Below are 57,671 nucleotides of genomic sequence, written 5' to 3' on the forward strand. Positions count from 1 at the left end.
GTTGCTTGAACTGGTTGAAATGGAAGTTCGTGAACTTCTTTCTACTTATGACTTCCCTGGTGATGACACTCCTGTTATCCGTGGTTCAGCTTTGGCTGCGCTTAACGGTGACGCTGGTCAATATGGCGAATCTTCAGTTCTTGCTCTTGTTGAAGCGCTTGACACTTATATCCCAGAACCAGAACGTGCAATCGACAAAGCATTCTTGATGCCAATCGAAGACGTATTCTCAATTTCTGGTCGTGGTACAGTAGTAACTGGCCGTGTTGAATCAGGTATCGTGAAAGTAGGCGAAGAAGTTGAAATCGTAGGTATCAAAGATACAGTTAAGACAACTGTAACTGGCGTAGAAATGTTCCGTAAATTGCTTGACGAAGGTCGTGCAGGCGAGAACTGTGGTGTTCTTCTACGTGGTACTAAACGTGAAGACGTTCAACGTGGTCAAGTACTTGCTAAACCAGGTACAATCAAGCCGCACACTAAATTCGATGCAGAAGTATACGTACTTTCTAAAGAAGAAGGTGGTCGTCACACTCCATTCCTTAACGGTTACCGTCCACAGTTCTATTTCCGTACAACTGACGTAACTGGCGCGATTTCTTTGAAAGAAGGCGTTGAAATGGTTATGCCTGGTGACAACGTAGAAATGTCAGTAGAATTGATCCACCCAATCGCAATGGACCCAGGTCTACGTTTTGCGATCCGTGAAGGTGGTCGTACAGTTGGTGCTGGTGTTGTTGCTAAAGTAACTGCATAATAGCAACCATAAGTTGAAATTACAGATCGGGGACTTTAGTTCCCGATTTGTACTGTAGGTCAGTAGTTCAATTGGTAGAGCGTCGGTCTCCAAAACCGAATGTTGGGGGTTCGAGTCCCTCCTGGCCTGCCATTTTTTTAAAAAAAAGCTTGATGCTGGTTAAATTGTCATATAATAAGTCGCGAAGCCTACGACGAGTACAAAAATGTCGAATGATAAATCGCGTGACGCATTAAGCGAAGCGCCAATTCCACAAAGAAATAATTCTGCTGAAGTTGTTAATTCTGGTTCCCCTTTAGATATTGTTCTATGGGTTATCGCATTGATTTTGTTAATCGGTGCAGCCATAGGGGGGCAGTATTTGCCAGCGTATTGGGCACCAGCCAATAGTGTTTGGGTGCGCGTTGGAATAATTTTGGCTTGTATCGTAGTGGCTTTAGGTTTATTATACGCCACCCATCAAGGCAAAGGCTTTGTTCGTTTGTTGAAAGACGCTCGAATTGAGCTGCGTCGTGTGACTTGGCCGACTAAGCAGGAAACGGTATCCACATCTTGGCATGTTCTTGCTGTTGTTGTAATCGCTGCCATTGTTTTATGGTGTTTTGATTACATCTTGGGCTGGTTAATGAAGTTTTTTATCGGGTAAAAGAGCTATGAAACGTTGGTACATTATTCATGCCTATTCAGGTTATGAAAAACAAGTGATGCGTTCACTTAATGATCGAATCCAGCGTAGCGCTGTAGCCGATAGCTTTGGTGAAGTCCTGGTTCCTACCGAAGAAGTGGTAGAGATGAAGGATGGTAAGAAGCGTAAATCAGAGCGTAAATTCTTTCCTGGCTACGTATTAGTCGAAATGGAAATGAATGATGATACCTGGCACATCGTTAAAGAATGTCCAAAAGTATTGGGTTTCATTGGTGGTACAGCAGAGAAACCTGCACCAATTACGCAAAAAGAAGCTGATGCGATTCTTGCGCGTGTACGCAATACTGGTGAAGCACCTCGTCCTAAGACGATGTTTGAGCCAGGCGAAGAATTACTCGTTATTGATGGTCCATTTACCGACTTTAAAGGTGTGGTGGAAGAAGTTCTTTACGAGAAGTCACGTTTGACGTTGACAATCAATGTATTCAATCGTCCAACTCAGGTTGAGCTCGAATTTCGTCAAGTCGAAAAAGCGAACTGATTTAAGTTGGATTGAAAACGCCCGATTTGTTATGGATCGGGCATTGTTGTTGTAACAGTATTGTTACATAAATAGCGTTGGGGAGCCTAGCGGCGTTTGTACCCAGAGGTAATTTGAAATGGCTAAGAAGATTGACGGCTATATCAAGCTGCAAGTTCCAGCTGGTAAAGCGAATCCATCTCCACCGATTGGTCCTGCACTAGGTCAACGTGGTGTTAACATCATGGCATTCTGTAAAGAATTCAATGCTGCTACACAAAAAGTTGAACCAGGTCTTCCAATTCCTGTAGTGATTACTGTGTACAACGACAAGTCGTTCACATTTATCATGAAAACTCCACCTGCTGCTATTCTTCTTAAGAAAGCTGCTGGTATTCAAAAGGGTTCAGCTGTACCTAACAAAACTAAAGTTGGTAAGTTGACTCGTGCTCAGTTAGAAGAAATTGCGACTACTAAAGAACCAGATTTAACTGGTGCTGATTTAGACGCACGTGTACGTACCATTGCTGGTTCTGCGCGTTCTATGGGCTTGGAAGTGGAGCTATAAGACATGGCTAAATTAACTAAACGTCAAAAAGCCATTGCTGCTGCTGTAGAAGCAAACAAAGTTTACACTTTGGAAGAAGCAGTACAAGTTTTAACTAGCCTTCCTGCTGCTAAATTCAAAGAATCTTTGGATGTATCAGTAAATCTAGGTGTTGACCCACGTAAATCTGACCAGGTTGTTCGTGGCGCGACTACACTTCCTGCAGGTACTGGTAAAACTGTACGTGTTGCTGTGTTTGCTCAAGGTGCTGCTGCTGAAGCTGCTAAAGCTGAAGGCGCAGACATCGTTGGTTTTGATGATCTTGCTGAAAGCATTCAAGCGGGTAACCTTGATTTCGACGTAGTAATTGCTGCTCCAGATGCAATGCGCGTTGTAGGTAAACTTGGTACGATTCTTGGTCCACGTGGCTTAATGCCAAACCCTAAAGTGGGTACAGTAACTCCTGACGTAGCTGGCGCTGTTAAAAACGCTAAAGCTGGTCAAGCACGTTACCGTGTAGACAAAGCGGGTATCATCCACGCTGCGATCGGTCAAGTTGGCTTTGAAGCTGCTGCTGTTCGTCAAAACGTTGAAGCTCTTGTAGCTGACCTTAAGAAAGCAAAACCTGCGACTTCTAAAGGTGTTTACATCAAAAAGATCACTTTAAGCTCAACTATGGGTCCTGGTCTTACTATTGATGTAGCAAACGTATCTAACTAAGTTTGACTTAGAAAAGAATTTTAAAGCCCTGAAGATGTCTCCTTCTCCCTCTGGGAGAAGGTCGGGAAGAGGGTTAAACCTCTCCCTAGCCCTCCCCTATAAGGAGAGGGGATAATTTAGGCAAACTTTGAATTGATAAATGTAAATTTGTCAGCGTCAAAGACCTCGGGCGAGGGGAGTTCTTTGGAACTCACTTCTTAAAAGTCCAGTCCGAGTAGACGCGGTGGTGTGATTTGTTCATCCTCCGCGTGTAAGTCCAGTGATGGCCTTACGAATTGGGAGTGTACTTCTTTGTAAGTGCATAAATCACCGTTAGGAGGTTTTACAATGGCTCTTCTTATCGAAGGCAAAAAACAGATCGTAGCTGAAGTAGCTGAAGTTGCTTCTACTGCATTTGCTGCTGTTGTTGCTGACTACCAAGGTTTAACTGTTGAGCAATTAACTGCTCTTCGTGTTGAAGCTCGTAAACTAGGTGTTGCTACACGTGTTGTGCGTAATACTTTAGCTAAACGTGCTCTTCAAGATACTCAATTCAATATCTTGAATGACAACCTTGTTGGCCCAACAATCTTAGCTTTCTCAACTTCTGAAGACGACATGGGCGCAGCTGCTCGCTTGTTTGAAGAATTTGCTAAAACTAACAAAGCATTTGAACTTAAAGCTGCTGCATTTGACGGCAAGGTTTATCAAGGTGCTGAAGTTAGCGTTATCGCAAACCTTCCAAACCAAGAAAAAGCGCTTACTATGCTTGCAAACGTTCTTCAAGCTCCTATTTCGAAATTGGGTCGCCTTATTACTGCGCTCAAAGAGAAAAACGAGTCAGAAGCTGCATAAGCTTAAATTTACTTTCACACCATTCAATCCCCATTTGGAGTTATTCTCATGGCTTTAACTAACGAAGAAATCTTAAACGCAGTTGCTGAAAAAACTGTTCTTGAACTTGTTGAACTTATCTCTGCTTTTGAAGAAAAATTCAACGTATCTGCTGCTGCTGTAGCTGTTGCTGCTGGTCCTGCTGCTGGTGCTGCTGTTGAAGAACAAACTGAATTCAACGTTGAGTTGACTTCTTTCGGTGCTAACAAAGTAGCTGTAATTAAAGCAGTTCGTGAAATCACTGGTCTTGGCTTGAAAGAAGCTAAAGACATGGTTGAAGGTGCTCCTTCAGTTCTTAAAGAAGGCGTTTCTAAAGAAGAAGCTGAAGAACTTAAGAAAAAACTTGAAGAAACTGGTGCTACAGTTACTGTTAAGTAATTTCGATCGGGGTCTAATTTTAAATTGACCCCAAAAATTGGCTGATGGCTCTTGGGTCATCAGCCTTTTTGCGTTACAATTATCGGCTCGATTTTTGTTTGATTGGTGTAAAAAAGCATCAATTATTATAATAATCAATAATATCAAACGTTTACCAATATTTTTTATATTTGAAAATATTGCTAAGCGTTTTAATACCACTAAAAATTGCAGCATTTGTAAAAAGTGGTGGCCATATCGGCCTGTGTAATTCCTTCTAGGTCCGTTCTGCAGGCGGACTTAGTTTACTTTCCGAGGACTCCAGATGGCATACTCATATACCGAAAAGAAACGGATCCGTAAGAATTTTGGTAAATTGCCTAGCGTCATGGATGCTCCGTACTTGCTCGCGATTCAGGTCGACTCGTACCGAACATTCTTACAAGATGGCAAAACACCAAAAAACCGCGAAGATATCGGTCTCCAAGCCGCATTTCGTTCAGTTTTTCCTATTGAAAGTTATTCTGGCAATGCTGCTTTAGAATTTGTTGAGTATAGTCTTGGTAAGCCTGAGTTTGACGTGCGTGAATGTATTTTACGTGGTTCAACTTATGCAGCACCAATGCGTGTAAAAATTCGTTTGATCTTAAAAGATCGCGAAACCAAATCAATTAAAGACGTACGTGAACAAGAAGTGTACATGGGTGAAATGCCACTCATGACAGAAAACGGTACTTTTGTCATCAATGGTACTGAGCGTGTAATCGTATCTCAATTACACCGTTCACCAGGCGTGTTCTTTGACCACGATAAAGGCAAAACACATTCTAGCGGTAAAGTTCTTTATTCTGCACGTATCATTCCTTACCGTGGTTCATGGCTGGATTTCGAATTCGATGCTAAAGACCTTGTATATGTTCGTATTGACCGTCGTCGTAAATTGCTTGCGACTGTGGTTCTTCGTGCTTTGGGTTATAGCAACGAACAAATCCTGGATATGTTCTACGAAAAAGTACCTGTGTATCTTGACATGGGTAGCTACCAGATTGACCTGGTTCCAGAACGTCTTCGTGGCGAAATGGCGCAATTCGACATTGCTGACAATGACGGTAAAGTGATTGTAGAGCAAGGTAAACGTATCAATGCGCGTCACGTACGTCAGATGGAAGCTGCTGGTTTAGAAAAACTTTCTGTTCCGGATGAATACTTGTACGAACGTATTGTTGCTGAAGATGTTGCTTTACGTGACGGTGAAGTGATTGCAGCCAATACGGTATTGAGCCATGAGATCATGGTGAAATTGGCTGAAGGTGGCGTAAAACAATTTAACGTATTGTTCACGAATGATATCGATCGCGGTTCATTCATTGCTGACTCTTTACGTGCTGATACAACTACTGGTCGTGAAGAAGCACTGGTAGAAATCTACAAAGTGATGCGTCCAGGCGAGCCACCAACAAAAGAAGCTGCTGAGAACCTGTTCAACAACCTGTTCTTCTCTTCTGAACGTTATGACTTGTCTCCGGTCGGTCGTATGAAGTTCAACCGTCGTTTGGGTCGTCCTTACGAAGTCGGTACTGATCAGAAGTCTCGTGAAGTTGAAGGTATTCTTTCAAACGAAGACATCACTGATGTATTAAAAACATTGGTTGAAATTCGTAACGGTAAAGGTGAAGTCGACGATATTGACCATTTAGGTAACCGTCGTGTTCGTTCTGTTGGTGAAATGACAGAAAACCAGTTCCGTGTTGGTCTTGTTCGTGTTGAACGTGCTGTTAAAGAACGTTTAAGCCAAGCTGAAACTGACAACTTGTCTCCGCAAGATTTAATCAATGCGAAACCAGTTGCTGCTGCAATCAAAGAATTCTTTGGTTCAAGTCAGTTGTCTCAGTTCATGGACCAAAACAACCCGTTGTCTGAAATTACACACAAACGTCGTGTATCAGCGCTTGGGCCTGGTGGTTTGACACGTGAACGTGCGGGCTTCGAAGTACGTGACGTACATCAAACTCACTATGGTCGTGTGTGTCCAATTGAGACTCCTGAGGGTCCAAACATTGGTTTGATTAACTCACTTTCTGTTTATGCGAAATGTAATAACTTCGGTTTCCTGGAAACTCCATACCGTAAAGTTGTAGATGGTCGTGTAACAGATGACGTTGAATATCTTTCTGCAATTGAAGAAGTAGGTACTGTCATTGCACAGGCCGATTCTGCAATTGATAAAGAAGGTAACCTGACTGAAGAATTCGTTTCTGTACGTCACCAAGGTGATTTCGTACGTATGCCTCCTGAAAAAGTGACGCATATGGATGTATCTGCTCAACAGGTTGTATCTGTTGCTGCATCACTTATTCCATTCCTTGAACACGATGATGCGAACCGTGCATTGATGGGTTCAAACATGCAACGTCAGGCAGTACCTACGTTGATCGCCGACAAGCCGCTTGTTGGTACTGGTATGGAAGCAAACGTAGCGCACGACTCAGGTGTATGTGTACTTGCGAAACGTGGTGGTCGTATTGAATTTGTAGACGCGTCTCGTGTGGTAATTCGTGTCAACGAAGAAGAGATGATCGCAGGTGAAGCAGGTGTAGATATTTACAACCTGATCAAATATACACGTTCGAACCAGAACACTTGTATCAACCAGAAAGTTCTTGTGAAACTTGGTGATAAAGTTGGTCGTGGTGACGTTCTTGCGGATGGTCCATCTACGGATGGCGGTGAATTGGCGCTTGGTCAAAACATGCGCGTAGCGTTCATGACCTGGAACGGTTACAACTACGAAGACTCGATCTTGTTATCTGAGCGTGTTCTTCAAGAAGACCGTTTAACGTCGATTCATATTCAAGAATTGTCATGTGTTGCACGTGATACCAAGTTAGGTGCAGAAGAAATTACTGCTGATATTCCTAACGTTGGCGAAGCTGCACTGTCTAAACTGGACGAGTCAGGTATTGTTTACATCGGTGCTGAAGTAACAGCGGGTGACATCCTGGTTGGTAAAGTAACACCGAAAGGTGAAACGCAGTTGACGCCTGAAGAAAAATTGCTTCGTGCAATCTTCGGTGAAAAAGCAGCTGACGTTAAAGACTCTTCTTTACGTGTGTCTTCAGGTGTGAAAGGTACAGTGATTGACGTTCAAGTGTTTACACGTGACGGTCTTGAAAAAGACGAACGTGCTCAAGCCATTGAAAAAGCTCAATTGGATGCTTACCGTAAAGACTTGAAAGAAGAATTCAAAATCTTCGAAGAAGCAGCACGTGAACGTATTGTTCGCCTGTTGAAAGGTCAAGAATCGAATGGTGGTGGTACCACTAAACGCGGTGACAAGCTTACTGAAGAATTGTTATCTGGTTTAGAGCTTGTTGACTTACTGGATATCCAGCCAAGTGATGAAGCAATTGCTGAGCGTTTAACTCAAATCCAAGTGTTCTTGAAAGAGAAGAGCCAAGAGATTGACGAGAAATTTGCAGAGAAAAAACGCAAACTTTCTACGGGTGATGAACTGACTACTGGCGTATTGAAAGTGGTTAAGGTTTACCTCGCAGTTAAACGTCGCATCCAGCCGGGTGATAAGATGGCTGGTCGTCACGGTAACAAGGGTGTTGTATCGAACATCTTGCCTGTAGAAGACATGCCGCACGATGCCAACGGTGTTCCTGTGGATGTGGTACTTAACCCGCTGGGTGTACCATCACGTATGAACGTGGGGCAGATTCTGGAAACTCACTTGGGTATGGCAGCGAAAGGTCTTGGTGATCAAATCGACAAGATGTTGAAAGAGCAACGCACTGTACTTGAGCTTCGTGACTTCTTAGACAAGATTTACAATAAAGTTGGCGGTCAGCAAGAAGATCTTGACAGCTTGACTGATGATGAAATCTTGGCATTATCTGGTAATTTGCGTGCTGGTGTTCCTTTAGCAACACCTGTATTCGATGGTGCTGAAGAATCGCAAATCAAAGAATTGCTTGAACTTGGTGGCATTTCACGTACGGGTCAAACGGTATTGTATGATGGCCGTACCGGTGAACGTTTTGACCGTCCAGTAACTGTAGGTTACATGTACATGCTGAAACTGAACCACTTGGTTGATGACAAGATGCATGCGCGTTCTACAGGTTCTTACTCTCTAGTAACGCAACAACCATTGGGTGGTAAAGCCCAGTTCGGTGGTCAGCGTTTCGGTGAGATGGAAGTCTGGGCACTGGAAGCATACGGTGCAGCTTATACGCTCCAAGAAATGCTTACTGTGAAATCGGATGACGTTGAAGGTCGTACTCGTATCTATAAGAACATTGTAGATGGTAACCATTACATGGACCCAGGTATGCCTGAATCGTTCAACGTATTGACCAAAGAGATCCGTTCTTTAGGTATCAACATTGAACTGAAAAATGGTGACTAATTAAATCTCCCTGACCCCCTTTTTCAAAGGGGGAAAGTTCCCCTCTTTATCAAAGAGGGGCTAGGGGAGATTCCAAATTTCAGTTAAAAAACAATATTTGTGACCCAGTTGTGAAGTGAAAATCTCCACAACACACGGAGAAAAAAATTGAAAGACTTGCTCGATATCATGCGCAAAAAGACGGATTCTGATGGTCATGCTCCAGTAGAGTTTGATCGCATCCGTATTGGTCTTGCGTCACCAGAAATGATTAAGTCATGGTCTCATGGTGAAGTTAAAAAGCCAGAGACAATTAACTACCGTACCTTCAAACCTGAACGTGACGGTTTGTTCTGTGCCAAAATCTTTGGTCCGGTAAAAGATTACGAATGCTTGTGTGGTAAATACAAGCGTATGAAATACAAAGGCGTCATTTGTGAAAAATGTGGCGTTGAAGTAACAACTGCGAAAGTTCGTCGTGAGCGTATGGGTCACATCGAATTGGCTTCTCCAGTTGCGCACATCTGGTTCTTGAAATCATTACCGTCTCGTATCGGTCTTCTTCTAGACATGACTTTACGTGACATCGAACGCGTATTGTATTTCGAATCTTACGTGGTCACTGACCCAGGTATGACTCCAATGGAGAAATACCAACTTCTGAACGATGAAGAATACTTCACGGCGTTAGAAGAGCACGGTGATGAATTCACTGCAAAAATGGGTGCAGAAGCTGTTCAGGACCTGTTGAAAGACATCGATCTTGAAGCTGAAATTTCACGTCTTCGCGAAGAAATTCCTAACACAACTTCAGAAACCAAGCTGAAAAAAGCGTCTAAACGCTTGAAGTTGATGGAAGCGTTCAAAGAGTCAAACAACAAGCCAGAATGGATGGTATTAACTGTATTGCCAGTTCTTCCACCAGACCTTCGTCCGTTGGTTCCGCTTGAAGGTGGACGTTTCGCGACTTCTGATTTGAACGATCTTTACCGTCGTGTGATTAACCGTAACAACCGTTTAAAACGTCTTCTTGACCTTGCTGCTCCAGACATTATCGTACGTAACGAAAAACGTATGCTGCAAGAGTCTGTAGATGCATTGCTTGATAACGGTCGTCGTGGTCGTGCAATTACCGGTTCGAACAAACGTCCGCTTAAATCTTTGGCTGATATGATCAAAGGTAAGCAAGGTCGTTTCCGTCAAAACTTACTTGGTAAGCGTGTCGATTACTCTGGTCGTTCGGTTATTACTGTAGGTCCAACTTTACGTTTGCACCAATGTGGTCTTCCGAAGAAAATGGCACTTGAATTATTCAAGCCATTCATTTTCGCAAAACTGCAAGCTTCTGGCCAAGCAACAACCATTAAAGCTGCGAAGAAAATGGTTGAGCGCGAAACTCCAGAAGTTTGGGACGTTCTTGCTCACGTGATCCGTCAACATCCAGTGATGTTGAACCGTGCGCCTACACTTCACCGTTTGGGTCTTCAAGCATTTGAACCAACCCTGATTGAAGGTAAAGCGATCCGTCTACACCCACTCGTATGTGCTGCGTTCAACGCCGACTTCGACGGTGACCAAATGGCGGTACACGTACCATTAACACTTGAAGCTCAGTTAGAAGCTCGTGCGTTAATGATGTCGACCAACAACATCTTGTCACCAGCCAACGGTGAGCCAATCATCGTACCTTCTCAGGACGTGGTCTTGGGCTTGTATTACATCACGCGTGATGCGATCAATGCCAAAGGTGAAGGTATGGTGTTCGCGGATACTGACGAAGTAAACCGTGCACTTGCAACAGGTCAGGTAGATTTACACGCTCGCGTTAAAGCACGTGTACACCAGACTGTGATTGACGAAGATGGAAACCGTGAACAGCAAACCATTATTGTTGACACGACTCCAGGCCGCTGTCTGCTTTGGGAAGTTGTTCCTGAAGGTATGGACTTCCAGCAAATCAACGTTGAGATGACGAAAAAGAACATCTCCAAGTTAATTAACTCTTGCTACCGTAAATTGGGTCTGAAAGATACCGTTATCTTTGCTGACCAATTGATGTACCTGGGCTTCCGTCAAGCGACTCGTTCTGGTGTATCTGTTGGTATGGAAGACATGCTCATTCCACCAGCGAAATACTCGATCATCGAAAAAGCAGAAGTTGAAGTTCGTGAAATCGAACAACAATTCGAACAAGGTTTCGTAACTGCCGGTGAACGTTATAACAAGGTAGTCGATATCTGGGCACGTACCAATGACCAGGTAGCGAAAGCGATGATGGATAACTTGTCTTTCACGACTGTTAAGAACAAACAGGGTGAAGATGAGAAACAGAAATCATTCAACAGTATCTACATGATGTCTGACTCGGGTGCCCGTGGTTCGGCAGCTCAGATTCGTCAGTTGGCGGGTATGCGTGGTTTGATGGCGAAACCAGATGGTTCGATCATTGAAACCCCGATTAAAGCAAACTTCCGTGAAGGTTTGACAGTACTTCAGTACTTCATTTCAACACATGGTGCGCGTAAAGGTTTGGCCGATACAGCACTTAAAACAGCAAACTCTGGTTACTTGACTCGTCGTCTGGTAGACGTAGCGCAGGATTTGGTTATTACCGAGCCGGATTGTGGTACTTATGGCGGTCTGGTCATGACGCCATTCATTCAAGGTGGCGATGTCATTGAGAATCTGGGTGCTCGAGTATTGGGTCGTGTTGTTGCTGAAGATGTGAAACGTGCTGGTTCTGACGAAGTCATTCTTCCACGTAACACGTTGATTGACGAAAAAATTGCTGCCTTCCTTGAAGAAGCAGGTGTCGATGAAGTTAAAGTACGTTCAGTTGTAAACTGTGAATCTACATTTGGCGTATGTGCGAAGTGTTATGGTCGTGACCTTGCTCGCGGTCACTTGGTGAATCCAGGTGAATCTGTGGGTGTAATGGCTGCTCAATCAATTGGTGAGCCAGGTACACAGTTAACCATGCGTACGTTCCACGTGGGTGGTGCTGCGAGCCGAACTTCTGCTGCAAACAGCGTACAAGTTCGTAACAAAGGTACAGTACGTTTCCACAACGTGAAAACAGTACAACATGCCAAAGGTCATTTGGTATCGACTTCACGTTCAGGTGAGATCGGTATTGCGGATGATTTAGGTCGTGAACGCGAACGCTATAAACTTCCTTACGGTGCATCTATCTTGTTGAAAGATGGTGAAGCTGTAGAAGCAGGCGGTATCGTAGCGACTTGGGATCCACATACACATCCATTGGTTACAGAAGTTGCCGGTAAAGTACGTTTCAGCCAAATTGCTGATGGCGTAACTGTGACATCGAAAACTGATGATGCAACAGGTATGACTACAATCGAAATCTTGCCAGTGACTTCACGTCCTGCGTCAGGTAAAGATTTGCGTCCAGCGGTTGTATTGGATACCACTGATGGTGGCGAACAGTTCTACTTCTTGCCACAAAATACCATTCTTTCTGTCCGTGATGGCGAAACGATTGGTGTCGGTGATGTTATTGGTCGTGTACCACAAGAAACTTCACGTACCCGTGATATTACCGGTGGTCTTCCACGCGTAGCTGACTTGTTCGAAGCACGTAAACCGAAAGAGCATGCAATTCTTGCTGAAATTTCTGGTGTTGTAAGCTTCGGTAAAGAGACTAAAGGCAAGAACCGTCTTGTGATTACTCCGGATGATGGCTCTGAGATTTACGAAGAGCTTATTCCGAAGTGGCGTACGATTAACGTGTTCGAAGGCGAGCATGTGAACCGTGGTGAAACCATTTCTGATGGTCCGCAAAATCCACACGACATCTTGCGCTTGAAAGGCGAAGTGGCATTGACCAACTACATCGTGAACGAAGTTCAGGACGTATACCGTCTGCAAGGTGTAAAAATCAACGATAAACACATCGAAGTGATCGTGCGTCAAATGTTGCGTAAAGTCGACATTACTGACGGTGGCGATACAAGCTTCATCAAAGGCGAACAAGTGGATTACATCCGTGTTATGAGTGAGAACCAAGCTGTTCTTGCACAGAACAAGTTCCCGGCGAAGTTTGAACGTCAATTGATGGGTATTACCAAAGCATCGCTTTCTACTGACTCGTTCATCTCTGCTGCATCGTTCCAGGAAACAACACGCGTGTTAACTGAAGCGGCTGTAACAGGTAAAGAAGATGACCTACGTGGCTTGAAAGAAAACGTTGTTGTGGGTCGCTTGATTCCAGCGGGTACTGGTCTTGCGTACCACTTGGAACGTCGTCGTCAAGAAGCAGAAGCTGCAGAACATGCGCTGGTTAATGACTTCTCTGATGTAGACCAAGCATTAAGCCAAGCATTTAACCAAGAATTCTAATTCGACGTTAAATGACTCAAAAAAGACGCCTTCGGGCGTCTTTTTTTATGCCTCTGTTTTTGAGAGCATATTGGGGATTTTAGAGAGGGAATAAGTTTTTTAAAAATAAGATCTTGTATGCTCAAATCATTTTTAGGTTAAATAAGATTGAAATAAGCTCATTTCTCCGTAGCGGAATGGCTTTGTATAAATAAATTCACCGCTTGGGTATATGTATTATTTTGCCCAAGTGACTGGTTGATTTCTCTGTGTGAAAGTGGAATAGGCAATAGCTGGGTTTTGGTTCCTGATTTTTGTGCTTGCTGAATAAATTGCTGTGCCTGTATACATGGTTGGTCTGGCCGAATTGTGGAACAAACAGCGAGAAATGCCGGTAAAGTTTGGTGTACTTGAGATATAGGAGAAAGTGCTTTCCAGTTTGATGGCTGATTACCAAAGGCTTGATCATAAAACCGTGCATGTCGAGTTTGCATAATAATTTCGACATTATAGGCAGCACTGTCTAAAGCCACTGTAGCACGCCAGGGCTGAGGCTGCGATGTCAGCCAGAGGGGGCGTGTAGTGAGTAGGCTGACTAAGTGTGCACCTGCTGAATGTCCCATCAGAACCAAACGTTTAGGATCAGCATGCCAATTTGCAGCCTGTTTCTGGATATAAATAAGTGCTTCTGCAATATCTTGGGTTTGTTGTTGTACGCTGACCTCAGGAACCAATCGATAATTGAGGGAAATAAATACCCAGTTTTGTTTGGTCCAATATGCCACTTTGTTTTTGACTACAGCCGCATTATTTTTATCTCCAGTGGTCCAGGCTCCTCCATGTACCATCACAATTAACGGTGTCAGCGTTTTATCTGGGAAAGCTTTGGTGGGGAAATAGATATCCATGACCTGTTGAGCATGAGGCCCATAAGCAATATTTTTCAGGACTTTGGTTTTATTCATTAAGCTTGTATCAGAAGAATCCGGATAGGCCGATGAATTGTAACAGAACAATGTAAATATCAAGCAAAGGCGTTTTTTCATTCTCGTGATCCTTCCCATTTAAATAATATTAAATAAAGCCGCTGTGTTATTTAAAATTTTTCTTATAAAGTTATGTATCGATGGGAATACTTTAACTGATTTCTGATTTCTGATTTCTGATTTCTGATTTCTGATTTCTGATTTCTGATTTCTGATTTCTGATTTCTGATTTCGAACAATCGATCTTCCACATGCCGAATCGATTTTTTGGTATTTTAATTAAAATTAAATTACAACATTCAACATTAAAACTTGGAAAAGTAACATTACGCGGATATTAACTTCACACTCATGACGTATGCTGTAACAAATAGCCAAAAGGACATATCTCATGAAAAAGTTAATGAGCGTGATGGCAATGGCAACCCTGTCGACTTTTATGCTGGCAGGGTGTGATTCTATGTCTCCAAGAGAGCAACGTATTGGCGCAGCTGCACTTGGTGGTGCGGTTGGTGGTGGTGTGGGGAATCAGGTTGGTGGCGGTATCGGTGCAGCTGTCGGTGGTGGTGCCGGTGCAGCAGTAGGCAGTAAAACCCAGGGTGGTTCTAACCGTAATGCGACCTATAGTGGTGTCGGTGGTGCTATTGGTTCTGCGGTGGGTAAAAGTATCTTTGGAGGTAATGCCGGAGCTGCCATTGGCGGTGCCATTGGTGGTGGAGCAGGTGCAGCTATTGAAGAGAAAAAACGTTAATTGAAATCTGGATAAAAGCGCTTGTTGATCAGGCGCTTTTTTGTCAATTATGGCTGGCCTGTGATTTTTTTCGGCGGATATAGATGGTTTTTTCTACCTCGGCAATCCGTACGCCCGATTCATCAAAAATATTTACATGATAGTTTCGGTATACCGGGGCGTGATTTTCAGCAAGTCGCTTAATCTGGTCAATTTCTGTTGGATCGAGACGAATATCGGCATACACCGTACCACGACCGGGTGAGAGAAATTGTATGGATGCAGATTTATCCCACACAATGTATTTTGAACCCAGATGATGCATCAAAATCAGCATATAAAAAGGATCGACCATTGCATATAAACTGCCGCCAAAATGTACATCGACGACATTTTGATTTTTACGGGTTAGTGGCATTTTGATGCGAATATGGTAATTCGCCAGATCAACTTTATCGATTTCAATCCCTGCGCCGCGGTAAGGTGCGTAGCGATTTAACAAAAATTTAGAAATGGCAGGAATTGTCTGTAGTTTTTTGAAAAGGCTCATTTGGGTCAATTATTTTTTTTTCGGCTTCAGAACATACTAAAACACAATGATCAGGCTGGCATTGATCGGATTGCCCAGATTCTGCAATAAATAGGCAATAAAAAAATAGGATAAAAATATATGCAAGCTCAAACACAATGGGTGGCTACCTCAGATCAGCAGCGTCTCTATGTCAAAACCTGGGGCAATGAGGCAAACCCTGCTTTAGTCCTGGTTCATGGTTATCCGGATAATCAGGAAGTTTGGGAGCTGGTCATTCAGCAGCTGATTCAAGATTTTTATGTGTTGAGCTATGACGTACGCGGTGCGGGGAAATCCTCTATTCCGAAACGGATTCGCGACTATCGGCTGGAACAGTTATCTTTAGATCTGGAAAGTGTGGTCAATACCGTATTGGAAAACCGTCCTTTTCATTTGGCAGCACATGACTGGGGTTCAATCCAGTCTTGGGAATCGGTAACCGAGCCGAAGTTTCGGGATCGAATTTTATCCTATAGTACTATTTCCGGACCCTGTTTGGATCATGCTGCTTTCTGGATGCGTCAGCAATTTAAACAAAATAAGCCCAAGTTTTTTAAACAGCTGACTAAATCCTGGTATATCGCGGTGTTTCAATTGCCCTTGTTGGCGCCAGTCATCTGGACTTTATTTACGCCTGAAAAATGGGACAAAGTTTTGCAACAGTTAGAGCAGCAAAAAGATTTACCTTTAAACAGCCATATTGCTGCAGATGGAAAACATGGTATTGGACTGTATCGTGCCAACTTCATCCCACGTTTAACCCAACGACGTCAGCGTTTTGCTGTTTGTCCGGTGCAGGCGATTGTGCTGAAAAGAGACAATTTTGTCAGTCCGGAACTGATTGATGAAATGCCGAAATGGGCAGAAAATTTTCAGCGTGTAGAGATAGATGCTAACCACTGGGCAATATTGAGCCAAGCAGAGTTGGTCGCAGAATATATTAAAACATTTGCTCTAAAAAATAATTGAACAATTCTTTTGGATATAAATTTTAATTAAAATCAATTTTTTATCGTTTTTTGACTGAGCCGATTTATTTACAGTTTCAAAAGGGTGCATCTGTTAAAATAACGGCTTTTTATCTTCCTTAAAATTTTCATGAATGCAGTAGTAATTGCGATTGCCGTGATGTTTATACTCTCACTGGCACGAGTTTCTGTTGTCTTGACTTTGGTCATTTCAGCGATTATTGGTGGCTTGGTTGCAGGTCTAAGTTTGTCGGATACTGTAACTGCATTTAATGCGGGTCTGGGTGATGGGGCAGAAGTTGCCCTGGCTTATGCGGTATTGGGTGCTTTTGCTTTGGCCTTGTCAAAATCAGGCTTGCCTGATCTTTTGGCACATAAATTAATTGGTTTGCTGGGTGCGGAAGCCACGCATCAAAAAACCAGAAAAGTAAAATATTTACTGTTAAGCATTTTACTGGTTGCAGCCATTTTTTCTCAAAACCTGATTCCTGTGCATATCGCCTTTATTCCGGTCTTGGTTCCTCCTTTACTTAAGGTTATGAATCACATGAATTTAGACCGTCGTGCGGCAGCATGTGTACTGACCATGGGGTTGGTCGGAACCTACATTTTCCTGCCAGTCGGTTTTGGTTCCATTTTCCTTGAACAAATTTTGATGGGCAACATCAATAAAATTGGTGCAGCCTATAGCTTGCATGTAGAGCGCTGGATGATGCCGATGGGGATGGCTATTCCGGTCATTGGCATGCTGATAGGTACGTTGACTGCTGTATTTTTCAGCTATCGCAAACCACGTCATTATATTGATCGTGCGGTTGCTCGTGTGACCACCATCGATCTGGACAAGCCAATTCGTGCGGGCGAAGTGAGTCTGCAAACGGATGCCGAAGAACTCAAACACGAAGCAGAACAAGCGCCAGTCATCGCGAAAAAAACCATCTTTATGGCACTACTCGCGATTTCCTTGACTTTGGTTGCCCAGCTGTATTCAGGCTCGATGATCTTGGGTGGGCTGGTCGGTTTTGCGGTACTGTCTGCTGCGGGTATCTTCAAATGGCAAGAGGCCGATGATGTCTTCGTTCAAGGCATGCGCATGATGGCATTGGTCGGCTTCATTATGATTTCTGCGGCTGGTTTTGCTTCGGTGATGACGCATACTGGTGACATCAATAGTCTGGTGAATGGGGTAGTGCATCTGATTGGTGACAACAAAGCCTTGGCTGCATTCCTGATGCTGTTTATTGGTTTGTTCGTAACCATCGGGATTGGTTCATCATTCTCCAGTGTACCGGTATTGGCAGTGATTTATGTACCGCTGTGCATACAATTTGGCTTTTCTCCATTGGCTACTGTGGCCTTGATTGGTACCGCAGCAGCATTGGGTGATGCCGGCTCTCCAGCTTCAGACTCAACTTTAGGTCCAACTGCAGGTCTGGGTGTAGATGGTCAGCATGATCATATTTGGGATACGGTTGTTCCAACATTTATCCATTTTAATATTCCATTATTGGTATTTGGCTGGATTGCTGCAATGGTACTTTAATGAATTTTTAATTCATTTTATTGCTTATTTTAAAACATGTATTTAAAATAAATGTTATTAAATAATTAATATAATAAAACCAAGCAATATACTTGGAATATAATCATTAATCTGATTAACATGGTTGGTATTAAAAACCAACTATGTTGATCTGATTAAAATAAATAACTAATATTTTCAATAGTTTAAAAATAAATAAATTTAAAATAATTAATGGCTATTGCATATTAATAATAGGCATGTTTATTATTAATTAATGTTTAAATTTTGTAGTAATTATCCTTCTAGAGGTGATTTAAAATGTTAAAACAAGTTGCTCTTATCGCGTTAATGGGGATGTCTGCTTCTGCAATGGCAGGTCAATGGCAGGTTAAAGTGGGTGGTTCTGTAGTTGCTCCAACTGGAGACACAAGTATTTTAGGTGGCGCAGCTAAAGTAGAAGCTGATGATGAATATGCATTCACGCCTTCCGTGGAATATTTCTTCAATGACAATATTTCAACTGAATTACTTCTTGCAACACCAATTAGTCATGATGTGTTGTTGAATGGAGATAACGCTGTAAAAATTAAACAGTTACCACCTACCTTGACAGTGAAATATAATTTTAAAAACTCAACTGGCTTCACACCATACATTGGTGTGGGTGGTACAGCATTCATTGCTTGGGATGAAAGCGAACGTGGTCCTTTAACTGGTACTGATGTTAAAGTTAAAGAAGACTTTGGTTTTGCAGGTCAAGTTGGATTGAACTTTAAACCAGCAGATGCGAAAAACTGGGGTGTATTTGCTGACGTACGTTATGCGAAAATTAGCCCTGAAGTAACAGTTAAAGCAGGCGGTACTACTCTTACTAAATTTGATTTGGATATTGATCCACTTGTGTACACTATTGGCTATAGCTACAAATTCTAAAATAAAAATAGATATAAAATAAAAACAATAAATCAGCGCCAAAATCCCCATCTCTGATGGGGATTTTTTATTTCATCATTCAGTCACAATAAAGTACATAAATTGAGCACTTTTATCCTGTTTAATCATTAAAAATGCGTTTAAGTTGAGAGTCTACAATAAGCTAAAAAAGCAGGAAGAATCATGAAATTATTCACTCTGTATGGTGTGGTCTTTTTTAGTTTTTTAAGTGGCTCGGTTTATGCAGCCAGTTTTAATTGTGACAAAGCAGAAACGTCAACTGAACATGCCATTTGCGAGCACCGTGCCATTAATGATGCCGATGTCAAAATGGCCACCACCTACAATATTATTAAGCGTCTGGTACCGATGGGAACACGTGGTGTCATTCAGGATGAGCAGGTCAAATGGTTACAGTTGCGTGACCAATGTGGCAATTCAAGCCGCTGTTTAACTGAAGTGTATAAAATGCGCCAGCAAAAGCTGAATTTGTATATGGAGCGTGTGTATCAACAAGGGCCTTTTTAAGAAAAATTTATTTGACCCTATTGAAAATTCTTTAACTTACTCCATTCATTAAGCATCCAATAAAAACCATGTAATGAATTTAAGGAGTGATTTATGAGCGAACAAAGTGCACAAAAACATAGTTTCCAGGCTGAAGTAGCACAGCTATTACATTTGGTGACGCATTCTCTCTATTCAAACCCTGAAATTTTTCTGCGAGAACTGATCTCGAACGCTTCAGATGCCTGTGACAAGTTGCGTTTTGAAGGGATTAACCATCCTGAATATTATGAAAATGACCCTGACTTGCATGTACGTGTCAGTCTGGATAAAGAAAATAAAACCATCACTATTTCCGACAACGGTATTGGTCTGACTCAACAGGAAGCGATTGATAATCTGGGCACCATTGCCAAATCGGGCACCAAAGATTTTATGTCTAAATTGTCCGGAGATCAAAAAGCCGATGCGCAGCTGATTGGCCAGTTTGGTGTCGGTTTCTATTCAGGTTTTATTGTGGCTGAAAAGATTACCGTGGAATCGCGCCATGCCGCTGCTGATGTCGCTGACGGTGTACGCTGGATTAGCACTGGCACAGGTGATTTTGAAGTTGAACAGATTAACAAGGCTTCACGTGGAACAGACATTATTTTGCATTTGCGTGACAATGCACTGGAGTATTTAGAATCTTATAAAGTTAAGCAAATCATCAATAAATATTCTGACCATATTAGCCTGCCAATTGAAATGCAAAAAGAAATCTGGCAGCAAGAAGAAGCGGCTGAGGGGGAAGAAGCTAAGCCAGGTCAGATGGTAAAAACAGATGAATGGGAAGCGATTAACTCTGCTAGCGCACTTTGGACCCGCAATAAAAACGAGATCACTGACGAGCAATATACCGAATTCTACAAGAATCTCAGTCATGACTTTGATGCACCTTTGGCCTGGGCCCATAACCGTGTAGAAGGCAGCACGGAATACACACAATTGCTTTATATTCCAAGCAAGGCTGCCAGCAATCTCTTTACCCGTGAAGCCAAAGCTGGCATTAAACTGTATGTCAAACGCATATTTATTATGGATGAAGCGGATAACCTGATTCCAAACTACTTGCGTTTTGTACAGGGGGTGGTAGACAGTGCCGATTTGCCGTTAAACGTGAGCCGTGAATTGCTACAAGAAAGCCGTGATGTGAGAACCATTCGCGAAGGGAATGCCCGCCGTGTGTTGACCATGCTGGATACTTTGGCGAAGTCTGAAGATGAAAAAGACCAGGAAAAATTCAAAACGTTCTATGCTGAATTTGGTTCGGTAATTAAAGAAGGTTTGGGCGAAGACTTCGGTAATCGTGAGCGTATCCTAAAATTATTACGTTTCTCGACTTCCAGCAATGATGAAATTTCAACTTCATTGGCAGATTACAAAGCACGCATGAAAGAAGGGCAGAAAGCCATTTATTTCGTGACTGCGGAAAGCCTCAGTGCTGCGAAGAATTCACCACAACTGGAGCTGTTCAAGAAAAAAGGCATTGAAGTGCTGTTAATGGCAGATCGTGTGGATGAGTGGGCGATGGAGTTCATTCATGAATTCGACGGAACGCCAATGCAAAACGTGTCCAAGGGTGCAGTAGACTTGGGTGATTTGCAGGATGCTGAAGAGAAGAAAGCACTGGAAGTAGCAGCTGAACAGTTTAAGCCTGTGGTGGACAAGCTTTCGGATTCTCTCAAAGCCAAAGCCCAACAAGTGCGTGTGACGACCCGTTTGGTCGATTCACCTGCCTGTTTGGTAACAGGCGAGGGTGAGCTGTCTCCACAATTGATTCGCATGTTGAAACAGGCTGGTCAGGCGGTTCCTGAATCAAAACCGATTTTAGAAATTAACCCTGAACATCCGCTGGTGAAAAAGCTGGAAGGATCGAACCAGTTTGATGACCTGGCCAATGTAATTTTTGACCAGGCAGTGATTGCAGAAGGCGGTTTGCCTGATGACCCTGCAGCCTATGTAAAACGTATTAACAGTTTATTGCTGAAATAAGTCCTTTTCGCATTAAGCAAAAAACCTCCCTCGGGAGGTTTTTTATTGCAGAAAATAGGCGCATGGATGGCTCAACTTGTTATATTGCCCAACATTAGAACAATGCTTCCATACGCACTAATACACCGAGGAAATGGCTGCGATCTTCACGATGGTCATTCAGATAGTTTAAATCGCCCTGTAGAAAAAACCATTCACGTACAAAAGGTTGCCGCCATGAAATATAGGGTCCCCAACTGTTCAGGCGAAGGTCGTTATTATTATAAAAACCGCCGGTATATAAGCCATAAGCAAAACGGTTATTCTGGAAAAATTGATGTTGTCTGAATAAATAATTATCCCAGCTTACATCGTCATCTTGCTTGTCGGCATAGGTCAGGCTGAGCTGATTGGATAAAAAGGCCTGATTCGGCCGTGCATGGGTAAGTTCCAGATTGGTTCGCAAGTAGTTTTCACTATCTATGCCATAGCGGTAAATCTGTTCGGCATGAAATCTGAAATCATTTTCTAGTTGCCAGTCTCTGGATGCTTTAAGTCGTACATAAATATCATCCCCTGAACGAATCCCCAAATCCAGATCGGTTTCAAAAGGCAGCCGTTTGGAAAAATCCGACCAACGCAGGGCCAAGGAACTGTTACTTTCTTGTGTTCGTTCACGGTCTAAAGCTTTACTACTGGTGCTACCTGGATTTTCATCGGTAATAGCAACATTATTGTTCAGTTCGTTATCTAAAGAGTCATCACCGAATACCAAACTGATCTTACGTTCCAAGGTTGGAAGTTTAATTTTTCCGCGCAGACGTGGGCTAACTTCATAACCATCATGTTTATTCCAGCTGTTATCGATAATCAGGCGTAGGGTTGCTGAAGCTGGATCATTTGGATCGGGTTGCCCAAACCATTTATCTATTTTATGGGAGCTACGGTCTGTCCAGTTGCGGATTTCATGTTGTTTACGGTCTAGCCAGCTTTGTTTTTCAGTGGCCTGGATCGGAGGGACAATCACTGCATCTGACTGTTGCGGTAAAACTGTCGGCATCGCATCAATCAGGCTTGGAATCTGACTGAGCAAATTAAAATCTGTTTCTGTTGCGTTAAGCTTTTGTTGATCAACCCCGGTTTCAGCTGAGCTTGACCAGCTGACAGTAGACATGAGTCCAGAGATCAACACACATAAGAGGGGGCTTAATAGAGATAATTTTTTTTTCCGCATATCCTTGCTCTTATATTGTCTGATGATGACTAGTCTGGTAAAAAATCACACTAAAAAGCAAGCTCTTGCTACAAAAAATAAAAACTTAATTTGAAATATGCTTTTGAATCTCTTTATATAATTCCCGGCAATTTATAGGGGAACTGAATTGAGCAGTAATCATCTGAATCATTTGCCAGCTAATGCCATGATGGCGTTCCAATAAAAAATAAGGATAGGCCGATTCATTCTGTGACAGGGCTAAACGTTTGTGCCCATGAATAAGCCGTATTTTTTGCCGTTCTTTGAGTAAAAGTAGCGGTGTTTTAATATCGGCGGCACTTTCATCCAGCTGAATAATTTTTTGGGTTTGAATCAGTTGTGCAGGAATAAATGGCATATAGTTTCCATCATGCCAGATGCAAATGGCTTTATGCGTATAGACATCAAACAGGGATTCAATAGAGCTAAAATGATCGGCCAGGTCTATCCAGGGAATCGTCTTGATTGCAGCCAGGGCATATTGCTCGGCACTATTGAATAACGGCATGAACTGCATGGCCTGCGTCTGGTTTTCTGCACCCAGTAATGCCAAATATCGAACAAAACAACCTTGCTGATTGATCTGCTCTGCCAGATAAATCGGGTAATGCTGCCAGTTTTCCAGGTCTGCACCATGCAACAGTAAATCTAGATACGGGGCAATTTCTGGCAGGCTGGGAATGTCTAAACGATATAGCTGCTGTAATGAGGCTTCTTCGCCAGGTAGCGAATGAATACGGGCGACATATTGATTGAGTTCCAGGGTTTGTGCATCATCTTTGATGATAGATGACGGAGCCGCCGTATTCTCTATATCGGTGTGGGCGAGCGTAGAAGCCGCCATCGGTAGATCAGGTTCTACAGCTGAAGACGGTTGCTGAATCTCGGCAGGCTGCTGGCTTTGCTGCGCAGATGTTTCAGTGGCTATCGGCTCTTGATCTGAATACAGCTCAGTTATGGATAAATCCATTAAATTGGATTGTTCATGTTCAGCAATGGTTTGAAGCTCATCAGCAGCTACAGTTAGATTGGTCTCAGTCTCGGTTAAAACACTCGTTAGCTTTGGTACAATCAAATTTTGAATCTGTTTGAGTTCGTAGTCTGTTTTTAGGCAATTATAGTTCTGCTGTTGTTGCAGCATCCAGTGATAGGCATCATCCAGATTTTCCCATTCGCTGATCAGGGCTGTACGATTTGCTGCCGGAATTAACCAGATTTGCCAACCGAGTTGAGGATCATGCAAAATAGCCCAGCCAAAATCTGGATGTTGATAAAGGGCTTGCTCTAGCGCTTTACCTTGCTGAAATACGCCACGAAAAGAGAGCTGAAACAGGGTTTGAGCGGCGAAATCTGTAGCTGCTTTTTCGGGCTGGCTATGGGATTTAAATTGTAAAATCTGTTTTTTAAAAATCGGTTCATCACATAAAGCAAAAATGTCTTTTATCCGGGCTTTTGAGCGGGCAATTTCAAAGAAAGATAAGGAACGTTGTTCCAAGCCATCGATGAGTTGATTTAATTCTTGAATCAGCTTGGCTTTTTCTAAGACATTCATGTGCTGATCTCACCTCTAGAGATGCTTTTGCGCTTTTTCTAGATAACTTGCCAATACGATATTAATCGCGAGTTCAAGTAACTTATATTCTGCAGACGTGGGCTGGGAGTAATGCTCAGCAAGCATGATCAACTGATCGGTGTTGATCGTTTGCGGAGGAATCTTGCCTTGAATCAGTGCTTGAAGTTCTTGCATATACACACTTCTTCTTGAGTGAATTATTTATTTAATTGTTTTGATTATATGTATTTAGTAAAAAAAAGCATGAAAAAAAATGTCAGTTTTTGAGTATTTATAGACATAATTTGCAAAAAATGTAAATTTTAAATAAAAAATAAGCAATTTTTTGGCAGGAGAGAGTAGAAATCTGCTGATCAGGCTTTAGCTGTCCTGTTATTTTGCAAAGAAAGGGATAAAAAGAAAGTGATGAAATGACAGATTAAAACGATGTTCTGATCGAATATAAGCTGGTGAACAAAATGCCAATTTATGCTGATAAAAAAACCAGACCACATTTGTTTTGTCTGGTTTTTTTATGGATTTTTACATTAGGCAGCTGTTCTAGATGCAGTCACACTCTGTGTCTCAGCTTTAGCAACTGGTGCTTTTTGTTCAGCATTCACGGTTTCTGTTGCTTTGTTGACAGGAAAATCTGGGGTATAAACAACTTGAGCAGAAAGATTGGCAGAGCAAGCCACAATAGCAACAGCGATAAGAGATTTAATCAGGTTCATCATCATTTTCCTTTAGTGAAAGGATGTCTGGTTCATTCAAAAATGAAGCAGGCAAGGAGAGAAATAAAAATAAATTTCATGTGAATGATATCAAGAAGTGATTGAATCAAGTAAGGCGGTGAGAGCGAAAAAAGATGAACGGTGAGTTTAAAATATTATATAAATCATATATTTAGAGTTTTTGCTCTAAGACAGACTGTCTGTTAACAATCTGTCTTAACTGCTTTGAAAATATAAAAAAATTATTTTGCATGGCATTTATTTTGGTATTTTTTTTCGTAAACTTTTCCCGCCACACCTCCAATAATGGCACCACTAAACGTACCGAAAACGGGTAATACACTACCAGCCACTGCACCAATCAGTACACCTTTGAGCGTGGGTGAAAAAGGAGATTTTGTAGATGTGCTTTGTTCAGGACTGGTATCAATCATCGGATCTTGTATTTCAGTGTTCATATTTACCTCTATAAATTTCATGATTAGGAACTCAGATATTCCGCATATTAGCCTAGCGAATTGCGCTTTTAATTGTGTCCAAACCTTGTATAGATAAGTTGTCTTTTGTAAGAGGTTCAAAGCAAATAAGGGTATTGTGACCCGGCTGTAAGTTTTTGCGCTGTAATGTTAAAACTCACTTTTTTATTTAGAAAATGTCCTATGATCTGGACTCAAAATAATAAAACCTGAGGTAAAAACAATGGCTATCGCAAAAGTGGTTGAAGTGAATTCAAGCAGTAATAAAAGTTTTGAAGATGCTATTCAAAGTGGCATAGATAAAGTGACCGAAACAGTGAAAAATGTGCAGGGTGCATGGATAAATGAACAAAAAGTGGTGATTAAGGATAATAAAATTACAGAATATCGGGTGAATTTAAAAATTAGCTTCTTGGTTGACTGAATTGAATAGATCAATGAATCTTAAAATAAAAAAATCCCCAAGGACTGGGGATTTTTTTATTGACTTGCTGTAGTTAAGACTTCAGCTTATTTTTCCGGAACATCACACTGATCTTCTTTACAGATTGCGCTATCTTCAGCAACTATGTTGTCTTGTTGAGGTGCTTCAAGGGCTTTTTTCATCACCTGTAAAAATACTTCACGTGGCTGTGCACCCGCGAGTGCGATCCGTTGATCAAAAACAAAGAAGGGTACCCCAGTCACTTTGAGCTGATCACGTGCTACTTCTTCATCAAATTTGACAAAATCTGCAAATTCGTCTGAATTGAGTACATCATCTACTTCAACCGGATTTAAGCCAATACGGGCTGCAACATCTTCTATGGTTTCACGTTCACCAATGGCTAAACCTTGGGTCATATAACTATAGAAAAAGGCTTCTTTGGCTTCGGAACCCAAGCCTTTGCTTTGTGCTAAATGAATAATACGGTGAGCATTGAAGGTGTTGCCTGAATTGGCATTTTCCCAATTGAACTGAATGCCTTCTTCTGCAGCCATTGCGGCAATATTGCGCTGCATTTCTTCAACTTCAGTCAGAGTACGGCCGTATTTTTGCGCCAGACGTTCAGAGTTGGATACTTCCTGGCGAACAGGTGCTTCCGGGTCAAGTTCATAACTATGCCAATGAACTTCAAGTTCTAAACCTGCCTGTTCAGCAGCAGCTTCCAGACGTTTTTTACCAATATAACAAAATGGGCAAACTACATCTGACCAAATATCTACGCGCATGAGAGTTCTCTTATCTTTTCTTGCTTCTATTGATGGGGATTCGGATCAAAATTTAAAGCATCTAAAAATGAAAAATCAGGAATTTATCAAATGGTATAAAACATATAGGTTTAAGAATAGATTGAAGCTTAAAGAAGCGGGGTTCTTATGAAAAAATCGAATAAGCAATTCCATTTTAATTAGATTACAAGCATTACTATAAACAATATTATTAAAAAATATATTATTATTTAATCAATTGTTATCATGAATATTCACACTTCTCCCCGTTTTTTAGCTGCTTTATTGCCATTGATCAGTACTCCTGTATTTGCAACAACTGGATATTTTATGCATGGTTATGGCATTAAGGCTCAAGGGAATGCTGGAGCCTCTGTTGCACATTTTCAAGATGCATTGACCATTGCAAATAACCCGGCAGGGTTGAGTTGGGTGGGCTCAAGAATCGATATTGGCGCTACACTTTTTGCTCCTGATCGCTCAGCAGAAATAGTGGGGAATGCTGTACCTGGTGCCAATGGTCATTATGATGGCAATGGTCGAAAGTATTTTGTACTTCCTGAACTTGCCTATAACCATCAAGTGAATAATCAAGTTAATTTGGGGATCGCTATTTATGGCAATGGCGGTATGAATACCGGCTATAAGCAAAATCCATTTGCTGCATTTGGAAATCAAGGCAGTGCGGGTGTGGATTTGTCACAGGTGTTTATTTCTCCTGCTGTCTCTTGGCAATATGCGAAAAATCAATCGATTGGGGTTGCGACCAATATCTTGTATCAACGTTTTGAAGCCAAAGGTATTAGCGGTTTTGCGGGTTTTTCTGTCGATGGCAATAAGCTCAGTAATAAGGGTAAAGACTCCGCTACAGGCGTTGGCGTACGTGTCGGTTGGGCTGGGAAGTTCTTTGATGAGCGTTTAACTCTAGGTGCAAATTATAGTTCTAAAATTGATGCAGACCGTTTTGATCAATACAGTGGCTTATTTGCACAACAAGGTGATTTTGATGTACCTGAAAGTTACGGTATTGGTGCAGCCTATCAGCTGACAGCAAAGTTGAACGTGGCTGCCGATGTGGAACGTATTAACTATTCAGATGTCGGTTCAGTTGGACATGCGATTAACCCGCTATTCCAGGGGCATGCTTTTGGGTCGGATCAAGGTCCAGGCTTTGGCTGGAATGACATTAACGTGTATAAAGTTGCAGCAAGCTATCAGGCTCATCCAAAATTAACTTTACGTGCCGGGTATAGTCATAACGACCAGCCCATTTCGGCGGATCAAACCTTCTTGAATATCTTGGCACCCGGGGTCGTGCAAGATCATTTGAGCGTAGGTGCAACCTGGAATGTAGATGCTCATCAAGAGCTCAGCATTGCATATACCCATGCTTTAGAAAAAGAAGTAAAGGGCAGTGAGTCCATTCCTGCAAACTTTGGTGGTGGTGAAGCGAATTTGACAATGAGTCAGAACATTTTAGGCTTGGCTTATGGTTATAAGTTCTAACCTGAGGCTTTCAAAAGTTGCGATAAAAGCCCTTTTCATCGGGCTTTTTTAGCTATGCAGTTTAATCTTCAATGAGCCATTTTCTTAAACAAGACATATGGACTTGATTTTAACTCATTTGCTGTCCTGCATACTTTGTGTACTTGTTGTTTGATAAATGAACGATTTAAGGCTGAATCAAGTTATGATGTGAAAAAGGCGGTATAGAGGAGTCTGGTATGCCCAGAATTTTTCTCATCTTGGCATTGGCAACATGCAGCGTATTTGGCTGGATGTTGTATCAATATTCGGTCCAGCAAAAAGAACTCAGCCAACTGCACAGCTACCAAACGGTATTGTATGAAAAAGCCGAACTCATTTATCAACAGGCCCAAGACTGGTCTAAGCCGATCCAGATCAATGTCTCTGATAATCGTCTGCAGGGCGATTATAAAGTGATGGCGGATTTTGTGTTGAGTGAAATGATTCAAAATGCCGAAGCAAGAAATCAGTATTTGCGCGAGCTGAAAGCGATTCACTGGGATCAGTTTTTAAATATCGACCGTTTAGACCAAGACCGCGAGCAGAAATATGCAGAAACCGAGCAGATGTTGCAGCAAGCACATCGGCTCGCGAAGCGCTATCAGCAACAAACCCTACAGCGTGAACAAAATACCTTAGCCCGGGCTAAACAATTATCGATTAAATCGCATCTCAGGCATCAGCTCACCGATAGCTTGCGTGAAAGCCGGGATAGTGATCAGACCCATGCGTTATTTGCTCTGGAGCTACAGATTCTAGATAAGGCGGATGCCTTATTCCAGATTCTTAAAAATAATCAATGGGAGAAAAAGAACAAGACCTTTATGTTTTATCAGGATCAGCCCCTCAAGCAGTTTAATGATTTGTATAAGCAGATTCTGCAGTTAAATGCAGAAATAGAAAAAATTAAAAAGCAAAACCGTCAGGCGGTTGAGCAGCGTTTATAGATTTTGAGTTTCGATTGGGGGATGTCAGCTAAAGCAGTGGTTTAAAATAAAAAAGCGTACCGAAGTACGCTTTTTTATACTATTGAGTGAGGCGATTAAGCACTTTTCTCTTCAGTCTGAGCAGCAAGCATATGGCCGGTTTCTTCGAAGTTTGAATGCCAAGACAGCGCTTCACGGAGAATGTGTGGAGTTTGACCACCTTTGGCACATGCACGATCAAAGTAATCGTTTAGAGCATCACGGTACATTGGGTGAGCACAGTTGTCGATAATCACACGCGCACGTTCACGAGGTGCTAAACCACGTAAGTCAGCAAGACCCTGTTCAGTTACCAGAATGTCTACGTCGTGTTCAGCATGGTCAACGTGAGAAGCAAATGGCACCACAGAAGAAATGTCACCGCCTTTAGCGATAGACTTAGTCACGAAAATTGCCAAGTGGGCATTACGTGCGAAGTCACCAGAACCACCGATACCGTTCATCATTTTGGTACCGCATACGTGAGTTGAGTTTACGTTACCGTAAATATCGAACTCTAATGCAGTGTTGATACCGATAATACCGAGACGACGAACCAGTTCAGGGTGGTTCGAAATTTCTTGTGGACGAAGCACAAGTTTGTCTTTGTATTGTTCAAGGTTGTTAAATACTTTTTCGCCATATTTAGCAGAAAGCGTAATTGACGAACCTGAAGCAAATTTCATTTTGCCTGCATCAATCAATTCGAAGGTACAGTCTTGAAGTACTTCTGAGTACATGATCAAGTCTTCGAAGTTCGAATCTTTCAAACCGGTCAATACTGCGTTGGCAATCGAACCGATACCTGCTTGTAATGGACCAAGATTAGAAGGAAGACGGCCTTCAGCCACTTCTTTTTCAAAGAATGCGATCAAGTGGTTCGCAATACCTTGAGTTTCATCATCTGGTGCAGTCACGGTAGATGGAGAATCGTGATATTCGCTGTTGAATACGATACCGACAATTTTTGCAGGATCGATATTGATGGCTGTTGTACCAATACGCTCATCCACTTTAGTCAACGGAATAGGTTGACGTGTTGGACGATACGTCGGGATGTAGATGTCGTGTAAACCTTCAAAAGCAGGGCTTAAGTTGGTGTTGATTTCTACAATCACTTTTTCAGCGAAAATAGCAAAGCTAGCAGAGTTACCTACAGATGTGGTTGGAATAATGCCGCCATCTTCAGTAATGGCAACAGCTTCAATCACTGCCACATCTGGCTTTTTAAGTTGCTGGTTACGCATTTGTTCAACAGTTTCAGACAAATGCTGATCGATGAACATCACTTCGCCTTTGTTAATGGCTTTACGTAACGTATTATCCACCTGGAACGGTAAACGGCGAGCAAGTACACCAGCTTCAGTTAACTGTTTATCTAAATCGTTACCAAGACTTGCGCCTGTAATTAAAGTAATTTTCAAAGGATTTGTTTGAGCCTGTTTTACCAGTGCCAGGGGAACAGCTTTTGCTTCACCTGCACGAGTAAATCCACTCATACCTACAGTCATACCATCTTGGATAAAAGTAGCAGCTTGTTCTGCGCTCATGACTTTGTCATGAAGTGACGCTAAACGAATACGATCTAAAGACATGGTCTACGCTCAATTCTTGTTCAAAACTAGACGGATTGTACCGTCCAAAAAACAAATTGTGCATGCCTGTTAGGCTAAGGTCTAATTTTTTGAAAAAATGTGGGTATAACGAATTTTTATGGTTTTTAATGCCTTGATTTTAATAGTGTAAAAACCAGGGGGTTAATCATTAAACGAAACTGTTTGTTGATTAATTGATCAAAGCTTAAAAGTGTCCCGTAATCGTTTGTTTAATTTTTTCTAAAGTGCCTTGCGGGATATTTACCTCAACTTCATCATGCAGTAGAGGTAAAGAAATCAGTGCTTCCAAACCGCCTTGCGGGCGATTTTGAATGGTAAGCTGCCCTTGATGAAGATCAACAATACGTTTTACGATGGCCAAACCTAAGCCACTGCCCTGAATGGTCCGGGCTTCATTGCCGCGCACGAAAGGCTGCATCAAATCTTCAATTTGGTCTTCAGGAATACCTTCGCCATGGTCGGCGACACGAATCAGCAGGTGATTGTTTTCCACTTTGGCGGATAACTCGATCGGTTCGGCGCCATAGCGTTTGGAATTGTTAATCAGATTACCAATCAGGCGCTTTAAAGACTGGCTACGTGCTTGAATAATTGGAACTTCCTCAGCTTCAAAACGCACGTCCAGCGGCTTGAACTGAATGACCAGTTCCTGTAACAGCATATTAATATCGGTGTCCTGAAGTTCTTCATCAGAGCCATCACGCATGTAGGAGATGAACTGGTTCAGGATGGCATCCATATCTTCGACATCATAAATGAAGCCTTCTTTCAAAAAGTCATCATCGGGCATCATTTCTGCACTTAAGCGGATACGGGTTAGCGGAGTACGCAAGTCGTGCGAAATCCCCGCCAGCATAATACGGCGGTCACGTTCAGTCTGCTCCAGCGTATAAATCATATGATTGAAGGCCTGATTGACTTCACGAATTTCTTGTGGCCCATGATTGGTTTCCAGATAGGGTGCTGAGCCGGTTTTGCTATAGTTGTTCGCTGCATCCTGCAAACGGCGAAGCGGGCGGTTCAACTGGCGAACCAGAGTCAAAATGATGGCAGCAGCAATCAGTGGAATCCCAACTAACCAGCCATAGATCAGTTCGGGACTATAGTTGGCATAGGTTTTTAAAGGTTCACGGACCCAATTTCCGTTCATTTCTGGAGTCTGAATCCAGATACTGGGACTGGGTTTAAACTGGAAATAAACCGTTACATTTTCAACTTTCAGTTCTTTCGCCAGCTTTTTTTCTATTTGATTGGTAAAAAACTCGGCAATTACCTTGTCTCTTACACGGGGATATTCTGCGGGATTGGTAATATATTCAATGCCGACCCGATTTTTGAGCCATAAATCGGCATCCACTTCGGCATTATTATGAAAAATACGTAAGTCAGGATTGTTTAGAATTTCCAGCTCGACCCCTAAATAGCGGGCATGCTGCTGAATTTCAGGAAGGTAAAGCGTACGCCAAAAGAACCACAACGACATAAATAAACTGAAAAACACAACGAATAACACCAGCACGGTGGTACGCATTGCAGCAGAACGCGGCTTAATCTTATCCAGAAAGCGTTCCCAGCGGGTTCGCTTCTTTTCTGAATAAGCTTCGTAATCAGTAAATTTTTGCGGGTCGATGGGTTCGAGTTTCACACCAGCTTCCTGTGGGCATTTTTATTTTTGAAAATCGGCAGTGATGTTCTTGGCTGAGTCTTACTGCTTTGACATTCAATTGAAGGATTTGCTTAAGTTACTTTTTTTAAAAATGAGTAACACTGTTACGCAAGAAAACTTTTGCCATTCGCTGAACTCGCCATCATTCATCTATAAATTCTGTTGAAGGATGGCTCAAACAGCAGCGAATGGCTTTTCCGGACAAGTATTTGATTTTGTCTTATCCGATAAAAATTGGCTTATTCCGCACCATCTGGAACAAACACATATCCTACGCCCCAAACCGTTTGAATATAACGCGCACGTGCAGGGTTTTCTTCCACCAGACGACGTAAACGTGATACCTGAACATCAATCGAACGTTCCATCGCACCCCATTCACGGCCACGTGCCAAATTCATCAACTTGTCACGGGTTAAGGGTTCACGTGGATGTTGTACCAGTGCTTTCAGTACTGCAAATTCGCCCGTGGTCAGCGTTACTACCTGGCCTTCACGGGTCAGGGTGCGGGTCGACAAATCCAGTGACCAAGGGCCGAAGCTCACGACTTCCATTTGCTGGCTTGGAGCACCCGGGACTTCACGAACCTGGCGGCGCAATACAGCACGGATACGTGCGAGCAGCTCATTCGGGTTAAACGGTTTAGGCAGGTAATCATCAGCACCTGCTTCCAGGCCGGCAATACGGTCAGAATCGCTGCCACGGGCAGTCAGCATGATAATCGGCGTATCGATATTGGATTGGCGTAAACGGCGACAAATACTTAAACCATCTTCAACAGGAAGCATAAAATCGAGCACGATCAGGGAGAAAAGTTCGCGCTGCAATAAACGATCCATTTGCGTTGCATCGTGAGCAGTTTTGACCACGAAGCCTTTATCTTCTAGAAAACGTTGTAACAACGTACGTAAACGCACATCATCATCCACAACGAGAATGCGCTCGACGCGATCAGGGTCGCTTTGTACTGGATCTGTTTTTTCAGCAGGTACCACTAAACTCATGATGTGCTCCTTTATCTTTATTGTCATCGTAAACAAAAGTTCGGATGATCTTGAGTATACGATTCATTTGTATCTGTTTACTATGCTCTAAAGCAACAAATATTGCAGATAAAATCAAGACATAGATACCAAATATATACATCTAAATTATCGCTTATCCTGCTGAATATGTAGAGTTAAAATCTACTTATCACCTAATTTTGTCGCAAATTCTAAAAAAACTGTGAATTGGCAATACTGACCACTGATAAATTTAATCAAAACAGTTGTGGATTTTATGGTCTTGGTCTTTATAATCATGCCATTTAGTACTTATCCTTGTGGGATCAAACACGATGACTGACTTAGTTCAGCAGTTGGCAAAAGAAATTGCCGTACGTCCAAATCAAGTAGAAGCTGCCATCAAGCTGATTGATGAAGGTGCAAGCGTTCCATTTATCGCACGTTACCGTAAAGAAGTAACCCAAGGCTTGGACGATATCCAGTTACGCCAACTCGACACCCGTTTATCGTATTTACGTGATTTATTTGAACGCCGTGAAAAAGTAATTGAATCGCTGAAAGAACAAAATAAATTGTCAGACGATTTATTGGCACGTGTAAATGCTGCTGAAACCAAGAATGCTTTAGAAGAACTTTATGCACCGTACCGTCCAAAACGTACCAGCAAATCATTTAAAGCCAAAGAAGCGGGCCTCGGGCCAATTGCTGAAAAAATCTTTAGCGAGCAAGTTGATCCTGCGGAAGCACTCGCTGGCTTTAGCCATGAAGATTATCCGGATGTGGAAAGCCAGCTTGATGCGATCCAGCACATTCTGATTGATGACTGGGCGCAAAATATTGCCTTAACCACTGAACTTAAAGCGACATTTGCCAAAACAGCTGTATTGAAAAGTCTGGTTGCCAGTGAAGAGAAAAAAGAAGTCGGTAAAAAATTCCGCGATTACTTCGATTTTTCTGAAAACTTAAACAAAGTACCTTCCCACCGTTTATTGGCCATGCTGCGTGGTCGTCAGGAAAATGTTCTGGGCTTAAAAGTGGATGGTGAAGATGATGCCCCACTTGCTCGTATTGAAACTGAATACAACCTGGAAACAGTGCAACCGCAAACACGTCAAGATTACTTGAAGCAAACTGCAAAACTGTTCTGGTTAGGCAAAGTCCGTCCACAAATCGAACATTCATTATTGACTGAAAAACGCTTGGCTGCTGAAGCAGAGGCGATGGAAGTCTTTGCTGAAAACCTGCGTCATTTATTACTTTCTGCGCCTGCTGGTGCACGTTGCACCTTAGGTGTAGACCCTGGTATACGTACTGGCGTGAAACTGGCTGTAGTGAACCAGTCAGGCGATGTGGTTGCGCATAGCACCATTTATCCGTTTGCGCCTAAAGAAGATAAAGCAGGTTCAATTGCAGAGCTTGCCCGTCTATGCCGTGAATTCAATGTTGACCTGATTGCCATTGGTAACGGTACTGCAAGCCGTGAAACTGAAGCGGTTGTGGCTGAAATGATGGCGGCCAATAGCGACCTGAAATTGACCCGGGTTTCCGTCAGTGAAGCTGGGGCATCAGTCTATTCAGCATCCGAACTGGCTTCACAAGAACTTCCTGAATTAGACGTTTCGATTCGTGGCGCTGTATCTATTGCACGCCGTTTACAAGATCCATTGGCTGAGCTTGTGAAGATTGATCCGAAATCGATTGGTGTGGGCCAGTACCAGCACGACGTGAACCAGGCCGGTTTGGCGAAAACATTAGAAGCAGTTGTTGAAGACTGTGTGAACTCGGTGGGTGTAGATGTGAATACAGCATCTTCAGCAATCTTGGGTTATATCGCAGGTTTAAATAAATCAATTGCCCAACAGATTGTCGACTTCCGTAAGGAAAATGGTCGTTTTGATAACCGTCAGGCACTCAAAAATGTACCACGTTTAGGCGAGCGTACCTTTGAACAGGCGGCAGGTTTCTTACGTATTCAAGATGGTTCTGAACCACTGGATGCATCTGCCGTACACCCTGAGTCTTATGGCTTGGTAGAAAAAATTGTTGCAGCAAAAGCCACTACGGTAAAAGACATTATTGGTAATTCTGAAATCATTCGCCAAGTGAATGCCGAAGAATTTGCCGATGAGCAGTTTGGTTTGCCTACCATTCAAGATGTATTGGCTGAACTGGAAAAACCGGGCCGTGACCCACGTCCGGAATTCCGTACTGCCAAGTTCCGTGATGACATCACTGAAGTGTCACAATTGACTGAAGGCATGCAGCTGGAAGGCGTGATTACTAACGTAACTAACTTCGGTGCCTTTGTAGATGTAGGTGTACACCAAGACGGTTTAGTCCATATTTCTGAACTGGCGAATGAATTTGTATCCGATCCGCACAAAGTGGTGAAACCGGGTCAGATCGTACAAGTACGTGTATTAACTGTCGATGCTGAACGTAACCGTGTGAACCTGTCGATGCGTCCTGAAGGTTCAGAAGCTCCGGCTAAAGCACCACGTCAGCCACGCCGTGACAATGCTCAGAATGAACAACGTGCTGAACGTAAGCCTCAAGCTAAACGTCCACAGCATGCACGTCCTCAAGGCGACCGCCCACAAGGTCATAAAAAGCCTCAAACGGCTAAACCGCAAGAAAATAAAATTGGCGGTTTGGGTGCATTGTTATTGCAAGCCGGGATTAAAGGTTCGAAGTAATCTTTGATTCATAATAAAAACCTCCCAATTGGGAGGTTTTTTATTTGATCTTTATGAATTAATGATTGGCACAATCCAGCTACAGATAATCAGAATAATACCCAAATGACCCAACTTACGCGTGATTTTTTCTATCGTTGAAACCCGAATAGCAGGCTGCTGAGAAGCGTTTTTCATTTTTAGCGATGCCAGAGACTTATTGAAATGTAGGAATACGCCTAAATCGATACAAATTAAAATAGTACCGATATCGCTGACGATATCCATCAATTTATAATCTTGCAGGTATATAGAAGTACCGACTTGATAGCAAAGAAAAAGAGCAAAGGCAAAACAGCCATATTGGAAAATAAGAGCAGCAGTCCGCATAAAAATCTAAAAGCAAAAATGATGGGTGTTTATAACATAAAAAAGCCAGTCTATTGACTGGCTTTCATATTGCACAATTTTACCAATGTTCACCCGGGAACAAACGTGCATACGCTTTTTGAACCCAATTCAGCTTCTGTGGTTGACCTACCGAAGCAGAAGAGCTTGGGAACAGGTTATAACCAATTGACATCAATTTGTTATTGATATCTGGTGCAATAGAGTAGGTGATTGAAGCCAAACGGCCTAAGTGAGTTGCTACTTTTTTCGGGCGTTTCACGATCGCATAGGCAATTAAATCGGCTGCCTGTTCCGGAGACAGGGTGGGTACGTATTTATAGATTTTGGTTGGTGCAATCATCGGGGTACGAACCAAGGGCATATAAACTGAAGTAATGGCAATTTTATGCGAATGGACTTCGGCAGACAGACAGCGGCTAAATGCATCCAGTGCAGCTTTAGAAGCCACATAAGCGGAAAAACGTGTCGCATTGGCCAAGACACCAATCGAGCTGATATTGATGATATGGCCATCCCGGCGAATCATCATTTGTGGCAGAATATTCATCACTAAACGTACTGCACCAAAGTAATTCAGCTGCATGGTGCGTTCAAAATCATGGAATCGGTCGGTCGATTCATGAACTGCACGACGAATTGAGCGTCCTGCATTGTTGATCAGGATATCAATATGGTCTACAGAGGCTAAAATCTCTTTTGATACTTCATCAATAGATTCCATGTTATTTAAATCACATGGGAAAACAGATGCTTTGCCGCCCTTGGCTTCTATTTCTTGTTTGACTTGATCTAATGTTTCTTTGGTACGAGCCACCAACAGAACATGTGCACCGGCATCGGCGAGTTTATGTGCAGCGGTTAAACCAATACCACTAGATGCACCAGTAATTAAAACAACTTTGCCGTTGACTCGATTCTGAAAAAGTTTCTCTAGTTTAGAATTCACAATATTTTCCTGGTTTCAATAGAATAAAAATTTAGATTATTTTTTTAGTTGATTCTAGCGCTCAAAATTTGGGGAATTTAAGCTATTCTCGAGCCATTTATAATAGCGAATGTTGGGAAAAAATCTACAAATAAGTAATTGAATTTACAAATATAATTAGAGTAATTGCTCTATTATTGTTTTAACTGTTATTTAATTTTTTACCATGAATTAAAACCAAAGCAAAGAGAAATAATCAAAAAATTATACTCAAATAAAAGTAGCCTTCTTTCGTTTAGAAAGAAGGCTAAATTGCATTCTAATCAAAAGCTTTAAACTTGTGCCAATGCCTGTTCCAAATCTGCAATTAAATCATCAATATGTTCAATACCGACAGATAAACGGACCATATCAATACTCACCCCTGCAGACTTCAGTTCTTCTTCGTTGAGCTGACGATGGGTGGTAGTGGCAGGATGGCAGGCCAGGCTTTTGGCATCGCCAATATTGACCAGACGGGTAAAGAGTTGCAGGGCATCAATAAAACGTGTTCCACCTTCACGGCCATCTTGTACACCAAAAGACAGAATTGCTGAAGGTTTACCTTTCACGTATTTTTGTGCCAGCGCATGCTGAGGATGATCTTTTAAACCAGCATAATTGACCCATTTGACTTTCGGATGCTGCTGTAAATATTCCGCGACCTTTTGTGCATTTTCAGTATGACGCTCCATTCGCAGATTCAATGTTTCTAATCCTTGCAGGATCAGGAATACACTGAGGGGGCTAATGGCAGCACCGGTATTGCGTAGAGGGACCACACGCGCACGGGCAATATAGGCAGCCGCACCTAAGGCTTCGACATAATTAACCCCATGATAACTTGGGTCAGGTGTATTTAATACTTTGAAACGTTCAGGATATTTGCCCCAAGGGAATTTACCGCTATCGACAATGGCACCGCCGATTGAATTGCCGTGACCACCAATATATTTGGTCAGTGAATGCACGACAATGTCAGCACCATATTCAAAAGGTTTAAGCAGGGCAGGCGTGGCAACGGTATTGTCGACAATCACCGGTACACCATATTCATGGGCAATTTTTGAGATGGCTTCCAAATCGATGATATTGCCGAGTGGGTTGCCGATCGATTCGACAAACACCAGTTTGGTTTTCTCGTCAATTAAACCACGCAAGGCTTCAGGGTTTTGGTAATCAAAGAATCGAACTTCAATGCCCTGTTTAGGTAAAGTATGAGCAAACAGGTTGTATGTGCCGCCATACAGCGTTGAAACCGACGCAATATTGTCACCGGCTTCCGCAATGGTCTGAATGGCATAGGTAATCGCTGACATCCCTGAGGCCAAAGCCAAAGCGCCAATCCCGCCTTCCAGTGCAGCAAGACGTTGCTCTAAGACAGCGGTTGTCGGGTTCATAATCCGGGTATAGATATTACCCTGAACCTTTAAATCGAACAGATCAGCCCCATGTTGAGTGTTGTCAAAGGCATAAGAAGTGGTTTGATAAATGGGTACGGCGACCGCTTTTGTGGTTGGTTCTGGGCTGTACCCTGCGTGAATCGCTAAAGTTTCATCTTTATAAGTCATGTTTACATCATCTAAGTGAGTTAATTGTTTCGGTGGGTTATGCCATCAGTCTATCACCTGTGGATATGAATAAAAGTGCGTATTCTAGAAAAGAATATCTAATTTTCTTATATCTATGGGTTTTATTCGGTCACAATTCAATAAAACTGAGAATCTGCGATTGTGTTTAAAAAACCAACACGCCATTAGTTGTAACATTCTATTGAAGATGAAGGCTATGCCTTATTTTTTTTATACTTTCATCGTATAATGCCCGCCAAATATTTGTTCGCATACTGCTGTGGGTAGAGTGCGAATGTTGCTTTTTCTATAGAGGAGTCCTACGTGGCCCAATATATTTACACGATGAACCGTGTGTCTAAAATGGTTCCGCCTAAGCGCGAAATCCTGAAAGACATCTCTTTATCATTCTTTCCAGGTGCAAAAATTGGTGTACTTGGTTTAAACGGTGCAGGTAAGTCTACCTTGCTTCGTATTATGGCGGGCGTAGACAAAGATTTCTCAGGTGAAGCGCGTGCGCAACCGGGCATCAAAATTGGCTACCTGGAGCAAGAGCCACCACTTGACCCAAATAAAGATGTTCGTGGTAACGTTGAAGATGGTTTACGTGAACCGCTTGATGCTTTAGCACGTCTGGACGAAGTATTTGCTGAATATGCAGCAGAAGATGCAGATTTTGACGCACTTGCAAAAGAGCAGGAAAAGCTTGAAGCAATTATCCATGCCTGGGATGCACATAACCTAGCAAACCAGATGGACCAAGCTGCAGCAGCCCTTAACCTTCCAGCTTGGGATGCAGATGTATCCAAGTTGTCTGGTGGTGAGCGCCGTCGTGTAGCACTTTGCCGTTTATTGCTTTCTAAGCCAGATATGTTGCTTCTAGATGAACCGACGAACCATTTGGATGCATCATCTGTGTCTTGGTTAGAACGTTTCTTGAAAGACTTCCCGGGTACGATTGTTGCAATTACGCACGACCGTTACTTCCTGGATAACGTTGCTGAGTGGATTCTTGAACTTGACCGTGGCATGGGTATTCCTTACCAAGGGAATTACTCTTCTTGGTTAGAGCAAAAGAATGCGCGTCTAGAGCAAGAACAGAAGCAAGAAGAATCTTTTGCTAAAGCATTGAAAAAAGAACTTGAATGGGTTCGTTCAAATGCCAAAGGTCAGCAAAAGAAAAACAAAGCACGTATGGAGCGTTTTGAAGAGCTTAACTCACGTGAGTTCCAACAACGTAACGAAACTTCAGAAATCTATATTCCACCTGGCCCACGCTTAGGTAACAAGGTGATAGAAGTTGAAGGCATCAGCAAATCATTTGGTGATCGTACCCTTTATAAAGACTTATCATTTGTTGTTCCACCTGCGGCTATTGTCGGTATTGTCGGTGAGAACGGTGCAGGTAAAACAACGTTATTCCGTATGATGACTGGCGAAATGCAACCAGATACAGGTACAGTAACCCTGGGTGAGTCAGTTAAAGTCGCTTACGTGGGTCAGATCCGTGACACCTTGGACGACAACAAAACTGTTTGGGAAGAAGTTTCTGGCGGTCTGGATGTCTTGAAGATTGGTGATTACGAAATCGCATCACGTGCGTATATTGGTCGCTTTAACTTTAAAGGCCAAGATCAGCAAAAACGCGTAGGTCAATTGTCAGGTGGTGAGCGTAACCGTTTACAACTGGCGAAAATCCTGCAAATGGGCGCTAACGTAATCTTACTCGATGAACCATCGAACGACTTGGATATCGAAACATTACGTGCACTAGAGGATGCAATTTTAGTATTCCCAGGTACTGTGATGGTGATCTCGCATGACCGTTGGTTCCTGGACCGTATTGCAACGCACATCTTGTCATTTGAAAATGAAACACCAGAGTTCTTCACTGGTAACTATACCGAGTTTGAGGAATATCGCCGTAAGCGCGATGGTGATGACCTGGCAACACGTCGTCAAAAATATCGTAAAATCGGTGCTTAATTCCCGATTTTGATATGAAAAAAACCAGCCTTCGGGCTGGTTTTTTTGATTAAAATGCAATTTGCGAATAACTATACATTAAAGTCTTTATTGCTTCCGGGTGACCTTGTTTGGCGGCTTTTTCGAGCCATTCCTGAGCATGGGTATAATTTTTATCTAGACCCAATTCACCATTCAAATAACACAGGCCCAGTTTATACTGAGAATCACGATGACCTTTTAATGCCGCACTTAAAAAGTTCCAGACTGCATTGCGTTTATCCTGAATGGCAGGATTGTTTTCTGATGTGGGTTGATAGGCATGCAGGCGTTCAAAGGTCTGATGATGTTCAAGCGCTAATTTTTCGTAATATTGCCCTTGTGCATATTCTGCCTGCACTTCGGAAAGGGCATTTTGTCTTCCTTGTCTTGTTGAGTCGAATAAAGGTAACCAAGCGTAAACGATCTGTTCTATTTTATGCAGGATCATATTCAGCTCCTTATCATCTGGATTAAATGATTTTTATCCAATATTCTTAATATATATAGGTTTTTAAGAAATTAAATCTCTTTTATTTGTAAGTTAATTTTTATTTGAAAACAATGATGTGCTTTTTATTTTAATTTTTTGTTTTTAAATGATTTTTTATTTAATCTGGATTATAGAAAAGCCATTATTGAACTTCTTTTATCAGTGCCTTTGTTCTGCCGATGAGGGTAAAACCAAGAGAGAGACAGGACTTATGAAAGACATCTCTTGTGTTGAGGTTTAATTTTATTGCTCATGGTATTAGGGTAAGAATGCCATACTATTACCTCATGGTCGTATGATTGTTAAATTGAATCGCTATCACAAAAACCAGAAAAAATAGAGTAATAAAGGAGTATGTATGGCTGAACAGCATGGACATGATCATAGTCATGCAGTGGTGACTGAAGCAAATGCCAAAAAGCTGACCTTTGCCCTGGCGCTCACCAGCATTTTTCTTATTATTGAAGTCATTGCAGGTTTTATCACTCAAAGTCTGGCCCTGCTTTCTGATGCTGCCCATATGTTTACCGATGCGGCAGCCCTGGCGATTGCCTTGGTGGCGATCAAAATCGGCAGAATGCCGGCAGATGATAAAAGAACTTTTGGCTATCAGCGTTTTGAAATCCTGGCCGCCCTGTTTAATGCCTCGATGCTGTTTGTTGTAGCGATGTACATTCTTTTTGAAGCTTATCAGCGTTTTAGCCATCCACCTGAAATTCAAAGTCTGGGCATGCTGGTAGTTGCGGTGATTGGCTTAATGATCAACCTGATTTCTATGCGGATTTTATTTTCCAGTGCTACAGAAAGCCTGAATGTAAAAGGGGCTTATCTGGAAGTTTTAAGTGATGCTGTGGGTTCGATCGGTGTGATTATGGGCGCAGCAATCATCTATTTCACTGGCTGGATGTGGATAGATACCCTAATTGCGGTGCTGATCGGTCTCTGGGTATTGCCAAGAACCTGGATTTTACTCAAACAAAGTATCAACATTCTGCTGGAAGGAGTTCCGGAAGAAATTGATATTGAACAGTTGCGTAATGACCTTTTGGCGTTAAAGGATGTGGAGAATATCCATCAACTGAAGGTGTGGGCCATTAGTTCCAGAAATGTCCATCTGACGGTACATCTTTATGCGCCTCAGGCAGATCGCACGCTGTTATATCAGCAAGCTTTGGAGATGTTGCAGCATCAGCATGGTATTCGGGAAATCACGCTACAGATTGAAGATTATGAATGTGGAGTGCATTCATCCTGTCATCGCCATGATGATCACGAAGAACATTTACCTCATCAGGAAGATTCACATCAGCACTGAAACCGATGTGAAATCGAATCTATTTTAGATTTCCCATTCGTGATTACATTCACGGCATTTCCATTTCTTTTGCGATTGCATAAAGCCTTGCATGGAAATTTTAAAATCTGGCAGGTCACGGTAAAACAGGAAACCGGCGATAACGCAGATTATAAAGGCCACTACGGTTGCAGTTTGTAGGGTAGAGCCTGCACCATCGCCAAAAATCCACATCGCAATACTAATTAAAACCAGCAGTAATAAGATAAATACTGCGGGAATAAGAAAGACCAGGCTTTTAGGAACTACAGGTCGTACTGCAGGGCTACCGGCTTGAGCGACAGGCATAATTTTAGGGCTTTGGCATTTTGGGCAACGGTATTGCATTACAACTCCATCATTTTAATTTATCGCTTATTTTAATCGGAATGACACAGAAAGCAAAAACAGCGCAAATAAAATTTGATAAAAGATTGAGACAATAAAAAACCCAAGTCGCAATGCTTGGGTTTTTTATCAGATCAGCATAACCATATTATGATGATCTTGAATATGGCGTCCCTACGGGGATTCGAACCCCGGTTACCGCCGTGAAAGGGCGATGTCCTAGGCCTCTAGACGATAGGGACAATTGAGGCAACACAAAAAAAGGTGGAACTTGGTGGAGTCAAGGAGGATCGAACTCCTGACCTCTACAATGCCATTGTAGCGCTCTACCAACTGAGCTATGACCCCAGTTTGTGTGAGCGCAATATTAGGGGTATTGCGCTCACACGTCAACTATAAAATCAATTATGCTTCATCAACTGCATTATTTTTCGGCAATTTTAAGCTTTCATTGAGTTTTTCCCAGATTTTTGCTTCTTTTTTACTCGGTCCGCCAACAATTTCCAGGGCATGACGTAAACGCGCGAAAGTTAAGTCAGGCCCAATCGTCACCATCGATTGCATGACTGGGGTTGAACTGGTTGAACCGGCAATGGCAATAAAGAAGGTGGGCATAAAGTCACGCAGCTTAATTTCCATCTGGTTGGCCAAGTCCATTAATGTTTGACTCACCGTGTCGTTATTCCAGGTGAACAGGCTTTCCAGACGCCAAATGGCAAACTGCAAGCTTTGACGAACCTGTTCTTCAGACAATTTCTTGCTTTCAAACTGTTCTTTGCTGATGCTTGGGAACTGGTTGAAATAGAAACCAGCCCAGTTCACTGCTTCAGAAAGCAGGTTGATACGCGGCTGAATGGCAGCAGCAATGTATTCCAGGGTATTGCGGTCAGATTTCCATGCTAATAAAGTATTTAACAGCTCGGCAGGCGAGAGCGCTTTAATCCATTGACCGTTGAGCCAGTTGAGTTTTTCCACATCAAAGATCGGACCGCCGAGGGATACACGCTTAATGTCGAAATGCTCAATCATTTCTGCCAAAGTGAACTTTTCACGTTCATCTGGCATTGACCAGCCCATACGACCTAAATAGTTCAACAAGGCTTCAGGTAACACACCGATGTCTTTGTAGTAATTGATAGAGGTCGGGTTTTTACGCTTAGACAGTTTTGATTTGTCCGGGTTGCGAAGTAATGGCATATGACCCAGTACTGGCATTTCCCAGCCAAAGTATTGGTAGAGCAACTGATGTTTTGGTGCCGATGGTAACCATTCCTCACCACGGAAAACGTGAGTGATTTGCATCAGATGGTCATCAACCACATTGGCAAGATGGTAAGTCGGTAAACCATCGGTTTTGAGCAAAACTTGCATGTCGACTTGAGCCCAAGGAATTTCAACTTCCCCACGCAGTAAGTCATTGACTTTACAAATGCCTTCTTCAGGTACTTTCATACGAATCACGTGGGGCTCACCTGCGACAAGGCGACGCTGCACTTCCTCTGCCGACAGCTTTAAACCACGACCATCATAACGTGGTGTTTCGCCACGCGCCTGCTGTTCAGCACGCATTTGATCCAGTTCTTCTGGTGTTGCGAAGCAGTAGAAAGCATGACCTTTTTCTACCAGTTCCAAGGCATATTGTTTATAGATGCCCATACGTTCGGATTGACGGTACGGTGCATGTGGACCGCCCACATCTGGCCCCTCTGACCAATTTAAGCCTAACCAGCGTAATGAATCTAAAATCATTTTTTCGGATTCAGGGGTTGAGCGCAGTTGGTCGGTATCTTCAATACGAAGAATAAATTCACCGCCATGCTGTTTAGCAAAACATAAGTTAAACAAGGCAATATAAGCAGTGCCTACGTGTGGAAAGCCAGTAGGAGAAGGCGCAATACGAGTACGAACAGTCATAACCAATATTTTTCAGAATGTGAATGAAGGCTATTATAACGAAAAAGCCTAATCACTTAATGTTAAATTCAACATTGAAATGATTAGGCTAGATAGGAACTTCTAAAGGGGAATAAGTTCGCTGTTGAGTTAAGAGCTGCTTTGAGGGAACAGTGCTTGCACAAAACGGCTGAATTTCTGGTTTTGAGCAGCAAAGAAGCTTTGAGTTGGTGCGACTTTAATTTCGGTCAACATCTTTAAATCGTTATCGGCACGTAAAGTATTTCCACCTTGCTTTTGTTGTTGCAGGGCCTTTTCAATCAATGAAGACTTTTCAGGACCTAAAGTTACTTTGGCTTCGCTACCTTTGATTGCCGCTGCATGTCCCAGCTGAGCCATAAACCCTAAAGTTAAACTTAAGCTAAGCGCTTGTATAATTGCTGTATATCTCATTTCCACATCCCCCTTTTTTTCCGGTGCTGGAATTTTATATATTGTTTTAATCCGATGAGCGAGTACCATTTAACCATACAAAAAAATACAAAAGTAGAACTAGCTCACACTTTTTTACAAAATAATAAATACCTGTAAATATTGTGCTCTTTGTATCAAAAAAATATGGAGACACCATGAAGAATCAGGAAAAACAACAAGCTGTAAATTTATGCTGATATTTTTTAGTACTAAAAGTGCATTTCAAAGCATTTTTATGGATATCTTTAAAACCGATTTTTAATCAATAAGATATTATAAGTTTATGATTGTTAAAAATATTTATGATTTATATAGTGTCCTCATTGTTAAATAAAAGTTAAATAAGAGTGTTACACATGAAAAAAATAATCGCCTCTGCTCTTTTGGTATTGCTTGGGGGAATAGGGACACAGAGTTTTGCCGCGAAAGATTTCCTGAATGTGTCTTATGATCCGACCCGTGAGTTTTATCAGGAATATAATCAGGCCTTTGGTGCGTATTGGAAACAACGTACCGGACAGGACATTAATTTCAAGCAATCTCATGGCGGTTCAGGTAAACAGGCACGTTCCGTGATTGATGGTTTGCAGGCTGATGTCGTGACCCTTGCTCTAGCCAACGATATTGATGAAATTGTAAAGGCAGGCCTGATCCATAAAAACTGGCAAAAGCAGTTTCCGAACAATTCTGCACCGTATACCTCGACTGTGGTTTTTCTGGTTCGCAAGGGTAATCCCAAAAATATTAAAGACTGGAACGATTTAACCAAGCCGGGTGTGGAAATTATTACGCCAAATCCGAAAACCGGCGGTGCACCACGCTGGATTTACCTGTCTGCATGGGGCTATGCATTAAAACAGCCGGGTGGAAATAATGTTAAAGCACGGGAACTGGTGAAAAAACTGTATGGCAATGTCAAAGTACTGGATTCTGGCGCACGTGGCTCTTTAACCACTTTTGCAGAACGTGGTATTGGCGATGTGCTGCTGTCTTGGGAAAATGAGGCCCTGCTGGCGACTCAAGGCTTGGGCAAAGACAAGTATCAGATTGTTTATCCCTCCATTTCAATTCTGGCTGAGCCATCGGTGGCGATTGTCGATAAAAATGTCGATAAGGATGGCAACCGTAATTTGGCTAAAGGTTATCTCAACTATTTATATTCGCCAAAAGGGCAGGAGCTGGCAGCCCAGCATTTCTTTCGTCCGCGCAATTCCCAAGCGGCAGCGAAATATGCGGCACAATTTCCCAAAATCAAACTGTTTACCATTGGGGATGTGTTTGGCGGATGGGCCAAAGCACAGAAAACCCATTTTGTGAATGGGGCCATTTTTGATCAAATTTATAGTGAAAAGAATTAAGGCAGATTTTCGATAAAAAAGTCAAAACGGATAAATTATTATCCGTTTTTTTCATATCCAATCCATAAAAATCTATATATCTTGAATAAGTATAATGTTCTCGTCATTTTTCTATCTAAAACAGCAGATTAAGTAGAAAAACCTTTTATCTTAATCGGTTATGTCTAAGTTTGATGAATTGCGGATTATGACTTTATTTCATATAGTTAGCATTAATGAAGATAATTGATCTGTATGCCATGAAAACTCAATTTAAAGCCTTATTCAGTGCAGTATTGCTTGCTACCGGCATGGCTTTTACTGCAACTTCTGCTCAGGCGGCAGAACGTGAATTTCTAAATGTATCTTATGATGCAACGCGTGAATTTTATGAAGAATTTAACAAGTCTTTTGGTGCTTACTGGAAAGAACGTACCGGCCGTACTGTCAATTTTAAACAGTCGCATGGTGGTTCAGGTAAACAGGCACGTTCCGTTGTGGATGGACTAAAAGGCGATGTGGTGACTCTGGCTCTTGCCAATGATATTGAAGAAATCGTCAAGTCCGGCCAGATTCAACGGGGTTGGCAAAAAGAGTTTCCGCATAACTCTGCGCCTTATACTTCCACCATCGTGTTTATGGTGCGTAAAGGTAATCCAAAGCATATTAAAGACTGGTCTGACTTAACGAAACCAGGCGTACAGATTATTACTCCGAACCCGAAAACAGGCGGTTTACCGCGTTGGGTATACTTGTCGGCTTGGGGATATGCACTGAAACAACCGGGGGGTAATGAGGCCAAAGCCAAAGACTTCGTCGGTAAAATGTACCACAACGTTAAAGTGATGGACTCGGCTGCACGTGCTTCAATGACGACTTTCGCGGAACGTGGTATTGGCGATGTGTTATTGACCTGGGAAAATGAAGCCTTGGTGACGCAAAAAACTTTGGGCAAAAACAAGTTTGAAATTGTCTATCCGTCCATGTCTATTTTAACTGAACCATCAGTTGCAATCGTAGATAAAAATGTAGAGAAAGATGGTAACAAGTGGTTAGCCAAAGGTTATATCAATTACTTGTACTCACCATTGGGTCAGGAAATGGCAGCAAAATACTACTACCGTCCGCGTAATCCTGACGTGTTGGCTAAATATTCTGCGCAATTCCCTAAACTAAAAACCTTTACCATTGATGAGGTATTTGGTGGTTGGGCTAAAGCACAACAGACCCACTTTGTGAATGGTGCGATTTTTGACCAGATTTATAATAGCAAACGTTAATTCTGCGTGATCTAAAAAGCCAATCCTTTGTGATTGGCTTTTTTATTTTGAATGAAGCCAAAATTTAAAAAAGATGAGTAACAGTTCTCTATTTTTATTGGTTCAGCAAAGTTTGGCAGATTTTAACAAACAATAAAGAGAAGAATCGGGTTTTTAAAATAATATGCATTTACAACAAAATTTGCTTCAATATCCCCAAAAACGGTTTTCTCTATGAAAAGTAATATTTCCCTACAAAAAGTCGTTTGGAGCTTTGTTAAAACAAGGTAATAATGTGCAGTTACATTTTTCCTAGTATTGATTGAACTCTTATGTCGCATATTTCTGTATTACTTCACGAAACTGTTGATGCCTTGTTGGCAGATCGCAATACAGGAATTTATGTCGATGGGACTTTCGGTCGCGGCGGTCATACCCGTTTATTGCTGTCTAAGTTAGATGAAAATGCACGGGTTTATGCCTTTGATAAAGATCCGCAAGCTTTGCAAACAGCGGCACTCTTGGAACAGGAAGATTCACGTTTCAAGATTATTCATGCTAGCTTTGCCAATTTAAAGCAGGAGCTGGAAGCATTAGGTATCGACCAGGTTGATGGTGTGATGGCAGATTTAGGCGTGTCATCTCCACAACTCGATCAGGCGGAACGTGGCTTTAGTTTTATGAAAGATGGTCCACTCGATATGCGTATGGATAATTCACAAGGTCCAACGGCGGCCGAGTGGCTGGTGGATATTGAAGAAGAAGCCCTGGCGAATATCATTTTCCAGTATGGTGAAGAACGTTATAGTCGCCGTATTGCCAAAGTTATTAAAGCGGCAGGCTATATTGAAACCACGGCTCAACTGGCAGAGATCGTAAAGGTTGCCCATCCGAAATGGGAAAAAAATAAACATGCGGCAACCCGAACTTTTCAGGCTATCCGTATTGCCATTAATAAAGAATTAGATGATATTGAAGCTTTCTTGCCACAGGCTGTGGCAGTTTTAAAACCCGAGGGACGTTTGGCGGTGATCAGTTTCCATTCCCTGGAAGACCGTTTAATTAAACAATTTATTCAAAAAGAATCGACTTTAGCGGAAGATACCAGTTGGGGATTACCACAAAAGCGGGAAGATACCCGTCGTTTAAAGAAAATTTCCCGAGTCCGTGCCAGTGAAGAAGAGGTGAAGGCCAACCCTCGTTCTCGTAGTGCATGGCTTAGAGTTGCAGAGCGCTTAGCTTCAAAAGGCGAATAATGAAAACTGAAGTTGTTGAAAAGAAAACCGACAAAAAACCGATGAAAAAATTCATCAGTTATATCGTTTTGCTACTGTTGGTCTTTGTTAGTGCAATCATGGTGGTATTTCAAGTGTTTGAATATCGTCATGACTACCGCGAACTCAGTTCTTTTATGCGGGAAAGGGATGATCTAAATGCAGAGTGGGGCCGTTTGCTGATTGAACAACAAACTTTTGGTGCGACGGCGCAAATCGGCACGCGTGCGGTAACGCAATTGCGCATGTATTCGCCTCCTGCAGCACAGACGGTTGTAATTGCTTTACCAATGACTTCAGAAGATAAAAAATAGGGCTAGCTGTAATTATGGTGGACAAGAGAACAACACAGGCAACACGCAAAAAGCAGCAGCCGATTAGTGAGAAAAATGCCCTCAGTGTAGACATGTGGCGTTTTTATTTGATGTGGAGCGTGGTTTTACTCTGCTTTCTGGCCTTGGTGAGTCGTGCATTTTATGTGCAGGTGATCAATAAGGACTTTTTGCAAAACAAGGCTAATGCCAATATTTTAAGAACTGAAAAAATCAAGGCGATGCGTGGCGTCATCTATGACCGTCATGGTGTACCTCTGGCTATCAGTACGCCAGTGATGAAGGTGGTGATTGATCCGCGTGACTATTTTGAAACCAAAAAACAGTTTGACGAGATTACTGCTGAACTGGCCAAAGATCCCCATAATCGCAAACTGAAACGCCAGTTACCCGATAAAAACCTCAATCTGGATGAGCTTGCTGATGCAGTGGGCATCGACCGTGCCGAGCTGAAAAAGAAAATGAACGACAAACCTCGTTCACGTTATCTGGTGCTGCAAAAAGAAATTCCACCCCAGCAGGCGGAACTGATTGCCAAGCGTGAGTTCCAGGGGGTTTATACCGAGAAAAACTATAAACGTTACTATCCGCAGCCGCAGCCCAATGCCCAGATTATTGGTTTAACCAATAGTGAAGGCGTGGGGATTGAAGGCCTAGAGATGCAGCTGAATAAGACTTTATCTGGTCATGATGGCGAACAGCAGATTGTGCGTGATAAAAAAGGCAACCGTTTTAAAGATCCTGAAATTATCAAGGAAGTCGAAGCTGGAGAGAATATCACCTTAAGTATCGATTCACGGCTGCAATATATTATGTATCGTGAGTTAACTGCTGCCGGTGTGGCCAATAATGCCCGCTCTGCAACCGCGATTGCGGTAGATGTCAAAACCGGTGAAATTCTGGCCATGACCAGCTGGCCCTCTTATAACCCGAATGACAAAAAGAGTCTGGCCAATAAAGATGCCATGCGTAACCGTGGTGCCGTGGACTCATTCGAGCCGGGTTCTACCATGAAACCGCTGACGGTGGCGATGGCGCTGGAAAGTGGCAAATATACCGCGAACTCTGTCGTCAATACTTCGCCGGGCAGTATGCGTATTGGTAACCATACCATCCGTGATACGCATAACTATGGCGCACTGACCCTAGGCGGCATTATCCAGAAATCATCCAACGTTGGGGTGGCAAAAATTGCCTTGTCACTGCCTTATGCAACCTTACCAACTTTCTATAAACGAGTAGGTTTGGGACAGCGTTCTGCGGTGAAATTCCCGGGTGAAAGTGCGGGTCTGATTTTGCCGCCAAGCAAATGGAATGTCTCTGAAGTAGGTACCATGGCCTATGGCTATGGCCTGAATGCGACCGTGCTGCAAATTGCCGATGCTTATGCCATGATTGCCAATAAAGGGGTCAAAGTCCCTTTAAGCTTATATAAATTAGAACAACCACCGAAAGGCGAACAGATTATTGATGCAAAAATTGCCGATCAGGTGCTGTTGATGATGGAAACTGTGACCTTGCCGGGTGGTACAGCACAACAGGCGAATATTCCAGGTTATCGTGTGGCGGGTAAGACCGGTACTGCGCATAAATTACGTGCAGACCGTAAAGGTTATTCAGATAGTGAGTACCGTGCGCTGTTTGCCGGTATGGCGCCGGTCAGTGATCCGCGTTTGGCGATGGTCATTGTGGTGGAAAACCCGAAAGGACAATATTACGGCGGTCTGGTGGCAGCACCGGTATTTGCACGTGTGATGCAAGAATCCTTACGTTTGATGAATGTGCCTTTAGATAAACCTTTAGATACTCCCAAAATCCAGTAACAGGTGATGAATGTCGATTACATTTCAAGATATCTACCATACTGAGAAAACCGCTGGATGGATGAGCAAGCCATTCACTGGCTTTAGTTTAGATAGTCGTAAAGTTGACGCAGGGCAAATTTTTATTGCCCTGACTAGTTTTTCTCAGCCTGAAAAAACCTTGCAGTTTGCCCAATCGGCTTTGGCAAGGGGGGCTCTGGCTGTGGTCAGCGAAACAGATTTAGGTCTGGAAAATAGTATAGTGGTAGCGAATGTCCGTCATTTGATGGGACAGTGGCAAAAACAGTATTTACAAGCGACCCAAGCTGTAAATGCCGCGCGCATTATTGCAGTGACAGGAACCAACGGTAAAACCACCATCTCGCGTTTAATTGCTGAACTGCTGATGTTGCAAGGCAAGAAATGTGCCGTGATGGGAACCACCGGTAACGGTATTTTACCGAATCTGGAAGCCTCTACGCATACTACGCTGGATGCTTTGCAGCTGCAAAATGCCTTACATGAATATGCGCAGGCCGGTGCTGAATTTGCAGCGATTGAAGCCAGCTCGCATGGTCTGGAACAGGGGCGTTTAAATGGCTGCGATATCGAAATTGCGGCATATAGTAACTTGAGTCGCGATCATCTGGATTATCACGGAACGCTTGAAGCTTATGCTGAAGCCAAGTCGCGATTATTCAAATTTTTGACTTTGAAAGTAGCCATTATCAACATTGATGATGAGCATGCACAGGTCATGATTGACGCTGCCCAATCAAATACTGCTCAACCGAAAATCCTTACTTACTCGACCACTCAGACAGCTGATTATCGGGTTGAAAATATTCAATATAGTTTAAACGGTGCATGCTTTAAACTGATCACTGCGGATGGTGAATTTGAAGTAAATAGCCCATTGCTGGGTCATTTTAACGTAGAAAATCTTGTAGCGAGTCTGATTGCTGCACAGCAGGCTGGCTTTAAGCTGACCGATTTGATTGCAGTTGCAGCACAACTGAAAGGTGCGCCGGGTCGTATGCAGGTGATCCGTGATGGCGAGCGTCTGTTTGTAGTGGATTATGCCCATACGCCAGATGCCCTGATTCAGGTGCTGACCACCTTAAAACGCCATGTAGCGAAAAATTTATGGGCAGTCTTTGGCTGTGGTGGCGACCGTGACCGTGGCAAGCGCCCGCTAATGACTCAAGCTGCCCTGGACCATGCCAATGTTGCGCTGATCACTTCAGATAATCCGCGCACCGAAGACCCGGAACAGATTTTTGCCGACATGAAAGCAGGTATTGATTTTTCAAAGCATCAAGTACATGAAATTCATGACCGCCGTGAAGCGATCAAATTTGCAGTGAAACAGGCTCAGGCAGGTGATATCGTGATTATTGCCGGTAAGGGGCATGAAAACTATCAGGAAATTGATGGCGTACGTCATTGGTTCGATGATGTGGTTGAAGTGCAGGCGGCCATTGATGCACAGCATCACTCACCAGATTCAGCTTATCCTGCGCAATAGGAAACCATCATGCATACATCAACTACCAGTACAGTACCTTTAGAACCGTGGACAGCCGTACAGCTTGCTGAAGCTACCCAGGGTTACTGGTTGAATGAGAAAGTGCCTCAAGGCGCAATCAAACGGATTTTGACCGATTCACGCTTTGCGGAAAAAGGCGATGCTTTTCTTGCCCTGCAAGGTGAACGTTTTGATGCGCATGATTTTGTTGCCCAAGTGGCGGCTAAGGGCTGTGAAATCGCAATTGTTAGCCATCCGGTGGATGCTGATATCTGTCAGCTTGTGGTTGCCGATACCCGTGTGGCATTGGGATATCTAGGGGCTTATCGCCGTGCGCAAAATTCACAATTGAAAGTGATTGCCCTAACTGGCAGTAGTGGTAAAACCACCACCAAGGAAATGCTCGGCAGTATCTTGTCACGTCTGGCACCGACCTTAATTACCCGCGGCAATCTGAATAACGATTTGGGTGTGCCGATGATGCTGCTTGAGTTACGTGCTGAACACCAGTATGCCGTGATGGAATTGGGTGCCAGCCATCAAGGTGAAATTGATTACACCTCAAATTTGGTGCAACCGTATGTCGCCGGGATTATCAATATTGGTACTGCACATTTAGGTGAGTTTGGCGGACGCGATGGTATCTGTCGGGCAAAATCGGAAATTTATCGTCATATTGATAAAGCAGGCACCTCAATTGTTCCTGCGGCAGATGATTTTGCCGATATGATTCGCCAAGCAGTGCAAACTGAGAAGGTATTGAGTTTTGGTCAAGGTGGTGATGTATATGCAACAGACATCGAGTTGCAAGCACAATCTTCCCGCTTTACGTTAAATACCCCGCAAGGTGTGCGCCAGATCAATCTGCCATTTGCCGGTGAACACAACGTACAGAATGCTACTGCCGCCGCTGCTTTTGCCTTGGCGATTGGTGTTACGCTGGATGATATTGTGACCGGTTTGGAGCAGGCGAAAAGCGCGAAAGGTCGTTTGAACTTTATTCATACCGCAAAGCATTTGTTTATTGATGATACGTACAATGCCAATCCGACGTCCATGCGTGCTGCAACCGAAGTGCTGGCGCAGCAGGAAGGCGTCAAAGTAATGGTGATTGGTGATATTGGTGAATTAGGCGCAAGTGCAGCACAGCAACACTATATGCTGGGGCGTGACCTGGTTTCGGTACCGGGAGTTCACTTCGTGGTTGCCGTGGGTGAATTTGCTCCGGCTACCCAAGAAGGGGCACGCAGTACCCAGTATGGCAAAAAACTGCAGGCCTTCTTGACCCAGGCACAAGCCCTTCCTTTCTTACTTAGTTTAATTGAAACGCATCAACCTCAATCCATGAGTTTCCTGTTTAAAGGTTCTCGTTATACCCACATGGAAACATTGATGGCTGATTTGATGGAGAAACTCTAAATGCTGTTATGGCTATTTGAACATTTGGCGGGCTTTGACAGCACGTTTCAGGTGGTTCGTTATTTAACTTTACGTGCTTTGCTCAGTGTTTTAACCGCATTGACCATTGGACTGGTTTTGGGTCCGGTGATGATCCGTAAGCTCCAGGCTTTAAAATACGGGCAGGCGGTAAGTTCTTTTGCTCCTGAAAATCATGCCAAAAAAATGGGAACCCCAACCATGGGCGGGATTCTGGTCCTGCTGTCGATTGGTATTTCAACCCTGTTATGGGCAGATTTATCTAATCCTTATGTCTGGATTGTACTTGGCGTGATGGTGATTTTTGGTGCTGTCGGCTGGGCAGATGACTGGATCAAGGTACGTTATAAAGACAATGCCGGTCTGCCTGCACGAAAAAAATTCTTCTGGACTTCAGTGGCTTCTTTAGGTGCCGGTATTGCCCTGTATGTGATTGCGACCCAGCAGGCCAATCCTGTACATACCAGCAATATGCTGGATCTGTTGATTCCTTTCTTTAAAAATCTGACCATTCCATTATCCGCTATTCCTTTAGGGATTGGTTTCATTATCTTTACCTATCTGGTGATTAACGGTGCATCTAATGCGGTGAACCTGACTGATGGTCTGGATGGTCTGGCGATTATGCCGATTGTTCTGGTTGCTGCCGGTTTGGGGGTATTTGCCTATCTGGCCGGAGATGTCCGCTTTGCCAATTATCTGCATATCCCTTATGTAAAATATTCTTCTGAACTGGTGGTGATTTGTGCAGCTATGATTGGTGCCGGTTTGGCTTTCCTATGGTATAACGCACATCCTGCGCAAGTATTTATGGGCGATGTTGGCGCACTCTCATTAGGCGCAATGCTGGGTACGATTGCTGTGATGGTTCGTCAGGAAATCGTGTTTGCGATTATGGGCGGGGTCTTTGTAGTAGAAGCCATTTCGGTGTTCCTGCAAATTGGCTCGCTACGGATGCGTAACAAGCGTGTATTCCTGATGGCGCCGTTGCATCACCATTATGAGAAAAAAGGCTGGCGTGAAACCCAGGTGGTGATTCGTTTCTGGATTATTACGATTATGCTGGTAGTCTTGGGCTTAATGACCTTAAAATTGCGTTAAGCAAATATTCGAAAAAAGCTGGCATTTGCTCCCACATCTGCCGGCTTTTTTATCGCCTGATTTCAGGCATTGGAGAAAAATATGAATCTGCTGATGTGTCCTGTCTGTCATGAAGCATTAAAACTGGCCGGAAAAACATGGCACTGTGTGAATAATCACAGTTATGACGTGGCTAAACAGGGCTATGTGAACCTGCATGTAGTGCAGCATAAGCACAGTAAGAATCCGGGTGATACACCTGAGTCGGTACAGGCACGTCGTGCATTTTTAAGTGCCGGTTTCTATGCGCCTTTACAGCAGGCAGTGGTTGAAAAAATTCGTGAATTACGCATTGAAAATCTGCTGGATATTGGTTGTGGTGAAGGTTATTACACCAGTGCTATGCAGGCGGAAGTACTGCAATGTGTCGGTGTGGATATTGCTAAAAATGCTGTTCAGGTTGCAGCCAAGCTCAATAAAAATGTGACCTGGGTGGTGGGAACCGGAGCCACCTTGCCGGTACTGGATGCTTCAATTGATTTGTGCACCAGCTTGTTTAGTCCGATTCCGAAACAGGAAATATTAAGGGTACTGAAACCGCATGCCTGTCTAATGGTGGTGACCCCGGCGAAAGAGCATTTATATGCCATGCGTGAGGCACTTTTTGAAGAAGTGAATCCACATGAACCGCATAAATTTGTCACTCAGCTGCAAGATGCTTTTGAGCTGGTGGAGGAAAGTGTGGTCGATGCCCCCCTTACCTTGTCACAAGCGGATTTAAAGCATCTGATTGCGATGACGCCTTATGCCTATAAAGCCAAGCCAGAGCGACGTCAGGTGTTAGAGCAGAAAGATCAGTTTGAGTTAAAGGCCCAATTTCAGATTTATTTATTTAAAAAGAAATAAGCTCCATAAAAAAACTCCCTCAAATGAGGGCGTTTTTTTATCCATTGGAGCGTAAAATCTCGGGGGTAGTCCGAGGATATAAGCGACACGACATGAAATGTCGTTCAAGTTTGTTTGATGGTTTTTTTAAGACCATCAAAATATTAATATAAGCACATGAAGACACTTAAATTGCGTATCAAGGATAAACATTCTGAGGTGCTAGACCAATTGGCATCCGAAGTGAATTTTGTCTGGAATTATGTGAATGATTTAAGTTTCAAGCACCTTAAAAGAAAAGGTGAATTTCTAACTGCTTACGATATTGCCAAGTACACTAAAGGCACATCAAAAGAATGTGGGCTTCATAGCCAAACTATTCAGGCTATTACTGAAGAATTGGTCACACGAAGGAAACAGTTTAAAAAAACAAAACTGAAATGGCGTGTCAGCAACAAGAAATCAGCAAGAAGATCGCTTGGATGGATACCCTTCAAGAATGTTGCTATCAAGTATGCTGATGGCTATGTACAATACGGCAAGCATCAGTTCAAGGTGTGGGATAGTTACGGTTTAAGCCAATACAGCGTTAAGACAGGTTCATTCATTGAGGATAGTCGTGGGCGTTGGTATGTATGTCTAGTGGTGAATTCACCTAAGCAAGTCAAGTCGACAGCAACCAAAGCAATTGGCATTGATCTTGGCTTAAAGGCTATTGCAACGTGTTCCGATGGTACGATAATTTCAAATCCCAAATTCTATCGTCAATATGAGCATAAGTTAGGAATTGCTCAACGAGCAAAGAATAAAAAACGTGTACGTGCGTTACACGCCAAGATTGCAAATAGTCGTAAAGATTATTTGCACAAAGCAAGCACTATGCTTGTAAGGGAAAATGCACTGATTGTTGTAGGTAATCTAAGTGCGAATAAGCTTGTAAAAACTAAGATGGCAAAGTTTGTTTTAGATACAGGATTTTCAGCACTTAAAATAATGCTCAAGTATAAATGCGAGAACGCAGGGGTATTGTTTGAAGAAGTAAACGAAGCCTATACCACCCAAATTTGTTCGAGTTGTGGTGAAATATCTCACAGCAGCCCGAAAGGTAGAGCAGATTTGCGAATAAGAGAATGGGATTGTATGGTGTGCGGTACACACCACGATCGGGATTTAAATT

Annotated in this window: 49 protein-coding genes and 3 tRNA genes (1 of these 52 running past the window's edge); 32 read left to right on the top strand and 20 right to left on the bottom strand. The window is 42.7% G+C overall.

The window, feature by feature from the left end; genetic code table 11:
- From GTU69_RS04230 to rpoC, 10 genes are all read left to right on the top strand, one after another.
- On the top strand, positions 1–757 hold a 757-nt coding region (locus tag GTU69_RS04230; protein ID WP_240921585.1), incomplete at its 5' end, for an elongation factor Tu.
- Between the two features lie 56 nt (positions 758–813).
- Positions 814–889: transfer RNA gene (locus GTU69_RS04235), tRNA-Trp, on the top strand.
- Between the two features lie 73 nt (positions 890–962).
- Positions 963–1,403, top strand: a complete 441-nt coding sequence (gene secE / locus GTU69_RS04240) for a preprotein translocase subunit SecE (RefSeq protein ID WP_086197256.1) — start codon at positions 963–965, stop codon at positions 1,401–1,403.
- 7 nt (positions 1,404–1,410) lie between these two features.
- On the top strand, positions 1,411–1,944 hold the full coding sequence (nusG, locus tag GTU69_RS04245) for a transcription termination/antitermination protein NusG (protein WP_086197255.1): 534 nt from the start codon (positions 1,411–1,413) through the stop codon (positions 1,942–1,944).
- A 118-nt stretch (positions 1,945–2,062) separates the two neighbouring features.
- Positions 2,063–2,491 carry a 50S ribosomal protein L11 gene (gene rplK, locus GTU69_RS04250; RefSeq protein ID WP_034587972.1) on the top strand — a complete coding sequence of 143 codons (429 nt, stop codon included), beginning with the start codon at positions 2,063–2,065 and terminating at the stop codon, positions 2,489–2,491.
- 3 nt (positions 2,492–2,494) lie between these two features.
- Positions 2,495–3,190, top strand: coding sequence for a 50S ribosomal protein L1 (gene rplA / locus GTU69_RS04255; RefSeq protein ID WP_166168483.1), 696 nt, complete (start codon positions 2,495–2,497; stop codon positions 3,188–3,190).
- A gap of 327 nt (positions 3,191–3,517) precedes the next feature.
- Entirely contained in the window at positions 3,518–4,024 is a 507-nt protein-coding gene (rplJ, locus tag GTU69_RS04260) for a 50S ribosomal protein L10 (RefSeq protein ID WP_086197253.1), read from the top strand.
- Positions 4,025–4,072: 48 nt separating this feature from the next.
- Entirely contained in the window at positions 4,073–4,441 is a 369-nt protein-coding gene (gene rplL, locus GTU69_RS04265) for a 50S ribosomal protein L7/L12 (protein WP_086197252.1), read from the top strand.
- A gap of 304 nt (positions 4,442–4,745) precedes the next feature.
- Positions 4,746–8,834, top strand: a complete 4,089-nt coding sequence (rpoB, locus tag GTU69_RS04270; RefSeq protein ID WP_086197250.1) for a DNA-directed RNA polymerase subunit beta — start codon at positions 4,746–4,748, stop codon at positions 8,832–8,834.
- Between the two features lie 147 nt (positions 8,835–8,981).
- Positions 8,982–13,172 carry a DNA-directed RNA polymerase subunit beta' gene (gene rpoC / locus GTU69_RS04275; RefSeq protein ID WP_086197249.1) on the top strand — a complete coding sequence of 1,397 codons (4,191 nt, stop codon included), beginning with the start codon at positions 8,982–8,984 and terminating at the stop codon, positions 13,170–13,172.
- A 158-nt stretch (positions 13,173–13,330) separates the two neighbouring features.
- On the opposite strand, the gene GTU69_RS04280 is transcribed toward rpoC, so the two are convergent.
- Complete coding sequence (locus tag GTU69_RS04280) at positions 13,331–14,197, bottom strand: alpha/beta hydrolase (protein ID WP_166168486.1); 867 nt, start codon at positions 14,195–14,197, stop codon at positions 13,331–13,333.
- Between the two features lie 331 nt (positions 14,198–14,528).
- Between GTU69_RS04280 and GTU69_RS04285 the strand changes: the two genes are divergently transcribed.
- A complete protein-coding gene (locus GTU69_RS04285) occupies positions 14,529–14,888 on the top strand; it encodes a DNA transfer protein p32 (RefSeq protein WP_086197247.1) in 360 nt (119 codons plus the stop codon).
- Positions 14,889–14,931: 43 nt separating this feature from the next.
- On the opposite strand, the gene GTU69_RS04290 is transcribed toward GTU69_RS04285, so the two are convergent.
- Complete coding sequence (locus tag GTU69_RS04290; RefSeq protein ID WP_166168489.1) at positions 14,932–15,417, bottom strand: DUF4442 domain-containing protein; 486 nt, start codon at positions 15,415–15,417, stop codon at positions 14,932–14,934.
- A gap of 120 nt (positions 15,418–15,537) precedes the next feature.
- Here GTU69_RS04290 and GTU69_RS04295 point away from each other — a divergent pair, with 120 nt between their 5' ends.
- From GTU69_RS04295 to htpG, 5 genes are all read left to right on the top strand, one after another.
- Positions 15,538–16,407 carry an alpha/beta fold hydrolase gene (locus GTU69_RS04295; RefSeq protein ID WP_166168492.1) on the top strand — a complete coding sequence of 290 codons (870 nt, stop codon included), beginning with the start codon at positions 15,538–15,540 and terminating at the stop codon, positions 16,405–16,407.
- 129 nt (positions 16,408–16,536) lie between these two features.
- Complete coding sequence (locus tag GTU69_RS04300) at positions 16,537–17,949, top strand: Na+/H+ antiporter family protein (protein WP_166168495.1); 1,413 nt, start codon at positions 16,537–16,539, stop codon at positions 17,947–17,949.
- Positions 17,950–18,249: 300 nt separating this feature from the next.
- A complete protein-coding gene (locus GTU69_RS04305; RefSeq protein ID WP_166168498.1) occupies positions 18,250–18,864 on the top strand; it encodes an OmpW family outer membrane protein in 615 nt (204 codons plus the stop codon).
- A 183-nt stretch (positions 18,865–19,047) separates the two neighbouring features.
- Entirely contained in the window at positions 19,048–19,392 is a 345-nt protein-coding gene (locus GTU69_RS04310; protein WP_166168501.1) for a lysozyme inhibitor LprI family protein, read from the top strand.
- Between the two features lie 93 nt (positions 19,393–19,485).
- Positions 19,486–21,405, top strand: coding sequence for a molecular chaperone HtpG (gene htpG, locus GTU69_RS04315; protein WP_166168504.1), 1,920 nt, complete (start codon positions 19,486–19,488; stop codon positions 21,403–21,405).
- Positions 21,406–21,499: 94 nt separating this feature from the next.
- On the opposite strand, the gene GTU69_RS04320 is transcribed toward htpG, so the two are convergent.
- The 5 genes from GTU69_RS04320 to GTU69_RS04340 form a co-directional block, all read right to left on the bottom strand.
- On the bottom strand, positions 21,500–22,618 hold the full coding sequence (locus tag GTU69_RS04320) for a hypothetical protein (RefSeq protein ID WP_166168507.1): 1,119 nt from the start codon (positions 22,616–22,618) through the stop codon (positions 21,500–21,502).
- A gap of 85 nt (positions 22,619–22,703) precedes the next feature.
- Positions 22,704–24,191, bottom strand: a complete 1,488-nt coding sequence (locus tag GTU69_RS04325; protein WP_166168510.1) for a hypothetical protein — start codon at positions 24,189–24,191, stop codon at positions 22,704–22,706.
- Positions 24,192–24,206: 15 nt separating this feature from the next.
- Positions 24,207–24,386 (bottom strand): hypothetical protein, encoded by a 180-nt coding sequence (locus GTU69_RS04330; protein WP_086197238.1) that lies wholly within the window; start codon positions 24,384–24,386, stop codon positions 24,207–24,209.
- Positions 24,387–24,739: 353 nt separating this feature from the next.
- Positions 24,740–24,925 (bottom strand): hypothetical protein, encoded by a 186-nt coding sequence (locus tag GTU69_RS04335; protein ID WP_166168513.1) that lies wholly within the window; start codon positions 24,923–24,925, stop codon positions 24,740–24,742.
- A 242-nt stretch (positions 24,926–25,167) separates the two neighbouring features.
- Positions 25,168–25,383 (bottom strand): hypothetical protein, encoded by a 216-nt coding sequence (locus GTU69_RS04340; RefSeq protein ID WP_166168516.1) that lies wholly within the window; start codon positions 25,381–25,383, stop codon positions 25,168–25,170.
- Positions 25,384–25,624: 241 nt separating this feature from the next.
- Here GTU69_RS04340 and GTU69_RS04345 point away from each other — a divergent pair, with 241 nt between their 5' ends.
- Positions 25,625–25,825: a dodecin family protein gene (locus GTU69_RS04345; protein ID WP_086197235.1), complete on the top strand. Its 201-nt coding sequence runs from the start codon at positions 25,625–25,627 to the stop codon at positions 25,823–25,825.
- A gap of 86 nt (positions 25,826–25,911) precedes the next feature.
- On the opposite strand, the gene GTU69_RS04350 is transcribed toward GTU69_RS04345, so the two are convergent.
- Positions 25,912–26,613 (bottom strand): DsbA family oxidoreductase, encoded by a 702-nt coding sequence (locus GTU69_RS04350; RefSeq protein ID WP_166168519.1) that lies wholly within the window; start codon positions 26,611–26,613, stop codon positions 25,912–25,914.
- Positions 26,614–26,859: 246 nt separating this feature from the next.
- Here GTU69_RS04350 and GTU69_RS04355 point away from each other — a divergent pair, with 246 nt between their 5' ends.
- Both GTU69_RS04355 and GTU69_RS04360 read left to right on the top strand, forming a co-directional pair.
- Complete coding sequence (locus GTU69_RS04355) at positions 26,860–28,119, top strand: outer membrane protein transport protein (RefSeq protein ID WP_166168522.1); 1,260 nt, start codon at positions 26,860–26,862, stop codon at positions 28,117–28,119.
- A gap of 218 nt (positions 28,120–28,337) precedes the next feature.
- Positions 28,338–29,087: a hypothetical protein gene (locus GTU69_RS04360; protein WP_166168525.1), complete on the top strand. Its 750-nt coding sequence runs from the start codon at positions 28,338–28,340 to the stop codon at positions 29,085–29,087.
- A gap of 95 nt (positions 29,088–29,182) precedes the next feature.
- Here the strand turns inward: GTU69_RS04360 and GTU69_RS04365 are convergent, their stop codons facing one another.
- The 3 genes from GTU69_RS04365 to ompR form a co-directional block, all read right to left on the bottom strand.
- A complete protein-coding gene (locus GTU69_RS04365) occupies positions 29,183–30,700 on the bottom strand; it encodes an acetyl-CoA hydrolase/transferase family protein (protein WP_166168528.1) in 1,518 nt (505 codons plus the stop codon).
- A 205-nt stretch (positions 30,701–30,905) separates the two neighbouring features.
- On the bottom strand, positions 30,906–32,366 hold the full coding sequence (locus tag GTU69_RS04370; protein WP_166168531.1) for an ATP-binding protein: 1,461 nt from the start codon (positions 32,364–32,366) through the stop codon (positions 30,906–30,908).
- Between the two features lie 260 nt (positions 32,367–32,626).
- Positions 32,627–33,391, bottom strand: coding sequence for a two-component system response regulator OmpR (gene ompR / locus GTU69_RS04375; protein WP_086197229.1), 765 nt, complete (start codon positions 33,389–33,391; stop codon positions 32,627–32,629).
- A 335-nt stretch (positions 33,392–33,726) separates the two neighbouring features.
- Here ompR and GTU69_RS04380 point away from each other — a divergent pair, with 335 nt between their 5' ends.
- Positions 33,727–36,090, top strand: a complete 2,364-nt coding sequence (locus GTU69_RS04380; RefSeq protein WP_166168534.1) for a Tex family protein — start codon at positions 33,727–33,729, stop codon at positions 36,088–36,090.
- A 51-nt stretch (positions 36,091–36,141) separates the two neighbouring features.
- Here GTU69_RS04380 and GTU69_RS04385 read toward each other — a convergent pair whose 3' ends face one another.
- The 3 genes from GTU69_RS04385 to GTU69_RS04395 all read right to left on the bottom strand — a co-directional run bounded on the left by GTU69_RS04385 (position 36,142) and on the right by GTU69_RS04395 (position 39,015).
- Complete coding sequence (locus GTU69_RS04385; protein ID WP_240921586.1) at positions 36,142–36,357, bottom strand: hypothetical protein; 216 nt, start codon at positions 36,355–36,357, stop codon at positions 36,142–36,144.
- Between the two features lie 181 nt (positions 36,358–36,538).
- Positions 36,539–37,426, bottom strand: a complete 888-nt coding sequence (locus tag GTU69_RS04390; protein ID WP_086197226.1) for an SDR family NAD(P)-dependent oxidoreductase — start codon at positions 37,424–37,426, stop codon at positions 36,539–36,541.
- A 311-nt stretch (positions 37,427–37,737) separates the two neighbouring features.
- Complete coding sequence (locus GTU69_RS04395) at positions 37,738–39,015, bottom strand: aminotransferase class I/II-fold pyridoxal phosphate-dependent enzyme (protein WP_086197225.1); 1,278 nt, start codon at positions 39,013–39,015, stop codon at positions 37,738–37,740.
- A gap of 324 nt (positions 39,016–39,339) precedes the next feature.
- Here GTU69_RS04395 and ettA point away from each other — a divergent pair, with 324 nt between their 5' ends.
- Entirely contained in the window at positions 39,340–41,001 is a 1,662-nt protein-coding gene (gene ettA / locus GTU69_RS04400) for an energy-dependent translational throttle protein EttA (protein WP_166168540.1), read from the top strand.
- 49 nt (positions 41,002–41,050) lie between these two features.
- On the opposite strand, the gene GTU69_RS04405 is transcribed toward ettA, so the two are convergent.
- Positions 41,051–41,470: an SEL1-like repeat protein gene (locus GTU69_RS04405; RefSeq protein WP_086197223.1), complete on the bottom strand. Its 420-nt coding sequence runs from the start codon at positions 41,468–41,470 to the stop codon at positions 41,051–41,053.
- Between the two features lie 400 nt (positions 41,471–41,870).
- On the opposite strand from GTU69_RS04405, the gene GTU69_RS04410 reads away from it, so the two are divergent.
- Positions 41,871–42,827 (top strand): cation diffusion facilitator family transporter, encoded by a 957-nt coding sequence (locus GTU69_RS04410; RefSeq protein ID WP_166168543.1) that lies wholly within the window; start codon positions 41,871–41,873, stop codon positions 42,825–42,827.
- A gap of 24 nt (positions 42,828–42,851) precedes the next feature.
- On the opposite strand, the gene GTU69_RS04415 is transcribed toward GTU69_RS04410, so the two are convergent.
- The 5 genes from GTU69_RS04415 to GTU69_RS04435 all read right to left on the bottom strand — a co-directional run bounded on the left by GTU69_RS04415 (position 42,852) and on the right by GTU69_RS04435 (position 45,539).
- On the bottom strand, positions 42,852–43,193 hold the full coding sequence (locus GTU69_RS04415) for a zinc-ribbon domain-containing protein (protein WP_166168546.1): 342 nt from the start codon (positions 43,191–43,193) through the stop codon (positions 42,852–42,854).
- Between the two features lie 166 nt (positions 43,194–43,359).
- Positions 43,360–43,435, bottom strand: a tRNA-Glu gene (locus tag GTU69_RS04420).
- Between the two features lie 30 nt (positions 43,436–43,465).
- A tRNA-Ala gene (locus GTU69_RS04425) sits at positions 43,466–43,541 on the bottom strand.
- A 57-nt stretch (positions 43,542–43,598) separates the two neighbouring features.
- A complete protein-coding gene (gltX, locus tag GTU69_RS04430; RefSeq protein ID WP_166168549.1) occupies positions 43,599–45,107 on the bottom strand; it encodes a glutamate--tRNA ligase in 1,509 nt (502 codons plus the stop codon).
- A gap of 129 nt (positions 45,108–45,236) precedes the next feature.
- Positions 45,237–45,539 carry a hypothetical protein gene (locus tag GTU69_RS04435; RefSeq protein ID WP_086197219.1) on the bottom strand — a complete coding sequence of 101 codons (303 nt, stop codon included), beginning with the start codon at positions 45,537–45,539 and terminating at the stop codon, positions 45,237–45,239.
- A gap of 377 nt (positions 45,540–45,916) precedes the next feature.
- On the opposite strand from GTU69_RS04435, the gene GTU69_RS04440 reads away from it, so the two are divergent.
- The 10 genes from GTU69_RS04440 to GTU69_RS04485 form a co-directional block, all read left to right on the top strand.
- Entirely contained in the window at positions 45,917–46,918 is a 1,002-nt protein-coding gene (locus GTU69_RS04440) for a sulfate ABC transporter substrate-binding protein (protein WP_166168552.1), read from the top strand.
- Between the two features lie 239 nt (positions 46,919–47,157).
- Positions 47,158–48,177 carry a sulfate ABC transporter substrate-binding protein gene (locus GTU69_RS04445; RefSeq protein ID WP_166168555.1) on the top strand — a complete coding sequence of 340 codons (1,020 nt, stop codon included), beginning with the start codon at positions 47,158–47,160 and terminating at the stop codon, positions 48,175–48,177.
- Positions 48,178–48,488: 311 nt separating this feature from the next.
- A complete protein-coding gene (gene rsmH, locus GTU69_RS04450; protein WP_166168558.1) occupies positions 48,489–49,412 on the top strand; it encodes a 16S rRNA (cytosine(1402)-N(4))-methyltransferase RsmH in 924 nt (307 codons plus the stop codon).
- The gene (gene ftsL, locus GTU69_RS04455; RefSeq protein ID WP_166168561.1) at positions 49,412–49,744 is read left to right on the top strand and encodes a cell division protein FtsL; all 333 of its coding nucleotides are present in this window, start codon (positions 49,412–49,414) and stop codon (positions 49,742–49,744) included. Before rsmH ends, ftsL begins: the two co-directional genes overlap by 1 nt.
- Before the next feature lie 14 nt (positions 49,745–49,758).
- Complete coding sequence (gene ftsI / locus GTU69_RS04460; protein ID WP_166168564.1) at positions 49,759–51,585, top strand: penicillin-binding protein PBP3; 1,827 nt, start codon at positions 49,759–49,761, stop codon at positions 51,583–51,585.
- Between the two features lie 10 nt (positions 51,586–51,595).
- The gene (locus tag GTU69_RS04465) at positions 51,596–53,092 is read left to right on the top strand and encodes a UDP-N-acetylmuramoyl-L-alanyl-D-glutamate--2,6-diaminopimelate ligase (protein ID WP_166168567.1); all 1,497 of its coding nucleotides are present in this window, start codon (positions 51,596–51,598) and stop codon (positions 53,090–53,092) included.
- A gap of 9 nt (positions 53,093–53,101) precedes the next feature.
- On the top strand, positions 53,102–54,511 hold the full coding sequence (gene murF, locus GTU69_RS04470) for a UDP-N-acetylmuramoyl-tripeptide--D-alanyl-D-alanine ligase (protein ID WP_166168570.1): 1,410 nt from the start codon (positions 53,102–53,104) through the stop codon (positions 54,509–54,511).
- On the top strand, positions 54,512–55,630 hold the full coding sequence (mraY, locus tag GTU69_RS04475) for a phospho-N-acetylmuramoyl-pentapeptide-transferase (RefSeq protein WP_166168573.1): 1,119 nt from the start codon (positions 54,512–54,514) through the stop codon (positions 55,628–55,630).
- A gap of 81 nt (positions 55,631–55,711) precedes the next feature.
- Positions 55,712–56,515 carry a putative RNA methyltransferase gene (locus GTU69_RS04480; protein WP_166168576.1) on the top strand — a complete coding sequence of 268 codons (804 nt, stop codon included), beginning with the start codon at positions 55,712–55,714 and terminating at the stop codon, positions 56,513–56,515.
- A gap of 156 nt (positions 56,516–56,671) precedes the next feature.
- A protein-coding gene (locus GTU69_RS04485; protein ID WP_166168579.1) for an RNA-guided endonuclease TnpB family protein crosses the window boundary here: on the top strand, positions 56,672–57,671 show its 5' portion. 62 nt of this gene lie beyond the right edge of the window; 1,000 of the gene's 1,062 nt are visible here — the first part of the coding sequence; the start codon lies at positions 56,672–56,674; its stop codon lies off the right edge, out of view.

The organism is Acinetobacter sp. SA01, from assembly GCF_011319235.1.
In the GTDB taxonomy this organism is placed as follows: Bacteria; Pseudomonadota; Gammaproteobacteria; order Pseudomonadales; family Moraxellaceae; genus Acinetobacter.

Excerpts from the sequence above, each read along its gene's own strand:
- GTU69_RS04285 (WP_086197247.1), top strand. The coding sequence starts at position 14,529 with ATGAAAAAGTTAATGAGCGTGATGGCAATGGCAACCCTGTCGACTTTT.
- GTU69_RS04410 (WP_166168543.1), top strand. The coding sequence starts at position 41,871 with ATGGCTGAACAGCATGGACATGATCATAGTCATGCAGTGGTGACTGAA.
- rsmH (WP_166168558.1), top strand. The coding sequence starts at position 48,489 with ATGTCGCATATTTCTGTATTACTTCACGAAACTGTTGATGCCTTGTTG.
- rpoB (WP_086197250.1), top strand. The coding sequence starts at position 4,746 with ATGGCATACTCATATACCGAAAAGAAACGGATCCGTAAGAATTTTGGT.
- rplJ (WP_086197253.1), top strand. The coding sequence starts at position 3,518 with ATGGCTCTTCTTATCGAAGGCAAAAAACAGATCGTAGCTGAAGTAGCT.
- GTU69_RS04280 (WP_166168486.1), bottom strand. The coding sequence starts at position 14,197 with ATGAAAAAACGCCTTTGCTTGATATTTACATTGTTCTGTTACAATTCA.
- ompR (WP_086197229.1), bottom strand. The coding sequence starts at position 33,391 with ATGAGTTTAGTGGTACCTGCTGAAAAAACAGATCCAGTACAAAGCGAC.
- GTU69_RS04480 (WP_166168576.1), top strand. The coding sequence starts at position 55,712 with ATGAATCTGCTGATGTGTCCTGTCTGTCATGAAGCATTAAAACTGGCC.
- rplL (WP_086197252.1), top strand. The coding sequence starts at position 4,073 with ATGGCTTTAACTAACGAAGAAATCTTAAACGCAGTTGCTGAAAAAACT.
- htpG (WP_166168504.1), top strand. The coding sequence starts at position 19,486 with ATGAGCGAACAAAGTGCACAAAAACATAGTTTCCAGGCTGAAGTAGCA.
- ftsL (WP_166168561.1), top strand. The coding sequence starts at position 49,412 with ATGAAAACTGAAGTTGTTGAAAAGAAAACCGACAAAAAACCGATGAAA.
- GTU69_RS04435 (WP_086197219.1), bottom strand. The coding sequence starts at position 45,539 with ATGAGATATACAGCAATTATACAAGCGCTTAGCTTAAGTTTAACTTTA.
- nusG (WP_086197255.1), top strand. The coding sequence starts at position 1,411 with ATGAAACGTTGGTACATTATTCATGCCTATTCAGGTTATGAAAAACAA.
- ftsI (WP_166168564.1), top strand. The coding sequence starts at position 49,759 with ATGGTGGACAAGAGAACAACACAGGCAACACGCAAAAAGCAGCAGCCG.
- murF (WP_166168570.1), top strand. The coding sequence starts at position 53,102 with ATGCATACATCAACTACCAGTACAGTACCTTTAGAACCGTGGACAGCC.
- rplA (WP_166168483.1), top strand. The coding sequence starts at position 2,495 with ATGGCTAAATTAACTAAACGTCAAAAAGCCATTGCTGCTGCTGTAGAA.
- GTU69_RS04290 (WP_166168489.1), bottom strand. The coding sequence starts at position 15,417 with ATGAGCCTTTTCAAAAAACTACAGACAATTCCTGCCATTTCTAAATTT.
- GTU69_RS04340 (WP_166168516.1), bottom strand. The coding sequence starts at position 25,383 with ATGAACACTGAAATACAAGATCCGATGATTGATACCAGTCCTGAACAA.
- GTU69_RS04440 (WP_166168552.1), top strand. The coding sequence starts at position 45,917 with ATGAAAAAAATAATCGCCTCTGCTCTTTTGGTATTGCTTGGGGGAATA.
- GTU69_RS04360 (WP_166168525.1), top strand. The coding sequence starts at position 28,338 with ATGCCCAGAATTTTTCTCATCTTGGCATTGGCAACATGCAGCGTATTT.
- GTU69_RS04465 (WP_166168567.1), top strand. The coding sequence starts at position 51,596 with ATGTCGATTACATTTCAAGATATCTACCATACTGAGAAAACCGCTGGA.
- GTU69_RS04325 (WP_166168510.1), bottom strand. The coding sequence starts at position 24,191 with ATGAATGTCTTAGAAAAAGCCAAGCTGATTCAAGAATTAAATCAACTC.
- GTU69_RS04330 (WP_086197238.1), bottom strand. The coding sequence starts at position 24,386 with ATGCAAGAACTTCAAGCACTGATTCAAGGCAAGATTCCTCCGCAAACG.
- gltX (WP_166168549.1), bottom strand. The coding sequence starts at position 45,107 with ATGACTGTTCGTACTCGTATTGCGCCTTCTCCTACTGGCTTTCCACAC.
- GTU69_RS04295 (WP_166168492.1), top strand. The coding sequence starts at position 15,538 with ATGCAAGCTCAAACACAATGGGTGGCTACCTCAGATCAGCAGCGTCTC.
- GTU69_RS04380 (WP_166168534.1), top strand. The coding sequence starts at position 33,727 with ATGACTGACTTAGTTCAGCAGTTGGCAAAAGAAATTGCCGTACGTCCA.
- GTU69_RS04415 (WP_166168546.1), bottom strand. The coding sequence starts at position 43,193 with ATGCAATACCGTTGCCCAAAATGCCAAAGCCCTAAAATTATGCCTGTC.
- GTU69_RS04300 (WP_166168495.1), top strand. The coding sequence starts at position 16,537 with ATGAATGCAGTAGTAATTGCGATTGCCGTGATGTTTATACTCTCACTG.
- GTU69_RS04355 (WP_166168522.1), top strand. The coding sequence starts at position 26,860 with ATGAATATTCACACTTCTCCCCGTTTTTTAGCTGCTTTATTGCCATTG.
- rplK (WP_034587972.1), top strand. The coding sequence starts at position 2,063 with ATGGCTAAGAAGATTGACGGCTATATCAAGCTGCAAGTTCCAGCTGGT.
- mraY (WP_166168573.1), top strand. The coding sequence starts at position 54,512 with ATGCTGTTATGGCTATTTGAACATTTGGCGGGCTTTGACAGCACGTTT.
- GTU69_RS04350 (WP_166168519.1), bottom strand. The coding sequence starts at position 26,613 with ATGCGCGTAGATATTTGGTCAGATGTAGTTTGCCCATTTTGTTATATT.
- GTU69_RS04395 (WP_086197225.1), bottom strand. The coding sequence starts at position 39,015 with ATGACTTATAAAGATGAAACTTTAGCGATTCACGCAGGGTACAGCCCA.
- GTU69_RS04445 (WP_166168555.1), top strand. The coding sequence starts at position 47,158 with ATGAAAACTCAATTTAAAGCCTTATTCAGTGCAGTATTGCTTGCTACC.
- GTU69_RS04365 (WP_166168528.1), bottom strand. The coding sequence starts at position 30,700 with ATGTCTTTAGATCGTATTCGTTTAGCGTCACTTCATGACAAAGTCATG.
- GTU69_RS04305 (WP_166168498.1), top strand. The coding sequence starts at position 18,250 with ATGTTAAAACAAGTTGCTCTTATCGCGTTAATGGGGATGTCTGCTTCT.
- GTU69_RS04335 (WP_166168513.1), bottom strand. The coding sequence starts at position 24,925 with ATGAACCTGATTAAATCTCTTATCGCTGTTGCTATTGTGGCTTGCTCT.
- GTU69_RS04320 (WP_166168507.1), bottom strand. The coding sequence starts at position 22,618 with ATGCGGAAAAAAAAATTATCTCTATTAAGCCCCCTCTTATGTGTGTTG.
- GTU69_RS04310 (WP_166168501.1), top strand. The coding sequence starts at position 19,048 with ATGAAATTATTCACTCTGTATGGTGTGGTCTTTTTTAGTTTTTTAAGT.
- GTU69_RS04345 (WP_086197235.1), top strand. The coding sequence starts at position 25,625 with ATGGCTATCGCAAAAGTGGTTGAAGTGAATTCAAGCAGTAATAAAAGT.
- secE (WP_086197256.1), top strand. The coding sequence starts at position 963 with ATGTCGAATGATAAATCGCGTGACGCATTAAGCGAAGCGCCAATTCCA.
- GTU69_RS04405 (WP_086197223.1), bottom strand. The coding sequence starts at position 41,470 with ATGATCCTGCATAAAATAGAACAGATCGTTTACGCTTGGTTACCTTTA.
- GTU69_RS04385 (WP_240921586.1), bottom strand. The coding sequence starts at position 36,357 with ATGGATATCGTCAGCGATATCGGTACTATTTTAATTTGTATCGATTTA.